Source organism: Kitasatospora sp. NPDC048545, from assembly GCF_040651155.1.
GTDB lineage: Bacteria > Actinomycetota > Actinomycetes > Streptomycetales > Streptomycetaceae > Kitasatospora.
Genome location: NZ_JBEZIQ010000034.1, coordinates 57672 through 113292 on the forward strand (window position 1 = coordinate 57672; position 55621 = coordinate 113292).

At 75.5% G+C, this 55621-nt stretch carries 33 protein-coding genes and 1 pseudogene (1 of these 34 running past the window's edge); 18 read left to right on the forward strand and 16 right to left on the reverse strand.

Annotated features, from left to right (window positions below; genetic code table 11):
• The 4 genes in view from AB0D10_RS28515 to asnB are tightly spaced (each overlapping or abutting the next) and all read right to left on the reverse strand, a layout consistent with a single transcriptional unit that may run on beyond the window.
• A protein-coding gene (locus AB0D10_RS28515) for an amino acid adenylation domain-containing protein (RefSeq protein WP_360261813.1) crosses the window boundary here: on the reverse strand, positions 1-6029 show its 5' portion. It extends 424 nt beyond the left edge of the window; the window shows 6029 of its 6453 coding nt (coding positions 1-6029); its start codon is at positions 6027-6029; the stop codon falls past the left edge of the window.
• On the reverse strand, positions 6026-7771 hold the full coding sequence (locus AB0D10_RS28520; protein WP_360261814.1) for a non-ribosomal peptide synthetase: 1746 nt from the start codon (positions 7769-7771) through the stop codon (positions 6026-6028). Before AB0D10_RS28520 ends, AB0D10_RS28515 begins: the two co-directional genes overlap by 4 nt.
• A complete protein-coding gene (locus AB0D10_RS28525) occupies positions 7768-8517 on the reverse strand; it encodes an aspartate/glutamate racemase family protein (RefSeq protein WP_360261815.1) in 750 nt (249 codons plus the stop codon). Before AB0D10_RS28525 ends, AB0D10_RS28520 begins: the two co-directional genes overlap by 4 nt.
• Positions 8514-10397: an asparagine synthase (glutamine-hydrolyzing) gene (asnB, locus tag AB0D10_RS28530; protein ID WP_360261816.1), complete on the reverse strand. Its 1884-nt coding sequence runs from the start codon at positions 10395-10397 to the stop codon at positions 8514-8516. Before asnB ends, AB0D10_RS28525 begins: the two co-directional genes overlap by 4 nt.
• Before the next feature lie 301 nt (positions 10398-10698).
• On the opposite strand from asnB, the gene AB0D10_RS28535 reads away from it, so the two are divergent.
• Positions 10699-11505, forward strand: coding sequence for an alpha/beta fold hydrolase (locus AB0D10_RS28535; protein WP_360261817.1), 807 nt, complete (start codon positions 10699-10701; stop codon positions 11503-11505).
• A 74-nt stretch (positions 11506-11579) separates the two neighbouring features.
• Here AB0D10_RS28535 and AB0D10_RS28540 read toward each other — a convergent pair whose 3' ends face one another.
• Entirely contained in the window at positions 11580-18767 is a 7188-nt protein-coding gene (locus tag AB0D10_RS28540) for an amino acid adenylation domain-containing protein (RefSeq protein WP_360261818.1), read from the reverse strand.
• Between the two features lie 137 nt (positions 18768-18904).
• A complete protein-coding gene (locus AB0D10_RS28545; protein WP_360261819.1) occupies positions 18905-19381 on the reverse strand; it encodes a GNAT family N-acetyltransferase in 477 nt (158 codons plus the stop codon).
• 477 nt (positions 19382-19858) lie between these two features.
• Between AB0D10_RS28545 and AB0D10_RS28550 the strand changes: the two genes are divergently transcribed.
• From AB0D10_RS28550 to ddaH, 3 genes are all read left to right on the forward strand, one after another.
• Entirely contained in the window at positions 19859-20770 is a 912-nt protein-coding gene (locus AB0D10_RS28550; RefSeq protein ID WP_360261820.1) for an ABC transporter ATP-binding protein, read from the forward strand.
• A gap of 126 nt (positions 20771-20896) precedes the next feature.
• Positions 20897-21727, forward strand: a complete 831-nt coding sequence (locus tag AB0D10_RS28555; RefSeq protein ID WP_360261821.1) for an ABC transporter permease — start codon at positions 20897-20899, stop codon at positions 21725-21727.
• Between the two features lie 73 nt (positions 21728-21800).
• The gene (ddaH, locus tag AB0D10_RS28560) at positions 21801-22655 is read left to right on the forward strand and encodes a dimethylargininase (protein ID WP_360261822.1); all 855 of its coding nucleotides are present in this window, start codon (positions 21801-21803) and stop codon (positions 22653-22655) included.
• Positions 22656-22715: 60 nt separating this feature from the next.
• On the opposite strand, the gene AB0D10_RS28565 is transcribed toward ddaH, so the two are convergent.
• On the reverse strand, positions 22716-23978 hold the full coding sequence (locus AB0D10_RS28565) for an MFS transporter (protein ID WP_360261823.1): 1263 nt from the start codon (positions 23976-23978) through the stop codon (positions 22716-22718).
• A 206-nt stretch (positions 23979-24184) separates the two neighbouring features.
• Here AB0D10_RS28565 and AB0D10_RS28570 point away from each other — a divergent pair, with 206 nt between their 5' ends.
• The 5 genes from AB0D10_RS28570 (at position 24185) to AB0D10_RS28590 (ending at position 28751) form a co-directional block, all read left to right on the forward strand.
• Positions 24185-24334: a hypothetical protein gene (locus tag AB0D10_RS28570; protein ID WP_360261824.1), complete on the forward strand. Its 150-nt coding sequence runs from the start codon at positions 24185-24187 to the stop codon at positions 24332-24334.
• Between the two features lie 92 nt (positions 24335-24426).
• Complete coding sequence (locus AB0D10_RS28575; RefSeq protein ID WP_360261825.1) at positions 24427-25560, forward strand: hypothetical protein; 1134 nt, start codon at positions 24427-24429, stop codon at positions 25558-25560.
• A 2-nt stretch (positions 25561-25562) separates the two neighbouring features.
• Positions 25563-26822, forward strand: a complete 1260-nt coding sequence (locus AB0D10_RS28580; protein WP_360261826.1) for an MFS transporter — start codon at positions 25563-25565, stop codon at positions 26820-26822.
• Position 26823: 1 nt separating this feature from the next.
• Entirely contained in the window at positions 26824-27783 is a 960-nt protein-coding gene (locus AB0D10_RS28585; protein ID WP_360261827.1) for a cupin domain-containing protein, read from the forward strand.
• Positions 27783-28751 (forward strand): HEXXH motif-containing putative peptide modification protein, encoded by a 969-nt coding sequence (locus AB0D10_RS28590; RefSeq protein WP_360261828.1) that lies wholly within the window; start codon positions 27783-27785, stop codon positions 28749-28751. Before AB0D10_RS28585 ends, AB0D10_RS28590 begins: the two co-directional genes overlap by 1 nt.
• A 127-nt stretch (positions 28752-28878) precedes the next feature.
• On the opposite strand, the pseudogene AB0D10_RS28595 reads toward AB0D10_RS28590, so the two are convergent.
• A pseudogene (locus AB0D10_RS28595) lies at positions 28879-29034 on the reverse strand (SAM-dependent methyltransferase); the annotation flags it as partial.
• A gap of 91 nt (positions 29035-29125) precedes the next feature.
• Positions 29126-30328: an MFS transporter gene (locus AB0D10_RS28600; protein ID WP_360261829.1), complete on the reverse strand. Its 1203-nt coding sequence runs from the start codon at positions 30326-30328 to the stop codon at positions 29126-29128.
• A 248-nt stretch (positions 30329-30576) separates the two neighbouring features.
• Here AB0D10_RS28600 and AB0D10_RS28605 point away from each other — a divergent pair, with 248 nt between their 5' ends.
• A complete protein-coding gene (locus AB0D10_RS28605) occupies positions 30577-30873 on the forward strand; it encodes a WhiB family transcriptional regulator (protein WP_360261830.1) in 297 nt (98 codons plus the stop codon).
• Between the two features lie 75 nt (positions 30874-30948).
• Here AB0D10_RS28605 and AB0D10_RS28610 read toward each other — a convergent pair whose 3' ends face one another.
• A complete protein-coding gene (locus tag AB0D10_RS28610; RefSeq protein WP_360261831.1) occupies positions 30949-33009 on the reverse strand; it encodes a phosphocholine-specific phospholipase C in 2061 nt (686 codons plus the stop codon).
• Positions 33010-33296: 287 nt separating this feature from the next.
• Here AB0D10_RS28610 and AB0D10_RS28615 point away from each other — a divergent pair, with 287 nt between their 5' ends.
• From AB0D10_RS28615 to AB0D10_RS28625, 3 genes are all read left to right on the forward strand, one after another.
• Positions 33297-36023: a BREX system ATP-binding domain-containing protein gene (locus AB0D10_RS28615; protein ID WP_360261832.1), complete on the forward strand. Its 2727-nt coding sequence runs from the start codon at positions 33297-33299 to the stop codon at positions 36021-36023.
• Positions 36024-36172: 149 nt separating this feature from the next.
• The gene (locus AB0D10_RS28620; protein WP_360261833.1) at positions 36173-37195 is read left to right on the forward strand and encodes a helix-turn-helix domain-containing protein; all 1023 of its coding nucleotides are present in this window, start codon (positions 36173-36175) and stop codon (positions 37193-37195) included.
• Positions 37196-37303: 108 nt separating this feature from the next.
• Entirely contained in the window at positions 37304-38350 is a 1047-nt protein-coding gene (locus AB0D10_RS28625) for a helix-turn-helix domain-containing protein (RefSeq protein ID WP_360261834.1), read from the forward strand.
• A 127-nt stretch (positions 38351-38477) separates the two neighbouring features.
• Here AB0D10_RS28625 and AB0D10_RS28630 read toward each other — a convergent pair whose 3' ends face one another.
• The 6 genes from AB0D10_RS28630 to AB0D10_RS28655 form a co-directional block, all read right to left on the reverse strand.
• Entirely contained in the window at positions 38478-39401 is a 924-nt protein-coding gene (locus tag AB0D10_RS28630; RefSeq protein WP_360261835.1) for a glyoxalase, read from the reverse strand.
• A 79-nt stretch (positions 39402-39480) separates the two neighbouring features.
• Entirely contained in the window at positions 39481-40212 is a 732-nt protein-coding gene (locus AB0D10_RS28635) for a YoaK family protein (RefSeq protein ID WP_360261836.1), read from the reverse strand.
• Positions 40193-40717 carry a DoxX family protein gene (locus AB0D10_RS28640; protein WP_360261837.1) on the reverse strand — a complete coding sequence of 175 codons (525 nt, stop codon included), beginning with the start codon at positions 40715-40717 and terminating at the stop codon, positions 40193-40195. Before AB0D10_RS28640 ends, AB0D10_RS28635 begins: the two co-directional genes overlap by 20 nt.
• Positions 40718-40810: 93 nt before the next feature.
• Positions 40811-41473, reverse strand: a complete 663-nt coding sequence (locus tag AB0D10_RS28645) for a hydrolase (protein ID WP_360261838.1) — start codon at positions 41471-41473, stop codon at positions 40811-40813.
• 166 nt (positions 41474-41639) lie between these two features.
• The gene (locus AB0D10_RS28650; RefSeq protein WP_360261846.1) at positions 41640-43514 is read right to left on the reverse strand and encodes an amidohydrolase; all 1875 of its coding nucleotides are present in this window, start codon (positions 43512-43514) and stop codon (positions 41640-41642) included.
• A 306-nt stretch (positions 43515-43820) separates the two neighbouring features.
• The gene (locus tag AB0D10_RS28655) at positions 43821-44657 is read right to left on the reverse strand and encodes an alpha/beta hydrolase (RefSeq protein ID WP_360261839.1); all 837 of its coding nucleotides are present in this window, start codon (positions 44655-44657) and stop codon (positions 43821-43823) included.
• Positions 44658-45082: 425 nt separating this feature from the next.
• Between AB0D10_RS28655 and AB0D10_RS28660 the strand changes: the two genes are divergently transcribed.
• The 5 genes from AB0D10_RS28660 to AB0D10_RS28680 form a co-directional block, all read left to right on the forward strand.
• Positions 45083-46777: a serine/threonine-protein kinase gene (locus AB0D10_RS28660; RefSeq protein ID WP_360261840.1), complete on the forward strand. Its 1695-nt coding sequence runs from the start codon at positions 45083-45085 to the stop codon at positions 46775-46777.
• Entirely contained in the window at positions 46777-48399 is a 1623-nt protein-coding gene (locus AB0D10_RS28665; RefSeq protein ID WP_360261841.1) for a serine/threonine-protein kinase, read from the forward strand. The genes AB0D10_RS28660 and AB0D10_RS28665 overlap by 1 nt, the downstream gene beginning before the upstream one ends.
• A gap of 297 nt (positions 48400-48696) precedes the next feature.
• Positions 48697-51042, forward strand: a complete 2346-nt coding sequence (locus AB0D10_RS28670; RefSeq protein WP_360261842.1) for a helix-turn-helix domain-containing protein — start codon at positions 48697-48699, stop codon at positions 51040-51042.
• A 337-nt stretch (positions 51043-51379) separates the two neighbouring features.
• Positions 51380-52573: a hypothetical protein gene (locus AB0D10_RS28675; protein ID WP_360261843.1), complete on the forward strand. Its 1194-nt coding sequence runs from the start codon at positions 51380-51382 to the stop codon at positions 52571-52573.
• A 101-nt stretch (positions 52574-52674) separates the two neighbouring features.
• A partial coding sequence (locus AB0D10_RS28680) for a right-handed parallel beta-helix repeat-containing protein (RefSeq protein ID WP_360261844.1) occupies positions 52675-55621 on the forward strand: 2947 nt, incomplete at its 3' end.

Below are 55621 nucleotides of genomic sequence, written 5' to 3' on the forward strand. Positions count from 1 at the left end.
AGCCGGGCCCGGTCGCGCTTGTTGGTGCGGGTCCTGGGCAGCGCGTCCAGCAGCATCACGGTGTCCGGCACCACGGCCGCGGGCAGCCGCTCGGCCAGGTGCGCTCGCAGGTCGGCGCCGGTGGTCCCGGGCGTGGCGACCGCGTAGCCGACCAGCCGTCGGGCCGGGCCCTCGCCGTGCGCGGCGGCGGCCGCTTCGCGGACCCCGGGGTGCCGCTCCAGCAGGGCCTCGATCTCCTCCAGCTCGATCCGGTTGCCGCGGATCTTCAGCTGGCTGCCGATCCGGCCGGTGAAGGCGAGTTCGCCGTCCGGCAGACGGCGGCCCAGGTCCCCGGTGCGGTACAGCCGGCCGTCCGGCTGCCACGGGTCGGCGACGTACGCCCGGGCGCTCTCCTCGGGGCGGCGGTGGTACGCGCCGGCCAGGAAGTCGCTGCGCAGGTGGACCTCGCCGACGACCCCGACCGGGCAGAGCCGGCCGCGGTGGTCCAGCACGACGGCCTCCCGGCCCGGGATCGGGGTGCCGATCGGCACGCCGGCGGGGAAGTCCTCGCCCGGCGCCAGCTCCCGGTGGGTCGCCAGCACGCACTCGGTGGGCCCGTACAGGTTGTGCAGCCGCGGCCGGTCGGGGCGGTGCGCCCAGGCGGTGGCGAGGGCCACCGGGAGCACCTCGCCGGCCATCAGCACGTGCTCCAGGTCGGGCAGTCCGGTGCCGGTGGCGTCCAGTGCCTCGGTGACGAGCTGGAAGAAGGCAGGGACGGTCTGGATCTGGGTGATCCGTTCGGCGCGCAACCATTCGGCCACCGCGACCGGGTCGCGGCGCAGCCCCTCCGGCGGTAGGCAGAGCACCGCTCCCGAGCAGAGCGCGGCGAACACCTCGGTGTACGCGGCGTCGTAGGTGAACGGCGCCCACTGGGCGATCCGGCTGTCCGGCCGGATGCCGAAGCGCACGCGCTGCCAGTCGGCGAACTGGGCGAGCGCCGCGTGCGGCAGCGCGATGCCCTTGGGGGTGCCGGTGGACCCGGAGGTGTACACCAGGCAGAGCGGGTCGCCGGGACCGGCGGCCGGTGCGGGCAGTGCCGCCGGGGCGGCCGGTGCGGTGGTGCCGGCGTCCGGCACCTCCGGGTCGAGGGCCTCGACCGGGACGCCGGCGAAACACCCGCTGTCGTCCCGCAGTCCGGGGTGGCGGGCCAGCGCGTCCTCGGCGGCCAGCAGGCAGACCGGCTCCGCGTCGGCCAGCAGGGTGGTCAGCCGGGCGTCCGGGTCGGCCGGGTCGAGCACCGCGAAGGCGGCACCGGTCTTGGCGACGCCGAGGACTGCGGCGGTCTGCACCGGGCCGGCCGGGAGCAGCACCGAGACGAACCGGCCGGGCGCGGCGCCGCGGGCCAGCAGCCGGGCCGCGACGGCGTCGCTCCAGGCGTCGAGCCGCCGGTAGCCGACGGTCCGGCCGCCGGCGCGGATCGCCGGGGCGTCCGGGTGGGCGGCCGCCCGGGCCCGGAACAGCTCGGACACCGGGACGGCGTACTCGGCGCGCGCCTCGCCCGCCGGTCGGGCCGGGCCGGGGTCGGGCAGCCCGGCGCCGCCGAGCCGCACCGCGTCGAGGGGGGCCTCGGGCGCGGCCAGGGCGGCCCGCAGCAGGGTGTGGAAGTGCCGGGCGAAGCGCTCGGCGAAGTCCGGGCCGAAGCGGTCGGCGGCGTACTCCAGGCCGCCGGCGATCCGGTCGGGGTGCTCGTCCAGAGCCAGGGTGAGGTCGTACTTGGCGGTGCCGGTGGGCAGGTGTCGCAGCACACCGGTGGCGGGGCCGAGCCGCACCTCGGTCGGCGGCGCGTCCTGGAACACCAGCGAGGCCTGCGCCAGGCTCGGCCGGCCCGGTTCGCGGGGCAGGCCGAGGCCGGCCACCAGCCGGTCGAAGGCGACCAGCGGGCGGCCGAGGTCGGCGGCCAGCGCCCGCCCGGTGCGGGCGACCAGCTCGGCGAAGGACGGCGTGCCGGACAGGTCCACGCGCACCGGCAGGGTGTTCACCAACGAGCCGACCAGCGGCTCCAGTTCGGGCCGGTCGCGGTTGGCCGCGGGGACGCCCACGACCACGTCGTCGCTGCCCGCGTAGCGGCCGAGCAGCGTCGCGTACACGGTGAGCAGCAGGGTGAACGGCGTGGTGCGCAGCCGGGCGGCGCCCTGCCGGAGCCCGGCGGTCAGCTCCGCCGGCAGTGCCACCGGCAGGGTCTCGCCGGAGCCGGCCGGGCGGGTCAGGGCGGGCACGTCGGTCGGCAGGTCGAGCACCCCGGGGTGCCCGTCGAGCCGCTTCAGCCAGTACTCCAGCTGCTCCTGACGGATCGTCAGGCCGGGTTCGGCGGCGCAGTCGGCCGCGTGGTCGGCGAAGCCCAGGGCGAGCGCGGGCGGCGGCCCGGCCTGGCCGAGGCGGGCGGCGTAGAGCGCGGCCAGTTCGCGCACCGCCACGCCGATGGACCAGCCGTCCACCGCGAGGTGGTGCGCCGTGCACAGCAGCACCGAGCGCTCCGGGCCGGTGCGGACCAGGGTGAGCCGCAGCAGCGGCCCGGTGGCCAGGTCGAACGGGCGGACGGCTTCCGCGCCGGCGAGCGCGGCCACCTCCTCGGGCGTCGCGTCCAGGACGGTGAGGGCCGGCGCGGGGGACGGCGCGAGGACCAGGACCGGGCCCTCCTCCCGCAGTTCGCACCGGGCGGCGAGCACCGGGTGGCGCGCCACCAGGTCGGCGAACGCCCCCTGGAGGGCGGCCGGGTCCACCGGACCGGTCAGGTCGAGGGCGGCCGGCAGGTGGTAGGCGGGCGAGTCCGGGTCGAGGCGGTGCAGCAGCCACAACTGGCGCTGCTGGTCGGTCATGGGCACCGTGTCGGGCGCGGCCGCCGCCCCGCGGCTCGCCGGGCCCGGCGCGTCCGGCCGGGTGCGGGCCAGCGCGGCCGGGGTGGGGTCGGTGTAGAACTCGGCGAGCGAGGGCGCGCCGCCGAAGCGGGCCCGGACCCGGCCGAGCAGCCGGGTGGCGGCGATGGAGTTGCCGCCGGCGGCGAAGAAGTCGTCGGTGGTGCCGACCCGTTCGGCCGGCAGGCCGAGCACCTCGGCCCAGAGCGCGACGGCGGCCCGCTCGGCCTCGGTGACCGGCTCGGTCCGGCCCGCGCCGGCGAACTCCCCGGCCCGGCGCAGCAGCGCGGGCCGGTCCACCTTGCCGCTGGTGTTCAGCGGCAGTCCGGGCAGGACGGCGACGGTGCCGGGCACGGCGGCGGCGGGCAGCCGCTCGCGCAGGTGGCGGCGGAGCAGTTCGGGCAGCGCGTCGTCTCCGGCCCCGGCGGTGACGAAGGCGACCAGCCGGGGTGCGGCCGGCTGCTCCCGGTCCACCACGACGGCGGCCTGGCGGACGGCGGGGTGGGCGGCCAGCAGGGACTCCACCTCGCCGACCTCGATGCGGTGGCCGAGGATCTTCACCTGCTGGTCGGCCCGGCCCAGCACCACGATCCGGCCGTCCGGCAGGTGCCGGGCCAGGTCGCCGGTGCGGTAGACGGTGCCGCCGGCCGGGTCGACCGGGTCGGGCACGAAGGCGGCGGCGGTGAGCTCGGGACGGTTGCGGTAGCCGTCGCTCACCCCGGCGCCGCCGATCACCAGCTCGCCGACGGCGCCGCGCGGCACCGGTCGCAGCCGCCGGTCGAGGACGTAGCAGACCGTCCGGGCCACCGGGCGTCCGACCGTGACGGGTTCGCCGGGCAGCACCCGGCCGACGGTGGACCAGATGGTGGTCTCGGTCGGCCCGTACAGGTTCCACAGTCCGGCGCAGCGGGCCAGCAGCCGGTCGGCGAGGCCGGCGTCCAGCGCCTCGCCGCCGCACAGCGCCCGCAGTCCGGGAAGGCCGGGCCAGCCGCCGTCCAGCAGTCCGCGCCAGAGCGAGGGGGTGGCCTGCATCGCGGTGGCGCCGCTGCGCTCCAGCAGCGCGCCGAGGGCCTCGGCGTCGCGGACGCTCTCGCGCGGCGCGACCACGACCCGGCCGCCGGCCAGCAGCGGGGCGAACAGCTCCAGGACGGAGATGTCGAAGGTGATCGAGGTGACGGCGAGCAGGGTGTCCTCGGGGCCGAGGCCCGGCTCGGCACGGACGACGCTGTGCAGCAGGTTGGCGACGCAGCCGTGCGGCACCGCCACGCCCTTGGGCAGCCCGGTGGAGCCCGAGGTGTACATCAGGTACGCGAGGTCGTCGGGCGCGGGGCCCGGGGCGGGGGGCGCGGCGGCCCCGCCGTCCTCGGCCAGCAGCGCGGCCGGGTCAGCGGCGGGCAGGCCCGGGAGGGCATCGCCGATCAGGAGGCGGGCGCCGCTGTCGGTGAGCACGTGCTCGGCGCGGGCGGCGGGCATGGCCTCGTCCAGGGGGACGAGGACGGCCCCGGCCCGCCAGAGGCCGACGATCAGGGGCACCAGCGCGGCGTCGCGGTCGACCCGCAGGGCCACCCGGTCGCCGGGCGTGATGCCGTGCCGGGTCGTCAGCCGGTGGGCGACCCGGTCGGCGGCCGCGTCGGCGCCGGCCCGCGTGAGGGCGGTCCCGGGGGACTCGACGGCCGGTGCGGCGCCGTCGTGCCGGGCGAGGGCGCGCAGCCCCTCGGGGACGGTGGCCCACGCGCGGTCGCCGTCGGGTGCCCGGTTGAAGTCCACCAGGACCCGGTGGCGGCGCTCCGGTGAGAGCACCGGCAGCTCGGCCAGCGGCCGGTCCGGGTCGGCGGCGGCGGCCTCCAGCAGGCACAGCAGGGAGTCCGCGAACTCGGCCACCGTCTCGGGCGCGAGCAGCGCGGTGCGGTACTCCAGGGTGGCGTCGAGCGCGCCCGAGGGGCGCGGCCGCAGGAAGAACGTCAGGTCGTACTTGGCGGTGCCGCTGTGCGAGGGCGCCGGGGTGGTGCGGACGCCGGGCAGCTCCAGGGTGGTGGTGGGGCCGCTGTGGAAGGAGTACATCAGCTGGAACAGCGGGGTGCGCCCGCCGGCGGCCCGGCCGAGGCGCTCCAGCACCAGGTCGAAGGGGGTGTCGCGGTGCCTGAGGTCGGCCTTCAGGTGCTGCCGGGTGCGGGCCAGGGCCTGGCGGAAGCTCGGCTCGCCGCTCAGGTCTCCGCGGTGGGCCACGATGTTGAGCAGCGGGCCGACCACGCCGGCCAGCGCGGTCCTGTTGCGGGTCGCCACCGGCATGCCGACCACCAGGTCGTCCTGGCCGGTCCAACGGGCGGCGGTGGCGCAGTAGGCGGTCAGCAGCACGGTGGACAGGCTGGCCAGTTCGGACCGGCCGAAGGCGCTGAGCCGGGCCGCCAGTTCGGCGGGGACGGTGAAGTGGTGCAGCGCCCCGGCGGCCGGGTCGGTGCCGCGCCCCGGGTCGGCGGGCAGGTCGGCGGTGGGCAGTTCGCCGCCGAGCCGGGCCGTCCAGTGGTCGAGTCCGGCGCCGTCGCCGGCCCCGGTGCGCTGCCAGGCGGCGTAGTCCCCGAAGTCGGGGCCGTCCGCCCGGGCGGGGGCCTCGGCGGTGCCGAGCGCGGCGGCGTAGCAGGCGGCGAGGGATTCGAGGAAGACGCCGAAGCCCCAGGCGTCCACCACGATGTGGTGGGCGGTGAACAGCAGCAGCGAACGGTCCTCGCCCAGCCGGAACAGGTGGGTCCGCATGAGCGGGGGCCGGTCGAGGTCGAAGGGCACGGCGACGGCGCGGGTGACCAGCCCGGCGAGGTGCTCCTCGAGGTCGGACTCGGGCACGCCGGTCAGGTCGACGGTCTCGACGCCGGGGCGGACGCGCTCGGCGAAGGCCTGGTGCGGCTCGCCGTCCGGGCCGGTGACGACGGCGCAGCGCATCATCTCGTGCCGTTCGGCGACGGCGTCCAGCGCCCGTTCCAGGGCGGCCGCGTCCAGCGGACCGCTGACGTGGAAGGCGGCGCTCTCGTTGTGCAGGGCGGTGCCGGGCAGCACCTGTTCGGCCCGCCAGATGGACCGCTGGGCGTACGAGAGCGGGGCGCGGCCGAGGTCGGCGCGCACCGGCAGGGAGGTGTCGCGGCTCATCGGCGCTCACCGTCCGGCTCGGCCCCGTCGCGGCCGGCGGCGACGGCCGCGGCCAGCCCGGCGACGGTGGGGGCGCCGACGTACACCCGCAGCGGCACCTCGACGCCGAAGCGGGTGCGCAGCCCGTCCAGCAGGCGGGCGATGCCCAGCGAGTCGCCGCCGAGCAGGGCGAAGTCGTCGTGCCGGCCGACGGCGGGCACGTGCAGCAGCTCGCGCCACAGTTCGGCGATCCCGGCCTCCAGGCCGTCCAGCGGCTGTTCGCCGGTGTGGCCCGCGCGCGCGGCGGCGGGGCTGGGCAGCGCCCGCCGGTCGGCCTTGCCGCTGAGGGTGCGCGGGATCGCGGCGAGCCGGAGGTAGAGGGCGGGTCGGGCGGCGGCGGGCAGGCCCTCGGCGGCGTACGCGCGCAGTTCCTCGTCGGTGACGGCGGCGGCGACCAGGTAGGCGCAGAGCACCGGTTCGCCGTCGGCCTCCTCGGCCACGGCGGCGCAGACGTCCGCGACCCCGGGGTGGCGGCGCAGCAGGTCCTCGATCTCGCCGAGTTCGACCCGGGCGCCGTTCACCTTGACCTGCTGGTCGCGGCGGCCGAGGACCTCCAGGACGCCGTCGGCGCGCAGCCGGCCGAGGTCGCCGGTGCGGTAGCGGTCCGGCCCGACGAAGCCGCCGCGGGCATCGCCCAGGTAGCCGGCCAGCGGGAACGGGGTGCGGATCTCGATCTCGCCGATCGCCTCGGTGACGGGGCGTCCGGCGGCCAGCACGGTGACCTCGACGCCGGGCATCGGCAGGCCGGCCGGGACGGTTCCGGCCTCGGTGTCCTCGGCGGTGAGCCGGCGGAAGACCTTGGTCATGGTGGTCTCGGACGGCCCGTACAGGTTGACGAGGTCCTTGTCGGCCCCGAACAGCCCGCGCCACCAGGCGACGTCGCCGGGGCGGACCGGCTCCCCGGCGAGCAGCGCGGCGCGCAGCCGGGGCAGGGAGCCGGCGGTGAGCCCGGCGGCGCGCAGGGTGCGGAACACGGTGGGGACGCAGTGCAGCAGTTCGATCCGCTGCTCGGCCAGCCAGCGGCCGAGGGCCGCGCCGACCGGGACGGCGCCGGGTGCGGGGACGACGGCGGTGCCGCCCGCGCAGAGCGGGACCAGGGCGTCGCGCAGGAAGGCGTCGAAGCCGGGGGAGGTGAGCATGGAGACCCGGGTGCCGGGCGTGACGCCGAACTCGGCGATCTCCCAGTCCAGGAAGTGGGCGACGGCCTCGAAGCTGCCCCGGATGCCCTTGGGGCGGCCGGTGGTGCCCGAGGTGAAGTAGACGTAGCCGGCGTCGGGGCCGTCGAGGCCGCGCCAGGCGTCGGCCGCGAACGGCAGGGCGGTGACCGACTCGGCGTCGAGCAGGGGCAGCGCGTCCTGGCCGGCGGCGGCCAGCGCGGCACGGCCCGCGGCGTCGGCGAGGACGGTGCCCGGCCGCAGGTCCTCCAGCAGGGCGGTCCAGCGCGCGGCGGGCTGGCGGGTGTCCACGGGGGCGAACGGGCGGCCCGTGGCGGCGCAGGCGAGGACCGCCGCGACCACCGGGACCGGGTCGGCGCAGACCACCAGGACCGGGCCGGTGCCGTCGGCGAGCCGGGCACGCAGACCGGTGGCCAGGTCGGCCAGGTCCCGGTGGCTCCAGTCCCGGTCGGCGGTGGCGAGGGCGGGTTCGGCGGCTCGCTGCCCGACCTGGTCGGCCCAGCGGTCGAGGATGCTCGTGCGGCTCACAACTCTCCGTTCATGATCCGGTGCGCCACGACCGTCAGCGGGTCGAGGGAGGGGAGGGACTCGCTCAGACCGGCGTCCTCGATCGCCCTGGTGACCAGGTGCAGCTCGGTGCAGGCGGCGACGAAGGCCCGCACCCCGTAGCGGGGCAGGGTCTCGCGCAGGAAGTCGATGGCGAGGGCGGGGTCCTCGCCGCGCTTGAGGCGGTGGATCCGGTGGTGCAGCGCCTCCTGGTCGGCCGGGCGCAGGGCGACCAGCCGTTCGGCGGCGCGGGCCCCGGCGGGCCCGGAGGTGAGGATGCCGGCCCGGGCGGTGCCGGAGGAGCAGAGCAGCAGGTGCGGCTCGGTGGCGGCGGCCAGTTCCTCGTGCACCACGTCGACCAGGGAGACGCAGCTCGCCGCGAGGTCGGCCGGCAGGTCGCCGAGCACGTGGTGGGCGGTGATGCAGGCGATCACGGTGCGCTCCGCGCCGGCCGCCCGCAGTCCGCGCAGCGAGGTCTCCACGGCGCGCCGCAGCGCGTCGAGTTCGCCGCTGCCGATGGCCTCGGTGCGGTCGACCACGGCGGGGTCGGACCAGAGCAGCAGCCGGGGGGTGTCCTGTTCGGGCTGGAGTCGGCAGGCCCGGTAGACGGTGCGCAGCAGTTCGGTGGAGGCCAGCGGGCCCATGCCGCCGAGCACCCCGATCAGCGGGTGGCGTGGGCGGGTGCCGGAGCCGGGGGCCGCGTCGGTGGTGGTGGCGGTGGCGGTCATCCCAGACACGGCAGATCGAACTCCTCGACGAACAGGGCGAAGGTCGCGACGAGCATCAGGTAGTCGGTGTCCAGGTGGGCGTGCACCTGGTGGCCGTCGGCGCGCTGACGGGCAGTCAGGGCTGCAACGGTGTCCGGGTTGAAGTAGCCCTGACGGCGCACGGTCGCGGGGGAGACCAGCTCCTCGAACCAGTCGGCGCCGGTGCTCAGCAGGTGGCTGCTGGTCTGGCCGCGGAAGCCGTACTTCTGCCGGCTGAGCACCTCGCCGGGGACGAGCCCCTCGGCGGCCCGGCGCAGCACGGCCTTCTCCCGGCCGTGGGCGAGCATCAGCTCCGGCGGCAGCGTGGTGGCGTGGTCGACCACGGCGTTGGCCAGGAAGGGGAAGCGCAGCTCGACGCCGTTGGCCAGGGCCATCCGGTCGCCGTGGTCGCCGAGCAGGTGGTCGGCGAGCCGCAGGTGGTAGTCGAGGTAGGAGCGCTGGTGCAGGGGGTGGCGCCCGGCCAGCCGGTCGGGGTCGACCAGGCGCTGGGCGGTGACGGAGAACTCGTCCAGGGAGGGGGCCAGGTCCTCGGCGTACAGCTCGCGGCGGAATTCCTGGGCGGGCAGCTGGTCCTGCTCGTAGGCGAGGTCGACGCCCCACATCCGCTCGCGGAACTCCCGTTCCAGGGAGGCGTCGAGGCCGGTGAGCCGGCTGCCGCCGAGGCCGGTGGCGTCGAAGCGGTAGCCGGGGTAGCCACCGAAGAGCTCGTCGGCGCCCTCGCCGCTGAGCGCGCCGACCGTCCCGGCGGCGCGGACGGCCTCGGACAGGGCGAGCGAGCAGACGTTGTAGGACTCGCGCACGGGGGCCTCGGCGTGCCGCACCATCGCGGTGATCCGCTCGGCGACCTCGTGCTCGCCGACCGGGACCTCGTGGTGGTCGGTGCCGAGCTTGCCGGCGACGAGCCGCTGGTGCGGGCCTTCGTCGAAGTCGCGGCCGGGGAAGGTGACCGAGAAGCTGGGCCAGGCGTGGCCGGGCCGGGCCCGGGCCATCAGGGCACCGATCAGGCTGGAGTCGAGGCCGCCGCTGAGGTACATGCCGATCGGCACGTCCGCGAGCAGCCGGCTGCGGACGGCCGCGTCGAGCAGGTCGGCGGTGCGGTCGGCGTACCGGCCGAGCTCGCGGTCCAGGTCCGCGGGGGCGACCGGGTCGAGGTCGGCGGCGAGTGGGAAGTCGAGGTCCCAGTACCGCTCGGTGCGTACGCCGGCGGCGTCGGCGACGAGCCGTTCGCCGGGGCGCAGGGCGCTGATGCCCTCGAACATGGTGCGCGGGCTGACCAGCCCGGGCAGGGTCAGCACCTGGTCCAGGCCGCGCAGGTCGACCCGGGCGCGGACGGCGGGGTGGCGCAGGATCGCCTTGATCTCCGAGGCGAAGACCAGCAGGCCGTCGACGACGGTGTAGAAGAGCGGGACGATCCCGGCGCGGTCGCGGGCGAGCAGCAGCCGCCGCTCGGCGGTGTCGTGCAGCGCGAAACCGAACTGGCCGTCCAGGTGGGCTGTCAGGTCCTCGCCGTACTCCCGGTACAGGTGGACCAGCACCTCGGTGTCGTTCTCGGTGCGGAAGCGGTGGCCGCGGCGGGCCAGTGCCGCGCGCAGTTCGCGGTGGTTGTAGATCTCGCCGTTGCAGACCGAGACCAGCGAGGCGTCCTCGGTGCGGTGCGGCTGGTTTCCGTGGGCGAGGTCGTTCAGTGCCAGCCGGCGGAAGCCGAAGGCCACGCCGTCGCCGACGTGGTGGCCGTCGTCGTCCGGGCCGCGGTGCACCAGGCACGCCGTCATCGCCCGGACGGCGTCGGCATCGGCCGGGCGACCACCGCCCAGGACGAATACGCCGGTTATTCCGCACATTGTGTCCGTCCCTCTCCCGTCGGATGTTCGCACGAGCTGCCGGAAATACTCTGGAAATATCCGCAAGAAGCCCGGACGGATAGCACCGTAACAGAGCCCGGCGGCCCGGGAAAGACCAAGATCCTTAATTCTTCTTCAGGCAGTTTCGGGCATGGCAAGGCCTCGGAGTGGCCGGATCCAGCATTTTCCGGGCACGCCGAATTGCGGGCTGGACCAACCCGAAAATTAGCGCCTAAAGTCTTCCCCGGAGGCCTGCCGAGCAGGCTTCGTCGAATTGAACGGGAAGGGAAAAGAAACAGCTATGACCGGATGGCCCGCCATATTGCCCGACGAGGTGGCCCGGTGGACGCCGTGGCACCGGGACGCCGAGCCGAACGGGCGGACCGGGCCCGTGCGCGTCTACTGCCTGCCGCACGCCGGCGGCTCCGCGAGCGCCTACCTGCCGTGGGCCCGGGAGACCGGACAGCCCGACCTGACGATCGTTCCGGTGGAGCTCGCCGGCCGGGGCACCCGCCTCGCCGAGCCGTCGGCGACCGCCATGGACGAGGTCGTCGACGGCCTGCTCGCCGTGCTGGCGAACCGCCCGGCCGACGAGCCGTTCATGCTCCTCGGCCACAGCATGGGCGCCCGGATCGTCTACGAGACGACCCGCCGGCTCGCCGCCGCAGGACGGCCGCTGCCGCTCTCCCTCGTGGTCTCCGGCGGACGGGCGCCCGGCACGCCGGACGTCGCCCGGCTGCACGACCTCACCGACGACGACCTGCTGGACCGGATCGTCGAACTCGGCGGCACCCCGGCCGAGGTCCTGGAGTTCCGGGACCTGATGCGCATGGTGCTGCCGGTGCTCAAGGCCGACGTGACGCTCCTCGCCGAGTACAACGAGCGGACCCGGCCGACCGTGCTGCCCTGCCCGGTGCTGGCGCTCGGCGGCGCGGACGACCTGATGGCCGGACCGGAGTGGATCACCGGCTGGCGCTCCACCACGGCGGAGCGCTTCCGCCACCGCATCCTGCCCGGCGACCACTTCTTCCTGCACCAGCAGCGCGCCGAGGTGCTCGCGGAGCTCGCGGCGGAGGCCCGGGCGGGCCTGGAGGTGTCGGGCGCCTGACCCCGGCCGCCCGGCCCCGTGCACCGGGACCGGGCGGTGGGCGGTGGTCCGTCCGGAGCGCGCCGGACGGACCGTCATCGCCGGCCCTCGTCGGCCCGGCGCAGGGCGGTGGCGACGACCCGGGCGATCTCGTCGATCGGCCCGGCGTTGGCCAGGTCCAGGTGCCGGGCGGCGATCGGGTGGTCCGCCACCGGCCCGGTGGTGTGGGCCGACCACGCGGCCACCGTCTCGTCCGAGCGGTGGTCGGCCGACGCGGTGAAGGCGATCAGCGGGGCGTCGAGCACGCCCGGGGTCCAGCCCGCCATCAACTCGGCGTGGTAGCGGCAGGAATCGAGGAACACCGCCAGCTGGTCCTCGTCACGCGGCGCGGCCTCGCGCAGCGCGACGGCCAGCCGGTCGAGCAGCTCCGCCGGCTTCGGCCGCCACTGCTCCGACCGCACCGCCGCGACCTCGGCGTCGGGAGCTCCGATCGAGGTCAGCAGCTCCGCCAGGACGACGGTGTCGGTGACCTCCCCGGAGCCCGCCGTCGCGGGGTGGCTGTCCAGCAGCGCGACCAGGTCGACCTCCTCGCCCGCCTCGCGCAGCAGGACGCCGATCTGATGGGCCACCAGCCCGCCGAAGGACCAGCCGAGCACCCGGTAGGGGCCGTGCGCCTGGACGGCGCGGATCCGGGCCAGGTACTCCCGCGCCAGCCCGTCCAGGGTGGCGGGCCGCTCACCGCCGCCGACCGGGCCGATGCCCTGGAAGGAGTGCACCGGCTGGTCCGGGTCGAGGCCGCGCAGCAGCCCGAGGAAGCCGAGGCCGTCACCGGTCACCGGGTGGACGCAGAACAGCGGGGCCCGGTCGCCGCCGCCGCGCAGCGCCAGCAGCGGCTCGAAGGCCTGGCCGGCCGGGCCGGGCCGCTCCGCCAGCCGCAGCGCGAGCCCGGCCGGCGTCGGCGCCTCGAACAGCGCCCGGACGGGCAGCTCGACGCCGACCTCCGCCCGGATCCGCTCGACCAGTCGGATCAGCAGCAGCGAGTGGCCGCCGAGCAGGAAGAAGTCGTCCTCCGGCCCGACCTCGGGCACGCCGAGCAGCTCGGCGAAGAGTGCCACCAGGGTGCGCTCGGCCGGCGTCCGAGGTTCCCGCGCCCGGCTCTCCACGTGGGTCTGCGGTTCGGGCAGCGCCCGGCGGTCCAGCTTGCCGTTGACGCTCACCGGCAGGGAACCGAGCAGCACGTAGGCGGTGGGCACCATGAACTCGGGCAGGTGGCCGCGCAGGTGGGCGCGGAGCGCGGCGGCCGTGGGCGGCTGCGCCGAGGGGTTCGGCACCGCGTAGGCGACCAGCCGGACGGCGCCGGCCCGGTCCTCGCGGACCGCGACCGCGCAGGCCGTGACCGCCGGGTGCTCGCCGAGCCGGGTCTCGATCTCGCCGAGCTCGATCCGGTAGCCGCGGACCTTCACCTGGCCGTCCACCCGGCCCAGGTACTCCACGGCGCCGTCGGGGCGGCGGCGGGCCAGGTCCCCGGTGCGGTACATCCGGGTGCCCGGCGCGCCGTGCGGGTCGGCGACGAAGCGTTCGGCGGTGAGCGCCGGGCGGCCCAGGTAGCCGTAGGCGAGCTGCTCGCCGGACAGGTAGAGCTCGCCGGGCACGCCAGCCGGGACGGGGTTCAGGGCGGCGTCCAGGACGAGGGCGCCGGTGTTTTGGACCGGCCGTCCGATCGGCACCGGGCGCGGCTGCTCGTCGGCCGGCCCGCACTCCCAGGCCGTCACCTCGACGGACGCCTCGGTGGGCCCGTACAGGTTGGCCAGCCGGACGCCCGGGAGCACCTGCCGGAACCGGCGCACGGTCGCCGCCGACAGGGCCTCGCCGCTGGCGACCACCAGGCGCAGCCCGGCGCAGTCGGCGGCCCCCGGGTGCTGCAGGAAGGCGTCCAGCATGGACGGCACGAACTGTGCGACGGTGACGTCCTGACGTCGGATCAGATCCGCCAGGTACCCCGGGTCGCGGTGCCCGTCGGGCTTGGCCACGACCAGGGTGCCACCGGCGACCAGCGGCCAGAAGAACTCCCAGACCGAGACGTCGAAGCTGGCGGAGGTCTTCTGCAGCACCGCGTCGCGGGCCTCCAGTCGGTACTCCTCCTGGCCCCAGAGCAACCGGTTGACGATGCCCCGGTGCGGGACCAGCACGCCCTTGGGCCGCCCGGTCGAGCCGGAGGTGTAGATCACGTACGCCGGGTCCTCGGGACCGGGGGCGGTCGGCAGCACGCCCTCGGGCGCCGGCAGGTCCTCCGGCGACAGGCACGGCACGCCCTCGGCGGGGCTCAGCACCGCGAGCTGCTCCGGGGCGGCGATCACGGCGGCCGGGCGGGCGTCGGCGAGCATGAAGGCGAGCCGGTCGGCCGGGTAGTCGGGGTCGAGCGGGACGTAGGCACCGCCGGCGCGGTGGACGGCGCACAGCGCGACCACGAGCTCCACCGAGCGGGGCACGGCCACCGCGACCCGGCTGCCCGGGCGGACGCCGACGGCGGCCAGCCGGCGGGCCATCGCCTCGATCCGGCGGTCCAGTTCGGCCGGGTCGAGCGCCTGCCCCTCGAAGACCAGCGCCGGGGTGGCGGACGGTGCGGCGAGCCGCTCGCGCACGAGCGCGGCCAGCGTGGTCGGGGTGAGGTCCCGGCGCTCGCCGAGGGAGGCCGCCAGCAGTCCGGCCCGCTCGTCGGCCGCGGCCAGCGCGACCCGTCCGATCGGCTGCTCCGGGTCGGCCGCCGCCGCGCCGAGCAGCCGGACCAGGTGGCCCGCGATCGCCTCGACGGTGGCCCGGTCGAACAGGTCGGTGCGGTACTCGATGCCGCCGCTCAGCTCGCCGTCCGGCCCGTCGGGCGCGCCCAGGGTGACGGTGAGGTCGAACTTGGCCGGGGCCAGGCCGGCGGTGAGCACCTCGCTCGCCAGCCCGGGGATGTCCACGGCCGGGCCGGCCTGGTCCATCACCAGGGCGACCTGGAACAGCGGGTGGCGGCCGGGGGAGCGCTCCGGGTTGGCCAGCTCGACGATCCGCTCGAACGGCAGGTCCTGGTGCGCGTAGGCGGCCAGGTCGGCGTCCCGGACACGGAGCAGCAGTTCGCGGAAGGCCGGGTCGCCGGCGGTGTCGGTGCGCAGCACCAGGGTGTTGACGAAGAACCCGACCAGGTCGTCCAGGGCCTCGTCGGTGCGGCCGGCGACCGGGGTGCCGACGGGGATGTCGGTGCCCGCGCCGAGGCGGGTGAGCAGGGCCGCCAGGCCGGCCTGGACGGCCATGAAGAGGCTGGCGCCGTGCTCCCGGGCGAGGTCGGCCAGGGCCCGGTGGTCGGGGCCGGCCAGTCGCAGCGGGACGCGGCCGGCCGCCTGGCCGGTCTCGGCGGTGCGGCGCCGGTCCACCGGCAGCGCGATCTCCTCGGGCAGGCCGGCCAGGGCCTCGCTCCAGAACTGCCACTGGCGTGCGGCCGGGCTGCCCGGGTCGCGGTCGTCCCCGAGCAGCGTGAGCTGCCACTGGGTGTAGTCGGCGTACTGGACGGGCAGGGCCGTCCACTCGGGCGCGCGGCCGGTCGTCCGGGCACGGTAGGCGGTGCCCAGGTCGCGGGCGAGCGGGCCCAGCGACCAGCCGTCACAGGCGATGTGATGGACCGTCAGCAGCAGGACGTGCCGGTCCGGCGCGAGGCCGAACAGGTGGGCGCGCAGCGGCGGGGCGGCGGCGAGGTCGAAGGGCTCCGCGGCGGCGGTGCGCAGGGCCTCGGCGAGCTGCTCGTCGGTGGCCCCGGCGGCAAGGGCGGAACGGCGCAGCAGCGGGGGCAGGCCGTCCGGGTCGAGGACCAGCTGCCGGGGGCCGGCCGCGTCGGCGGGGAAGGCGGTGCGCAGGGCCTCGTGGCGGACGGCGCAGTCGTGCAGCGCGGCGGCGAGCGCGTCGGCGTCCAGGGCACCGTCGAGGCGCAGGGCGAGCGGGACGTGGTAGGCGTCGCTGAGCGGATCCAGCTGCTGCAGGAACCAGAGCCGGCGCTGCGCGTGCGAGAGCGGGACCCGCTCGGGGCGGGCAACGGCGGTCAGCGCCGGGCGACATCGCCCGGTGTCGACCAGGCGGGCCAGCCCGGCGGCGGTCGGGCTCTCGAACACCGCCCGGATGGGCAGTTCGGCGCCCAGCGCGGTGCGCGCCCGGCTGACCAGCCGGGTGGCGAGCAGCGAGTGGCCGCCGAGTGCGAAGAAGTCGTCGTCGGGGCCGACCTCGGGGACGCCCAGGACCTCGGCGAGCAGCGCGCAGAGCGCGGCCTCGCGGTCGTCCCGGGGGGCCCGGGCCGGGCCCGCGGTGGCCCGCAGGTCGGGCTCGGGCAGGGCCGAACCGTCCAGCTTGCCGCTGGAGTTGAGGGGCAGCCGGTCGAGCACGGCGTACGCCGCCGGGATCATGTAGTCGGGCAGCTGCCCGGCCAGCAGCTCGCGCACCTCGGCGAGGTCGGGCGCGGTACCGTCCCCGGTCACCAGGTAGGCGGCGAGGTAGCGCTCCTCGGCGCTGCCGCCGCGGGCCAGTACGGCGGCCTGGAGGACGGCGGGGTGGCGCAGCAGCACCGCCTCGATCTCGCCGGGCTCGATCCGGAAGCCGCGGACCTTGATCTGCCCGTCGGCCCGGCCGAGGTATTCCACCTGGCCGTCGCGGCGCATCCGGGCGAGGTCGCCGGTGCGGTACATCCGGGCGCCGGGCGGGCCGTACGGGTCGGCGACGAAGCGTTCGGCGGTGAGGGCGGGGCGGCGCAGGTAGCCGCGGGCCAGGTGCGGCCCGGACAGGTACAGCTCGCCGGGCACCCCGAGCGGGACGGGCCGGAGCAGGTCGTCCAGCACGTAGGCGCGGGTGTTGTCGAGCGGGCGGCCGATGACCGGGTTCGCGCTGTCCGTCAGGTTGCAGGCGAGCGCGTCGACGGTGCACTCGGTCGGGCCGTAGTAGTTGAAGACCTCGACGTCCGGCAGTGCGGAGAGCTCGGTCCACAGGGCCGGGCCGACCGCCTCGCCGCCGAGCATCAGCACGGTCGGGCGGTGCCGGTCCTCGGCGAACAGGCCGGCCGCGGTGAGCGCCGGGACGTACGTCGGCGTGAGGTCGAGGAAGTCCAGGCGCTCTCGGCGGACGTAGTCGACCAGGGCCCGCGGGTCGAGCCGGACCGCGTCGCTCAGCAGGTGCAGCGGGTGGCCTTCGAGCAGCCAGAACAGCGGCTCCCAGGCGGTGTCGAAGGTGATCGAGGCGACCAGGCCGAGCTGCAGGCGCCGGCCCCCCGGTCCGCCGGACGGGCGGACCATGCGGGTGCGGTGGTGCTGCATCAGGCTGCTGAGGCCGCCGTGCGGGATCACCACGCCCTTGGGCACGCCGGTCGACCCGGAGGTGTGGATGACGTAGGCGGGGTCGAGCGGCCCGGTGGGGCCGGTCCGGTCGGCGTCGGTCAGGTTCCCGCCGGGGTGGGCGGCGACGGCGGCCCGGACCCCGGGGTCGTCGACGGCCAGCACGGGCGCGCCGTCCGGCAGCCGGCCGGCGTCGGCGGTCGTGGCGAGCACGCAGACCGGGGCGGCGTCGGCGAGGATGCCGGCCAGCCGCTCGCGCGGCATGACGGGGTTGACCGGGATGTACGCGGCGCCCGACTTGAGGACGGCGAGCAGCGACACGTACAGGTCGGTGGTGCGCGGCAGTGCCAGGACGACGTACCGGTCCGGGCCGGCGCCGCGCCGGACGAGCTCCCGGGCCAGCCGGTTGGCCCGCTCGTTGACCTCGGCGAAGGTGAGCCGGCCGTCCTCGGCGACCAGCGCCGTGACCCCGCCCTCCAGGGCGGCGCGCTCCTCGAAGGCAGCGTGGTAGGTGGTGGTGGCCGCGGGCAGGGCGGGCCCGGCGGCGCGGTCGAGGAGGTCGAGCCGCTCGTCGTCGGTGAGCAGGTCGTACGCGCCGATCGGGCGGTCCGGGTCGGCGGCGGCCGCGGCGAGCAACCGGCCGAGCCGGGCGGCCAGGGCCTCGGCGCCGGCCCGGGTGAACAGGTCGGTGCTGTACTCGACGAAGCAGCCGAGCCCGGCCGGGGCGCCGTCGGCGTCGTGGGTCTCGCGGATGTTGAAGGACAGGTCGAACTTGGCGCCGCCCGGGCCGGCCTCGGCGATCTCGGTCGCGATGCCGGGCAGCGTGAGGGACGCCTCGGGGGTGTTCTGGAAGGCCAGCATCACCTGGAACAGCGGGTGCCAGGCCAGCGAGCGGTGCGGGTTGAGCGCGGTGATCAGCCGCTCGAACGGGAACTCCTGGTGGGCGAAGCCCTGGAGGTCGGTGCGGCGCACCCGCTTGAGCAGGTCGCGGAAGGTCGGGTCGCCGGAGGTGTCCAGGCGCAGGACCAGCGGGTTGACGAAGTAGCCGACGACCTCGTCGTAGCGCTCGTCGGTGCGGCCCGCGATCGGGCTGGCGATCGGGATGTCGGTGCCGGCCCCGGAGCGGGTCAGCACCGCGGCCAGCGCTGCCTGCAGCACCATGAACATGCTGACCCGGCAGGAGCGGGAGAGCGCCAGCAGCTCGCGGTGCAGCCCGGCCGGGAGGTCCCAGGGGAAGTACTCGCCCCGGTGCGACATCGCGGCCGGCCGGGGGTGGTCGGTGGGCAGCTCCAGGAAGTCCGGCAGCCCGGCCAGGGCCTGGCGCCAGTAGGCGAGTTGGCGTCCGCCGCTGCTCTGCGGGTCGTCCAGGTCGCCGAGGTTCTCGTGCTGGCGCACGGCGTACTCGGCGTAGGTGGCGGGCAGCGGCGACCAGACGGGCGCCCGGTCCTGCGTCCGGGCCAGGTACGCGGTGCTCAGGTCGCGGGCCAGCGGTGCCAGTGACCAGCCGTCGCCGGCGATGTGGTGCAGCACCATCAGCACCACGTGCTGCTCCGGGCCGAGCGCGAACAGCCGGACCCGCAGCGGGGCTTCCGCCCGCAGGTCGAAGACGTGCCCGGACTCGGCGTCGACCAGGGCAGGCAGCTCGGCCTCGGTGGTCGGCACCACGGTGAGCACCGGCGGCACCTCGGCCATCGGCAGCACGTGCTGGCGCGGCACGCCGTCCCGCTCGGGGAACAGGGTGCGCAGGGCCGCGTGCCGTTCCAGCACGTCGGCCAGCGCGGACCGCAGTGCCTCGTGGTCGACCGGGCCGGTCAGCCGCAGTGCCACCGGGACGTTGTACGAGGCGTCGCCGCCCTGGAGGCGGTCGTTGAACCAGAGCGCCAACTGTGCGTACGAGAGCGGTGTTTCCGCGGGCAGGCTGTGTTCGCCCAGCACGGGGCATCCCTCCAGGTGAACCCGTCCCGCCGGCCGGGTGGGCCGGGCGGGCCGGAGGTGGTGGTCCGGTGGCTCGTGGCCGTTGGGGCCCGCCGACGTCCCTCGGCGGGGGTACTACCGCGGGGCGCGGGTGGGTGTCACGCGGTCCAGCGGTAGGTCATGTCGGGCTCGTTCTCCTCGTTGCGGCTGCCGTCGTCGGTGTCCACCACGACGAAGCCGTGCCGCTCGTAGAAGGCGCGGGCCTCGGTGTTCTTCTGGAAGACGTGCAGCGAAAGCTCCTGCGGGCTCGCCGACTTGACGGCCTCCAGCAGCTGCGTCCCGATGCCCCGGCGGCGCACGTCGGGGCGCAGGTAGAGGTGGTCGAGCAGGGTGCCGTCGAGTGAGGCGAAGCCCAGGAGGGCGCGGGTGCCGGCGTCCTCGGCGAGCCAGACGCGGGTGCCAGGCAGTACCACGTGGGTGATCCAGCCCAGGGTGGCCTCGTCGCTGTGCAGTCGGGGGAGGTACGGCATGGTCGCGGCACGGGAGGCCAGGAAGACCTCGGTGACGGCGCCGGCGTCCTCGGCCGCCGCAGCCCGCAGTTGGACGGTCCCGGTGAACGGCGCGTCGGATTGCATCCACAACTCCTCGATCGGGGCATCATGGGCAGTGCTGCCGCGGGTGGACCACCGAGGACGGAACATGCGAACGGCACCCGCCGCGATCCGATGTCGAAAATCGGGTGCGCAGCGGGTGATTGAGCCGAATTCCCCCCGGATGGGCCGTGTGAAGCGGACCCAGCGGCATTGATCTTCGGTCAACATAACACCTGGTCATGGACATGGGAACCCCCCTGAGCGGGTTCCTGACAAGGCGATTCTGCGGTTAGATGAGCGCGCGCCGTTCGTGCGATCGGAACCCAACCGGCGAGGCCCCGGCGGCCGTTGTGAAATCGCGTCGGACGGACGCGTTCCGCACGCGGCCGGAAGCCGGGCCCGGAATTCCGGTCCCGAGGACGCCCGCCGGCCCGGGACGGCGACTTCCGCGACTTCCCAGACCCTTCCCGAGAACCCTCGGGAACCCTCCCGAGACCCTTCCCGAAAGGAGCGGCCCGCGTGGACACCCCTGCCGTCCGAATCAGCGGTGCGGTCAAGACCTTCGGCGCCACCACGGCGGTCGGCGGCCTGGACCTGGAGGTCCCGGCCGGCATGTTCCTGGGCCTGCTCGGGCCCAACGGCGCCGGCAAGTCCACCACCATGCGGATGCTCACCGGACAGACCCGGGCGGACGCGGGCACGGTGGAGGTGTTCGGACACCGGATGCCGGACGACTCCCGCCGCGCCCGGTCCCTGGTCGGCGTCGTGCCGCAGCACGACAACATCGACCCCGAACTGACGGTGCGGCAGAACCTGGACGTCTTCGTCCGGTTCACGGCACTGCCGCGCGCCGGGTACCGTGACGCCGTGGACCGCGCGCTCGCCGCGGTCCGGCTCACCGACCGCGCCGACACCCGGGCCGACGCCCTCTCCGGGGGCATGCGCCGCCGGGTCCTGCTCGCCCGGGGCATCGTCAACAACCCGCGGCTGCTCCTCATGGACGAGCCCACCGTCGGCCTCGACCCGCAGATCCGCCAGGACCTGTGGGACGTCATCGACGGGATGCGCGCCGCCGGCACCACCGTGGTGATGTCGACCCACTACATCGAGGAGGCGGAGCGGCTCGCCGACGAGGTGGCCGTGGTGTTCGGCGGCCGCATGATCGCCCGGGGCACCCCGGCGGAACTGCTGCGCGCGCACGCGGGCGCCCAGGCCGCCGAGTACCGGGGCGACGCCGCCCGCCGCGAACTCGTCGAGGCCGAGGCCACCCGGGCCGGACTGCCCAGCCGGCGCACCGGCCCGGCGGTCTCCGTCCTGCGGGCCGAGACGATCACCGCGGAACTGCACGAGCGCCTCGGCCCGCCTGACGTGCTGCGCCCGACCTCCCTGGAGGACGTGTTCGTCGCACTGACCGGAGAACTGTTCGGCTGAACCCCGCCGCGCGGCCGAGCGCCGCCGGCCGACCGCCCCCGACGGGGGCGGCACCGGACGGAGCCGTGCCGCGCTCCGGCCACCGGCGGGAGCAGGGCCCGCCCGCCCCCACAGAGAGGACACCCGATGACCACGGCGACGCCCGCGCCCCGCACCGAGGCGCACACCGGTTCCGCGCCCGACCCCGGCCGACCCCCGGCCCTGTGGCCGACCATGCGGGCGGTCTGGCTGCGCGAGCTGCTGCTCTTCCGCCGCTACTGGCCCGCCATCACCTTCGGCTCGCTGATCGAGCCGCTGGTCTACATGACCGGCTTCGGCCTGGGCTTCAGCCGGCTGATCGACTCCGTCCAGGGCCACCCGTACCCGCAGTTCGTCGGCGTCGGCATGGTGGTCACCTCGGTGCTCTTCGCCTCGGCCTTCGCCGGGATGTTCGAGAGCTTCAACCGCCGCAAGTACCAGAAGATCTACGACGCCGTGCTCTGCCAGCCGGTCGACGTCTGGGAACTGGCCACGGCCGAGGCCTCCTGGATCGCCGTCAAGTCCTCCGTCTACGGCACCGCGCCGCTGCTGGTCACCCTCGCCATCGGGCTGCCGCCCGGCCCGGAGCTGCTGCTGGTGCCGCTGGTGGCCCTGGTGTCCGGCTTCGCGTTCGCCCTGCTCGGCATGTGGGTGTCCTGCCTGGTGCCGGCGATCGACTGGCTGCGGCTCGTGGTCTCCGGCGTGCTGACGCCGCTGGTGATGGCCGCGGGCGTGTTCTTCCCGCTGGACGGGCTGCCCGGCTGGGTCCAGGGCGTCGCCGCCGTCAACCCGATCTACCACTGCATGCAGCTGGTCCGGCACGCCGCCTTCGGGGCGCTGGGCGCGGGCGACGCGCTGCACGGGGCCGTGCTGGTCGTCTTCGCCGCCCTCGCCTGGTTCCTGGCCGTCCGCGGGATGCGGCGCCGGCTCATCGACTGACCGGCCCGGAGCCCGTTCCCGCCCTCCCGGGCCCGTCCCGCCCGCACCGGGCACCCCCTGACCGAGGAGAACCATGCCGAACACGGACACCACCGGGCCGGGCCCGGGCGACCGGACGCCGGTCCGCACCGCGACCCCGCGCCGCCTGCTGATGTGCCCGCCCAGCCACTTCGACGTCCACTACTCCATCAACCCCTGGATGCACCCGGAGAAGCCGGTCGACGCAGCGCTGGCGCTCGCCCAGTGGACCCGGCTGCGCGACCTCTACCGCGAACTCGGCCACACCGTCGAGGAGATCGCCCCGCTGCCCGGCCTGCCCGACATGGTCTTCGCCGCCAACGGGGCCACCGTGATCGACGGGAAGGTCCTCGGTGCGCGCTTCCGCCACGCCGAGCGCACCGCCGAGGGGCCGGCCTACCTCGACTGGTTCCGCGCGCAGGGCCACACCGACCTCCTGTGGCCCGAGCACATCAACGAGGGCGAGGGCGACTACCTGCTGGTCGGCCGCCGCCTGCTCGCCGGCACCGGCTTCCGCACCGACCCGCGGTCGCACGCCGAGGCGCAGGAGTTCTTCGGTGTCCCGGTGACCGGACTGACCCTGGTCGACCCGGAGTTCTACCACCTGGACACCGCCCTCGCCGTCCTCTCCGACGACGAGGTCATGTACTACCCGGAGGCCTTCACCCCGGGCAGCCGCGCGGTGCTGCGCGAGCTGTTCCCGGACGCGGTCCTGGCGACCGCCGAGGACGCCGCCGTCTTCGGCCTCAACGCGTTCTCCGACGGCCGGAACGTCCTGCTGCCCGAATCGGCCACCCACCTGACCGGCGAACTGCGCCGGCGCGGCTTCGAGCCGATCGGCGTGGACCTCACCGAACTGCTCAAGGCCGGTGGCAGCGTCAAGTGCTGCACCCTGGAGCTGCGGGGGTAGCCGGCGGTCCGGGGGACGGGGGACGGGGGACGGGAGCTGCGGGCCGTCGGCCCCCGTTTCTCACGCCGCCGCGCGTTCGACCCCGGCGAGGACGGAGCGCGGGAGCCAGAGGCTGCCGGTGCCGGCCAGGGCGACGGCCGCCGCCCCGACCAGGACCGGGACGACGCCGACCCGTGAGGCGAGCCAGCCCCCGGCGAAGGCGCCGACCGGCAGGGTGGCGGTCAGCACCGCCTGGAGGAAGGCGTTGACCCGGCCCAACAGATGTGCGGGCGTGGCGAGTTGCCGCCCGGTGGTCATCGCGATCGACCACACCGTGGCCAGTGGGGCGAACAGCAGCTGGTACAGCACCAGCACCGCGAACGCCGCCCCCAGCGAGGCTGCCGGGATGAGGAACAGGGCGGCCCCCGCGCCCACCGCGCACACCCGGACGGCCCGGGTCGTGCCCAGTGCCCGGGCCACCGGGGTCGCGGCGAGCACGCCGGCGCCCGTGCCCACGGCGTACGCGGCGTAGACCGTGCCGAGCTGCCACGGGGCCAGCCCCAACTCCCGTTCGGCGTACAGCACGAACAGGCCGCTCGCGGCGCCGCCGCCGAGGTTCAGTCCGGCCGCGGCCAGGGCCTGGCGACGCAGCGGCGTCTCGCGCCGGATCACCGCCAGCCCCTCCCGCAGGGCCTCGATCCGGGAGCGGGCCCCCGCGCCCGCCTCCCGCGGCGGGCGGTCCAGTGACGCGGGCAGGGCGAGGAAGAGCGCGCCGCCGACGAGGTACGCGGCGCACTCCACCAGCAGCGCCGGCGCCGGGTCGACGAGGCCGATCAGGACGCCGCCGAGCGCCGGCCCGCCGATCAGGCCGACCGTCCGGGCCCCGGTGAGCGAGGAGTTGGCGGGCAACAGGTGCGCGGCGGGCACCACGCGGGGCAGGCCGGACTGCAGCGCGACGCCCTGGACGGAGCCCAGCGCGCCGGAGAGCGCGGCCGCGGCGAACAGGTGCGGCCAGGTCGGTCCGTCCAGTGCGGCCGCGAGCGGCACGCTCCCGACGACGGGCACCTGGAGCCAGGCCCCCGCCACCAGCAGCCGGCGCAGCCGGGCCCGGTCGACGAGGACGCCGATCAGCGGGCTCAGCAGCACCCCCGGCAGATAGGTCACCGCCACGAGCGCGGAGACGCCCAGCGGGCCGGCGCCCAGATGGGCGATGGCCAGCAACGGCAGTGCCAGGGCGGTGACCTGACGGCCCACCGAGCCGGTCAGCTGCTCGACCACCAGGAGCAGCAGTGGCCGGTTCCGGCGTAGCGGCGGGGGTGGGTCCGCGTCGGGGGAAGCTCCCATGACCGTCTCCTCCGTCAGTCGACCGGCATGCACCTCGGACCCTACGCGAAAGCGGCGGGCGCACACCCGGACATCCGGATTCCCGGCGGCGCGCTTGTACCCCAAGTAGGCGAAATCAAACGGAAGTTGCGATCTCGATCGCGTTGACCTTGCATGAGCATGGCGCTTAGGGTCGTGGGACAGCTGTTGTCTGAGAGGAGTCAAGGATGACGCAGAACACGACAGAAACGCCCAGCTACGAGTCGTTGGTCGAGGACGCGCTGCGGGAGCTCTCCGCGGCCGAGTCGGCCGAGGTGCTCGTGCCGGTGGGCAGCGGCGACGAAGGCCCGCTGATGGCCTGGTTCGTCGCGACCTGACAGGTCCGGCAAAGCCCTCGGGAGTTCCGGCCGCGGCGCACCGCCGCGGCCGGAACTCCTCGTGACAGCACCGAGAGCCAGAGGAGCGAGTCTTGACCGATGTGCAGTCCGACCGCGACGTACGGGACGGAGTCGACGCACTCCTCGACCGGTACGCCGGCCTCTCCGTACGCGACCACTGCGTCGTCGTCTTCTCTCCGGACAGCCGGGAACCGGCCGCCTGGCTGGTCGCCGGACTCAAGCAGCGCGGGCTGAGTGCCCAGGTCATCGGCATGCGCCCGCTGGTGGACTACGGCTTCGCCGCCCGCCTCAAGGCCGCCGTGCCGGACCCGGAGTCCTTCACCGGCCGGCTCGTCGTCTTCACGCTCGAACGCGACACGATGTCCCACTTCGCGCAACTGCTGCACGTCATGCAGCAGTTCGGCAGCGACCGGTGCATGGTGGTGCGCATCATCAGCGCCTCGCGGGAGTTCTTCGAACAGGCCCTCAAGCTCGGTCCTGAGGAACTCAGCGCCCGCAACGCCACACTGCTCACCCGGCTGACGAAGGCCCGCAGCGTCCGGGTCCGCAGCAAGGGCGGCACCGACCTGCGGATCCGGCTCGACGCCGGGCGCTACGACTGGATCAGCAACCGCGGCGTGTGGCGCCCGGGCGGCTTCACCATCCTCCCGGCGGGGGAGATCGCCACCTACCCGGCCGGCATCGAGGGCCGGCTGGTCGCGGACGGCGCGCTCAACTGCAACGTCATCACCCGGATCGACACCCGGCTGGGCGCCCGGCCGCTCACCGTCGACATCGCGGACGGGCGCGCCACCGGGTTCTCCGGCGGCTCCGACGAGGTCCGCGAGCTGGTGGAACTCTGCTTCAGGCAGCCGCACGGCACCCGGGTAGGCGAGCTGGGCTTCGGCACGAACTCCGGCATCGGCCTCTTCATCCCGGCCAACTCGCACATCAACGAGCGACGGGTCGGCGTGCACATCGGATTCGGACAGCACAACCAGGACCGCGCCGTGGTCGGCTACGAGGAGAAGGTCCACCTCGACCTGATCACCGACGGCGCCGAACTCCACATCGACGACGACACCGAACCCGTCGACCTGGCGGACCTCCGGGTGACCGGTGCCGAACACCCCGCCCTGGTGCGGGACGAGGACATCACCGGTGACTGCTGCGGGTTCGGCTACGGAGAGCTGACGGACCCGGTGGCGGCGAGCGCGATCGGCTGAGCATGCCCGACCTGAAGACCGCGCTGACCGGCAAGCCGACCGGCAGCGCCATGGAACTGCGCGACTTCCGATTCCTCTGGGCCGGCCAGGCGGTCAGCGCCGTCGGGGACCAGCTCTTCAACGTGGCCGTCTCCCTCCGGGTGCTCGAACGCGGCGGCGACGCCGGCGACGTCGGGCTGGTGATCGGCGCCCGGATGCTCGCCACGGTGCTGTTCGCGCTGCTCGGCGGTGTCTGGGCGGACCGGGTGCCCCGCCGGCGGGCGATGATCATCGCCGACGGGTTCCGGCTGGTCGCCATCACGGTCGTGGTGCTGGGGGCGTTCGACACGGCGACCCTCTCCCTGGCCGTGATGACCTTCCTGGTGGGCAGCGGCGAGGCGTTCTTCCGCCCCGCGTACGGCGGACTGGTGCCCTCCCTCGTCCCCGAGGACCGGCTGCTCAGCGCCAACGTGTGGCGCGGCAGCACCGAGAGCGCCGCCGCCGTGATCGGGCCGGCGCTCGGCGGCGTGCTGGTGGCCACCGTCGGCACCCGGGTGGCCTTCGCCGCCAACGCGGCCACCTTCGCGGTGAGCCTGCTGTGCGTCCTCGCCGTCACCGAGCCGCCGGTGCGACGGCCGCAGGCCCGCTCCTCGATCCTCCGGGAGGCCAGGGAGGGGCTGGCGGCGGTGCGCCGGGTCCGCTGGACCTCGGCCCTGCTGGCGATGACCGCCGTGCAGACCATGCTGGTCGTGGCGCCGCACATGGTCCTGCTGCCGGTCATCACCCAGGAGAGGTTCGCGGGGCCCTCCAGCTACGGCCTGGTCATCGCCATGTTCAGCCTGAGCGGCTTCGTCGGCACGATCGTCGTCGGGCGGATCAGGCTGAAGCGGCCCGGATCGAGCGCGATGGTCTTCAACGCGCTCTTCACCACGGTGCCGCTGGTGCTGCTCACCCCGTTCTCGCTGGGGTGGGTGGTGGCCGGCTACATGGTCGCGGGCTTCGCAATGATGCCCTTCAACACCCTCCTGCACACCGCGCTCCAGCGCCAGTTCCCCCCGTCGATCCTCGGCCGGGTCAGCTCGGTCGACTGGCTGTGCAGCCTCGCCCTGCTGCCGCTCGGCCTGGCCCTGATCGGGCCGCTGGCCGACGCGGTGGGCCGCACGACCGTGCTCGCCGGCGCCGCGGTCGTCCAGCTCGGCACCGCACTGCTGGCGCTGACCGTGCCCGGCGTGCGCGATTTCCACCAGGAACAAGAGCCCGTTCTCGAAGACGCGGAGGTATGACATGGCGCTGGAGAAGCTCCTCGACGACCCGTCGAAGCTGTCGTCCATACGGGACTCGGAGCCCTACGTCAGCCGGGACATGGGCGCACTGGACGACGTGTTCTCGACGGAACTCGCGCAGCGGCTGCTCTTCGAGCGCGGACTGCGCACCCCGTACGTCAGACTGTGGCGCCACGGCCAGGACATCGGCGTCCGCAACGCCGCCAAGCCCGGGGACGACGGCTCCGACGAGCGCCGGGTGCTGTCCGGGCTGGTGGACCCGCGGTACGCGGTGTCGCAGATGGGGCAGGGCGCGACGCTGGTCTTCCAGGCGATGTCCACCTACTGCCCCGAGGTGGAGGCCTTCTGCACCGAACTGTCCGGCGAGATCGGCGTCCCCGTCGCCGCCAACGCCTTCCTGACCCCGCCGCACTCCAAGGGCGCCGAGGCGCACTACGACCTGGCCGGCATCTTCCTGCGGCAGCTGGCCGGCTCCAAGACCTGGCGGCTGCACGAGCCGCCGATGAAGTGGCCGGTCAACCGGTCCAAGCCGGGCGTGACCCCGCGGACCCCGCTGGCCCTGGAGGTCACCCTGCACGCCGGGGACTGCCTCTACCTGCCGCGCGGCTTCTACCACGAGGGCACCACCGACGACGAGGGCTCCGTGCACATCGCGTTCTCCGACGGCGTGGAGGACACCTGGACGCAGATCCTGCACGACGTCCTCGACCTGGCGGTCGAGCGCAGCGCGGCCCTGCGCGGGCGGCTGCCCAGCAAGGCCGAGGCGATGAGCGGACAGTCGAAGGAGATCTGGCAGGAGGTCCGCAAGGACGTCTTCCACATCCTGGAGAACCTGGGTGACGAGGTGGTCTCCGCCCTGATCGTGCGTCGGCTCCAGGCCCGCGAGCAGCAGCTCAAGCGGGCGGAGGAGTCCTCGCTCACCGAGATCCTGGGCGTGGCACCCACCCCGGGCGAGGCCTGATGGGCACCGGACGGGACGAGGCCGTCCGGGTCGGGATGACCCCGGACGGTACCGTGGCCCTCGTCCGCAGCTACCACCGGGAGGTCGTGCGCCGCCTCGGACCGCTGCCGGGCGGCGCCCCCGCGCCCGCCTGCCTGCACCCCGGCCTGGTCTGGGCCGCCGACCGGCCGGCCACCGGGGCCGGCGCCCCGGACGACCCGGCGGACGGCCCCGCGGCGGCGCCGGACCCCGCCCGGACCGCCGGGCTGCTGCGGGAACCGGCCACCGCCGGCCTGATGCCCCCACTGCGCCACCTCACCCCGGACGGCACGGCGGCCGACCCCGACTGGTGCCGCTGGGGCACCGGACAGCTGCGGGCCGACATCCGACGGACCGGCGGCACCGGCGACGCCGACTTCGGCACGCTCGACCCGACCGAGGGCATCGCCACCCTGGAAGCCGCCCGCACGACCCTGCGCAGGGTCTGGCCGGAGGCCGCCCTGGAGACGGACCTGCTGGTCCGGGTCATCGTGCACGTACGCGGCGGCGCCTTCCGCTCCGCCACCCTGCGCCCGACCTTCGGCGCCGTCTACCTCGGCACCTCCAGCGTCGCGAGCCCCGCCGCCGCCTTCGAGGCGCTCCTGCACGAGACCGGCCACCACGCGCTCTACCTGCGGAACGTCTTCGAGCGGTACGTGACCAACGGCGACGTCCTGGTGAGCCACCCGCTGCGCCCCGATCCGCGACCGGTCACCGGGGCCGTGCACGCCGCGCACGTGCTGGCCCGGATGGCGCACGGACTCGCCCGCTGGGCGGCCGAGCCGGGCGCGCCGCCGGAGGCCGCCGAGCGCCGTGACGACGCCCTGCGGCGGCTCCGCGGGACGATCGCGGCGCTGGAGCCGGTCGCCGAATGGACGGACGGAGGCCGGCGGTACTTCGACGACCTGCTCCGCTGGGAGAAGGAGCTGACGGCGGCCCACCCGCTCTGACGGCCCACCCTCTCTGACGGCCCGCCCGCTCCGGCGGCCCGCCCCGGGGTCAGGGGCGGGCCGGCCGCGCCCCCACGACGAGCCACTGGGCCGGGAGGTCGATCCGCCGGCCGTCGGGGGCGGACCCGGGCAGCGCCGGGTCGGTGACGTGCGGAGCGAACAGCGCGAGGTGGCGTTCCGCGGTGAGGGAGGGCTCCGCGTCCCAGATCACCGAGCCCGGTTCCTCGGGCGCGTCGCGCCAGAAGCCCTCCCAGACGTCCCTGTACCGAGTCGTCACGCTCATGGCGGAGACCTCCGGGTGTCACGCACAGTGTCGGGACCGTGTCTATCGGTCCCCGGCGGAAGCGGCAAGCACCGTTCGGCGCAACACGGGATCAGGTCCCGGCGCGGGTCCGGCGCAGCAGGTACGCCCCGGACACGGCGGCCAGGGCGGCCATGCAGGCGGTGAAGACCAGGCCGGCCTGGGCCAGGCCGATCGGACCGGTGAGCAGACCCACCCCGATGACCGGGATCGAGATGCCGAAGTAGGCGACCACGAACAGCATCGACAGGGCACCGCCGCGGTGTTCGGCGGGGCTCGCGGCGGCGATCTCGCCCACGGCGCCGCGCAGGCCCATGCCCTGGCCCACGCCGCCGACGAGGGCGGCGAGCACCATCGGCGGCAGGGTGGTCCGGGCGAGCGAGACGGCCAGCAGGGCCATTCCGGCGATGAGCACCAGGCAGCCCAGCGGGATCGCCCGGGCGGTGCCGAGCCGGGGCACCAGGAGCTGGCCCAGGGTGGAGGCGAAGAAGGCCGTGAAGACGATCAGGCCGACGACCGCGTGGTTGTGGACGTCCAGCTCGGTGGCGAGGAAGGCGGGGCTGACGGAGGTGAAGACGCCCAGCAGCGAGAAGCCCGCGAACGCGGCGATCCCGGCCGGGACGAAGACCCCTCGGACCTCCGGCGGCAGCGACTGCCGGACGGGCCGGGCGGTGCGCAGCGGGCGGGCCCCGGTGACCGTCTCCGGCAGGCGCAGGGTGAGGGCGAAGGACACGGCCAGCAGCACCAGGTGCACGACGAACGGCAGGACCAGCGGGTCGGGCGCGTACTCGGCGAGCAGGCCGGAGAGCAGCGCCCCGCAGCCGAGGCCGCCCATGTTGGCGGCGGTCGCGACGAAGCCCGCGCGGGCCCGGCTCGCGGGCGGGGCGAGCTCCAGCACGTAGGCGGTGCCGGCGCCGGTGAACAGACCGGCCGAGAAGCCGGACAGCAGGCGGCCCAGGCAGAGCAGCGGCACGTCGTCCGCGGCCAGGAAGACGACGGCGCTGCAGGCCGCGAAGCCGAGTGCGCCGAGCAGGACGGGGCGGCGCCCGACGGTGTCGGAGACGTTGCCGACCAGCAGCAGGACGCTGATGACGCCGAAGGCGTAGACGGCGAACACGACCGTCACCGTCAGCTCGGAGAAGCCGATCTCCTCCTGGTACAGCCCGTAGAGCGGGGTGGGCAGCGTGGTGCCCATCATGCAGACGGCGAAGGCGGCGGCGGCCACGAGGTAGCCGAAGCGGCCTGCGGCGGGCCGGGCGGTCCGACGGTCGGTCATCCGACCACGATAGGCACGCCGTCGGGTCGGCCCCGCGCCGTGCCGGGGCGTGCTGCGCCGAATGGCGGCCGTCGCCCGGGGCGTTCCGGGCCTGTGGGACCGTCTCGGATCGGATGGGTGCGGGGACGGGCGGGGGTGAGGGGTAGGGGGACAGGTAGGGGCGAGGGTGGGGACGAGGGGGCATGAAGTCGCGGATCGGGGTCAGAAGGGTGGGTGCACACCGACCACCTCCTTCGGAAGGGGCCCCCGTGGCCGACGACTCCCGCCCCGCGGCACCGGAACAGCAGTGGACCCGGCCCTCGGAGGCTGCCTGCCGGACCGTCGACAGCGTCCTCTTCCTCGGCTCCGCCGGCGAGGGCGGCGCGGCCCTGGAGGAACGCCGGCGCGTGGCGAAGACGGTCTGTGCCGGCTGCGCGGTCCGGGTGGAGTGCCGCCGGCACGCGTTGGCGACCCGGGAGCCGTACGGCATCCGCGGCGGTCTGACCGAGGAGGAGCGCCGTTCCCTGTTCACCGGTGGTGCCGGCCCCGCCGTCCGGGCCGTGTGACGGCGGGGCCGGCGGCCCGCCCCGGGCGGGTGAGGTGCCCGGGGTGGGCCGTCGGCGGGGGTGGGGCCGGTGGGCTCAGGAGGTGACGATGCCCGGATCGGAGAGGCCCGGGGCGCCGGTCTCCACGTGGCCGGCCAGGCGGCGGACGAAGTCGGCGGTCGCGGCCGAGGTGACGGTCACGTCGTACCAGTTGCGGCAGGCGCCGAGGTCGACGCTGTACGCGACGGTCGCGCCGCGGCGGACGGTGACGGTCTGCGGGGTGCCGGCGTAGGCGTTGGCGATGGTGAGGACGACGTCGGCCGCGCCCGCGTTGGTGAGGGTGAGGTCGAGGTTGCCGGTGGTCGCGTTGTGGCGTGCGGTGACCTCGGGCCCGGCGGTCCTGCCGGGGTTGCGGAAGCGGCGCAGGAACCCGTTCGGCCCGTGCACGGTGAGGTCGGTGACGCCCTTGGAGTAGGTGGTGTTCCAGGCGTCCCCGATCGACTTGCCGGCCTCGGCGGTGTAGGTCCACGGGCCGTCGGTGCGGTTGGGCGAGGTCACCAGGAACTGGGCGCCGGCCGCCGCGCCGCCGCTGAACGCGAGGCGGTACTTGCCGGTGCCGGTGTCGGCCGCGCCGTCCACGGACGGGGCGTACTTGAGCGGGCGGGTGGGCTTGGCGCCCGGCTCCTGGACCGGCATGGTGCCGGTGACGGGCGGGGTGGGCACGTAGTCGGGGTGCCGGTTGCGGTCCGGCGGGAGGTAGCCGGCCGTGGAGGGCAGCGCGGCCTTCGCGGTGTTCGACGCGGTGAAGTCGAAGGCGGAGGTCAGGTCGCCGCAGATGGCGCGCCGCCAGGGCGAGATGTGGGGCTCCAGCACGCCGAAGCGGCGCTCCATGAAGCGGATGATCGAGGTGTGGTCGAAGGTCTCCGAGCAGCTGTAGCCGCCGGTGCTCCAGGGCGAGACCACCAGCATCGGCACCCGCTGGCCGAGGCCGTACGGGCCGGCCGCGTTGCCGATGTTCCCGGTGAAGCAGTCGGCCGAGGTCGCGACGGTGGACAGGCCCTGGGAGGCCGAGGACGGCGGGAACGGCGGCACGACGTGGTCGAAGAAGCCGTCGTTCTCGTCGTAGGTGATGAACAGGGCGGTACGGGCCCACACGTCGGGGTTGGAGGTCAGCGCGTCCAGCACCTGGGAGACGTACCAGGCGCCGTAGTTGGCGGGCCAGTTGGGGTGCTCGGTGAACGCCTCGGGGGCGGCGATCCAGGAGATCTGCGGCAGCGTGCCGGCCTGGACGTCGCGGCGCAGGCCGTCGAACAGGCCGTCGCCCGCCTTGGCATCGGTGCCGGTGCGGGCCTTGTCGTACAGCGGGTCGCCGGGCTTGGCGTTGCGGTAGTTGGTGAAGTAGAGGAGCGAGTTGTCGCCGTAGTTGCCGCGGTAGGCGTCGCTTATCCAGCCCCAGGAGCCCGCCGCGTCCAGGCCGTCGCCGACGTCCTGGTAGACCTTCCAGGAGACCCCGGCCTTCTCCAGGCGCTCGGGGTAGGTCGTCCAGCCGTACCCGGCCTCCTGGTTGCCGAGGACCGGCCCGCCGCCGGTGCCGTCGTTGCCGGTGTACCCGGTCCACATGTAGTAGCGGTTCGGGTCGGTGGAGCCGATGAACGAGCAGTGGTAGGCGTCGCACAGGGTGAACGCGTCGGCGAGCGCGTAGTGGAACGGGATGTCCTGGCGGGTCAGGTAGGCCATGGTGGTGGCCGTCTTGGCGGGCACCCACTGGTCGTACCTGCCGTTGTTGAAGGCCTTGTGGCCGCCGGCCCAGTCGTGGTTGAGGTCCTGGACGAACTGCATGCCCAGGTCGTCCACCCGGGGGCGGAACGGCAGCACCTCCTTCTTGCTGCTGTCCGTCTGGTGCCACACCGACTTGCCGCTCGGCAGGGTCACCGGGCGGGGGTCGCCGAAGCCGCGGACGCCCTTCATCGCGCCGAAGTAGTGGTCGAACGAACGGTTCTCCTGCATCAGGACGACGATGTGCTCGACGTCCTGGAGGGTGCCGGTGGCGCCCTGCGGGGCGATCGCCGCCGCGCGCGCGATGCTCTGCGAGAGCGTGGAGAACGCGGCGGTGGCGCCCGCGAGTTGGAGGAAACGACGGCGGTTCAGCTCTGCCATGGGTGGATTGACCTCTGGGTGTCGCGAGGGTGGAGGACGGCACCCCAAGGACAGCGGCTGCGGGGTACCGTCCGGCGGACCATTCATGACTGCCCGCTGTACGGCCGACGAACGCCTCAAGTTGTCTGAACACGTTCTGTCGACGGAACGTCGGCGGCCGCCCTCCGCGCGTGTTGCCGCATGTGGTCGGAGCCACACCCGGAGTGGTCATCGCAGGTCCTGACGGGCATTAGCCTTGGGTGCCCTGGGCGGGCGGTCCGTCCGACCGACCCGAGGGGAACGAAGACGTGGCGCACGACAGCCGGGTCCCGGCCGTGGTGGGGCGGCAGCGTGAGACGGAACTGCTCACCGCGGCCCTGGTACAGGCCGAGGACGGCGGCAGCGGGTCCACGGTGCTGCTGCGCGGCGAGCCCGGCGTCGGCAAGTCCACCCTGCTGGGCTGGGTCGAACGCGCCGCCCGGGAGCGGGGCTTCACCGTGCTGCGGGCCGTCGGCGCGGAGGCGGAGACCGACCTCGCGTTCGGTGCCCTCCACCAGGCCTTCCGCCTGCTGCTCCAGCACTCCGACGCGCTCTCCGCCCACCAGCGGGACGCCCTGGAGAGCGCGTTCGGTGTCCGCTCCGGCACCCCGAGCGGCTTCGCGGTGGGAGCCGCCGCCCTGGCGCTGCTGGAGGAGGCGGTGCGGACCGCCCCCGTCCTGCTGGTCCTGGACGACCTGCACTGGATCGACTCGTCGAGCGCCACCGTCTTCGCCTTCCTGCACCGGCGCGGCGCCGAGGTGCCGGTGGTGATCGTCGGCGCCAGCCGCCCGGACGGACCGGCCGCGCAGACCTGGTCGGCCGAGGCCGTCGAGGTCCGCGCGCTGCCCCGGACGGACGCGGCCCTGCTGCTGGGCACCCGCTACCCCGACCTTGCCGCGCCCGCCCGAGACCGCGTCCTGGCGGAGGCGGCCGGGAACCCCCTGGCCCTGGTGGAACTGCCGCACCAGCTGGCGGACGCCCAGCAGCGGGGGACCGCCCCGCTGCCCGAACGGCTGCCACTGGGACGCAAGCTGGAGCGGATGTTCGCCGAACGGCTGGACGCGGTGACGCCGGAGGCCGGCCGCTTCCTGCTGCTCGGCGCCCTCGCCACCGGACCGGACTTCAGCAACGGCGGCTGGCTGCGCGCCGTCGCCGACGACGACCCGCAGCAGACCCTGGCCCGCATCGAGGCGGACGGCCTGGCCCGGCTCGACCCGGCCGGCCGGCTGGTCTTCCGCCACCCCCTGGTCCGCACCGCCGTCGTCGCCGCGGCCTCCGACGCCGCGCGCCGCGAGGCCCACCGCGCCCTGTCCGACGTCCTCGCCACGGACGACCCCCAGCGGCTGGTCCACGAGGCCTCCGCCGCACTGCTGCCCGACGAGGACCTCGCCCGCCGCCTGCAGGAAGCCGGCCGCGACCTCGCCCGCCGCGGCGGCGACGCCGAGGGCGCGCTGCTGCTCGAACGCGCCGCCGTCCTCAGCCCCAGCTCCTGCGACCGGGTCCGCCGGCTCACCTGGGCCTCGGTGATGTCGGCCCGCGGCGGACAGCTGCGCCACACCGCCGCCCTGGTCGACGAGTTGAAGACCAGCACCGTGCCGGCCGACGTCGCGCCGCTGTTCGCGTACGCGGTGGTCTACGCCGACCAGAGCCACCACGTCGACTTCGAGTCCTCCGCCGCGCTGCTGCCCGGCGTCCTCGACGCGCTCACCGCCCCGGGCGCCGACACCTTCGGCGGGCTGACCGAACAGGTCTTCTTCAAACTGCTCCTGGCCGCCACCTACACGGACGACCCCTGGGCCTGGCGGGCCCTGGAACGGCACCGGGACGAGGTCTCCGCGGCGGGCCGGCTGTGTCTGCGGGCCTGGACCGATCCGGGCCCGGACACGGTCGCCACCCTGCGGGCCGTCGCCGAGGGCATGACGGAGGAGCAGGAGGCCGGGGCCGCCTGGCTGCTGCTGTGGACCGCCTCGGCGCTCGACTGCCCCGAGGACGACCTGTGGCAGCGCTTCACCGGCCTGCACAGTTACGCCACCCAGGGCTCGATCGCCAAGGCCAAGTGCCACCAGGACTTCCTGCTCGGCCAGTGGGACCGGGCCGCCGTCTGCCTGCGCGAGGCCGAGATGGCCGACGAACTCGGCTACGAAGCCAACGCGTTGATGTTCCGCCAGTACTACGCCCACTTCCTGGCCGGCCGGGGGGACGAGGCCGGACTGCGGGAGGTCGACGAGGCGATCCGGCCCGTCGCCACCCGGGCCCGGATGCGCTACGTCCTCGACCGGCTCACCCACCTGCGCGGACTGGTCGCGCTCGCGCACGGGCACCACGAGGAGGCGTACGCGCACTTCTGCGAACTCACCCCGCCCGGGCGGCTGCCCGGCGGCCCACCCTGGCACCACGCCCTGGTCCTGGACCTGGTCACGGCCGCCGTGCACACCGGCCGGCGCGAGGAGGCCCGGGCCCACCTCGCGGCCGGGCGGGCCGCCCGCTCCGCGGAGATCTCCTCCCGCCACGCCTTCCTGTGCGCCGCCGCCGGGGCCCTGGCCGCCGACGACGAGGAGGCCGACGCCGCCTACCGCGCCGCGTACGCCGTCCCCGGCGCCGAGCGGTGGGTGTTCGACCTCGCCCGGCTGCGGCTCGCCCACGGCTCGTGGCTGCGCCGCCGCCACCGGCCCGGCGCCCGGGAGCCGCTGCGCATCGCCCACCACGTGTTCCGCCGCCTCCGGGCGGACCCCTGGGCGCAGCGCTGCGAGGAGGAGCTGCGGGCCGCCGGCGAACCGGTGGCACCGCCGCCCGGCGCACCGGCCGCGGAACCGTCCGGCCTCACCGGCCAGGAGCTGCGGATAGCCCGGCTCGCCGCGACCGGGCTGACCAACAAGGAGATCGGCCGCCGCCTCCAGCTGTCGCCCCGCACCGTCGCGGCCCACCTCTACAAGATCTTCCCCAAGCTCGGCATCACCTCGCGGGCCGCCCTCGCCCACGCCCTGGACAGCACCTGACCTGCACCGGCGCCCGCCGGCCGGTCGCCCGCGCGGCTCCGCGGCGGGCTGCCGGAAAGTGCAGTCAGATGACCTAACGGCCCCCCGCATCCGCGCGCCAGGCTGGGTCCGCAGGAGGTCGGCGGAAGGGCGGTCAGATGGGTGTGCGGGTGACGACCGCGTCGGTCGCGGACGGGGACAAGGCGGCGTACTGGCGCGGGGCGGTGTCGCGGGCGGTCGTCCCGGTCGAGGTGCACCCGCGCACCGAGCGGCCGTTCGACGCAGTCCTGGTGTCCCACCGGCTCGGCTACCTGCGGATCTCCACGCTGGAGGCGGACGCCGCCCGGCTCTCCCGCACGGCGGCGCTGATCGGACGGGCCCCGAGCGGCGAGCCGCAGGTCGGGGTCGGGGTGCAGGTTCAGGGGCGGGCCGTCCTGGAACAGGACGGGCGCCGGGCCGAGGTGCCGCCGGGCGGGCTCGCGGTGTACGACACGGCGCGTCCGTACGTCCTGGACTACCCGGAGCGCTTCCGCGCCCACCTGTTCCACCTGCCGCGCCGGCTGCTGGGCGTGCCGGAGCGGGAGCTGCGGCAGGCGGCGGCGACGGCCGTCGGCCCCACGGAGGGCTGCGGGCCGGTGCTGCTGCCGTTCCTCGGCTGCCTCGCCGCCTCGGCGCACTCCTACCCGCCCCCGGTCGGCGACCGGCTGGCGGGCAGCGTCGCGGACCTGCTGAGCGCCCTGGTGACCGAGCTGGCCGGCGCCCGGCCGGCGGCGCGGGCGGACGCCCCGACCACCCACCTGGTCCGGCGGGTGCGCGAGTACGTCGACCACCACCTGGCCGACCCGGAGCTGGCGCCCGAGCGGATCGCGCACGCCCACCACATCTCCGTGCGCTACCTGCACCGGATCTTCGAGGGGGAGGGGGTGACGGTGAGCCGGCTCGTCCAGCAGCGCCGCCTGGAGGCCTGCGCCCGCGAGCTGGCCCGGCGCGGCCGCACCGCGCCGACGGTCTCGGCCGTCGCCCAGCGCTGGGGCTTCGTCAACCCGGCGCACTTCAGCCGGATCTTCCGCGCCGCGTACGGCGTCTCGCCCCGGGAGTGGCGCGACCTGCGGGACGGACACGACGCGTGCGACCTGCGGGATGGGCGCGATGTGCGGGACGCGTGCGACGTGCGCGACGGCGACGCCGGTTGACGCGCCCAGTCCGCCCCGCGCCCCCGTCCGCCCCGCGCCCCCGTCCGCCCCGCGCCCCCTTCCGCCTCCCCCCGTCCGCCCCGTCCCACAGCCGTTCCAGGAGCACCGATGTCCGTCGTCCTCGACACCACCGAGGTACCGTCCGCCGACCGCGCGGAGTACTGGCACGAGGCCGTCTCCCGCACCTTCGTCCCGCTCGACGTGTCGCTGCCCGACGGCGTGCCGGGCCCCGGCACGATCACCAGCCACCGGCTGGGCGACCTGCAGGTCGCCCTGGTGGAGGCCGGGCCGCAGCGGGTCGAGCGCAGCGCGGCGCTGATCGCCCGCGGCGGGGAGGACCACCTCACGCTGGCCCTGCAGCACCGCGGCACCGCCCGCCTGGTCCAGGACGGCCACCGGGTCGAGCTGCGGCCCGGCACCTTCGCGGTCTCCGACGCCGGGCGCCCGTTCGCCAAGGACCTGCCGGACGCCTTCGCCTTCACCGCCTTCCACTGGCCGAGGTCGGCCGCGGGCGTCCGTGAGGAGGACCTGCGGGTGCTGACCGCGACGGCCTTCCAGGGCACCGGCGGCACCGACGACACCGCCCGGCTGGTGGCCGGGTACCTGGAGTGCCTCTCCCGGTCGGCCGGCTCGATGGAGCCGCACGTGGCGTCCTGGCTCGCGACCACGGCGCTGGACCTGTTGGCGGTGCTCGCCCAGGAGCGCCGCGGCCGGTTCGTGCCGGAGGCCCCCGAGGCGGCGCTGGCCACCCTGGCCCGGGTGAAGGACCACGTCCTGCGCCACCTCGGGGACCCGGACCTCTCGCCGGAGTCGATCGCGGCCGCCCACCACGTGTCGGTGCGGTACCTGCACAAGCTCTTCCGCTTCGAGGGCGTGACGGTGGCCCGCTGGATCCAGCTCCGGCGGCTGGACGTGTGCCGCCGGGACCTGGCCCGCCGCTCGGCCGACCGGCCCACCGTGGCGGCGGTGGCGGGCCGGTGGGGCTTCGTGAGCGCCAGTCACTTCAGCCGGGCCTTCCGGGCCGTCTACGGGATCTCCCCGCGCGAGTGGCGGGCCCGCGCCGGGGCGGGCGCCGGAGCCGTCGCCGTACGGCCGTCGGCGGCGGCCCACCTCGTGCCCGGTGCCGAGCCGTCCGGGCAGGGCGTCGCGGTCTGAGCACGCGACGGCCGGGCGGGATCAGCACGCGGCGCTGCCGCTCGGGACCGCCACGCGGGACGGGCCGGAAGGGGCCGTCGGGTACGCTGCCGCGCCCGACGGCCCCTTCGTGGTGGCCGTTCACCGTTCACCGTTCGGCGTGGACCTCCGCGACGTAGCCGCCCGGGAAGCGCACCATCGCGCTGTCCCGGCCGCCCGCCGTGACCGGACCCCACAGCACCGACGCGCCGGCGGCCTGCGCCCGCTGCAGGGTCGCGCCGAGGTCGGGCACGCCGTAGCCGGTGAGTTCCCGGCCGAAGGGGTACGGCAGGCCGCCGTCGGTCACGGCGACCGTCGTGGTGCCGAAGCCGGAGGTGAGCCGCAGCAGCCGGTACGTGGTGCCGGGCAGCCCGATGGCTGCGCCGTCGGCCCGCCGGTCGTCGGAGACGATCCGGCCCCGGGTGAAGGCGAGGTAGCTGTGCAGGAAGTCGCCGACCGCGTCGGGCGAGAGGTAGAGCCGGTTCTCCGGCACGCTCGCCAGGTCGGGGTAGGACGGCGGGGTGGTGTGCACGTAGAGCTGGGCGTCGATCCCGCCGGGGAAGCGGATGACGGCGTCCCGCCCGATCGGGTCGGCGAACGGGGCCACCGTCACGGCCGCGCCGTCGGCCCGGGCGGCGCGGACCGCCTGGTCGAGGTCGGTCACCAGCCAGCCGGTGCGCTCGGCGCCGAACGGGTACGGGACGGGCGTGGTGTAGTCGAACACCGACAGGGTGCCGACGGGGGAGACCACCAGCTCGGACAGCGTCCGGCTCGGCGTGGGCGTCACCTGTGTGGCGTTCGGCCCGATCGTCGTCCCGCCGAAGGTCGCCACCCAGCAGGCCGCGAAGGCCTGCTCGGTGCCGGGTTCGACGTAGACGTGGGTGGAGTCGTACTGCGGGCCGACGGCGAACTGCCGGTGCTGGCCCGCGGCCCGGGGCGGGGTGCCCGGGGCCGCCGAGGCGGTCGGGACCGCCGTCAGCGCGGCGAGTGCCGCCACCAGCGGGACCACGCGGCGGACGGAGCGTCGTTTCATCGGGGGACCTCCCGGTCGTCGCCGCGCCCGGCGCCGGCGATGCGGGGCCGGGCGCGTGCGGGTGTGTCGGTGGGTGGGGTCAGGCGGTCGGCGGAGCCCAGTGGGCGTCGGGGGCCGAGAGCCGGTGGGCGGTCAGCGCCGTGGCCAGGAGCAGCAGGGCGGCCAGGGCGAGGGCGGTGGCGGGCCGCCCGTGCAGGACCAGCGCCGCGCCCGCGAGGCCGCCGAGCAGCATCGCCAGGGCGGAGAGGATCCGGCGTCCCGGGCGCGGTGCCGCGCCCCCGGCCGCCGTGGAGTCGGCGGCCAGGCCGGTGAGGGTGAGGGTGAGCACGGTGGTGGTCAGGTCGGGCACGCCGAGCCGCCGGGCCACCGCGTTCTGCAGGCCCATGCCCAGTCCGAGCAGGACGATCAGCGGGTAGCCGTCGGCCCCGCCCGTCCCGCCGACCGCGGCGGTGGCGGCCGCCGCGGCCAGCAGGACGGTCTGGACCGCGGCGGCCAGGGCCAGCAGCCGGCCGCGGTGGGCCGGGGTCCGGCTGCCGAGCCGTCCGCCGACGAGCGCACCGGCCAGGAAGGCCGTCAGCGAGACCAGCGAGGCCGCGGCCGACAGCCCCGGGGCCCCCGCGAGGGCGAACCCCAGGAAGACCACGTTGCCGGTCATGTTCGCCACGAACACGTGGCCGAGGCCGAGGTAGCTCACCGCGTCCACCACCCCGGTGGCGACCGTCAGCAGGAGCAGCAGCGGCGGCAGCGGGCCGTGCCGGTCGGCGCGCGGCGGGACCAGCGTCCGCAGGGCGTCAGCCGACAGGGCGCGCACCGGCCGCCGCCTCCTCGGGCACCGGCGCCCGGTGCAGGACCAGCCGGGTGAGCAGCCCGCTCGCCGGGCCGAGCAGCACGGCCGCGACGGTCAGCCACAGCGGCCAGGAGGTCAGGCCGGCGGCGTGGTCGGCCGACCACCGGCCCGGGCCGGTGAGCGCGAGCGCTCCCGAGACGACGACGAGCACCAGCGGGTACTCGTAGCCGTCGTCCTGCACCCAGAGGCCGTGCGGCAGCTTGACCGTCAGCGCCACCGTCATCACGCCCATGGCGGCCATCGCGGCCAGCGGGGTGAGCGCGCCCAGGGCCAGGAACAGTCCCGAACCGATCTGTCCGGCACCCGCGGCGAGCGCGGTGAGCGTCCCGCCGCCGAAGCCGTCGTGCCGGAACTCCTCCGTCCCGCCGGCGAGGCCGTTGCCGCCGAGCCGGTGACTCACCTTCTGTACGCCGTGTCCGGCGATGAGCAGGCCCACCACCACACGGAGGATCAGCAGTCCGGTGTCCATCGTTCCTGTTCCTGTCCCTGGTCGTTTGTTGCTGTTGCTGTTGCTGTTGCTGTTGCTGTTGCTGTTGCCGATGCGGAGTCGGCGGACGTCGGCTCAGCCCGCGGCGTGCTCGCCGATGACGGCCTGCGCGTAGACGACGCCGAGGCCGTACGCACCGCCGTGCTCCTTGACGATCTCCATGACGGCGCCGTAGGTCTCGGTCCGCGCCCAGTCGCGCTGGAGCTCCAGCAGCACCTGGACCCAGGTGACCGGCACCGCGCCGGCCTGCGTCATCCGCTGGACAGCGTGCTCGTGGGCCTGCGGCGAGACCCCGCCGGAGGCGTCGGTGACGACGTAGACCTCGTAGCCCTGGTCGATCATGGACAGCACCGGCAGGACCAGGCAGACCTCGGTCCACAGGCCGGCGATGACGACCTTGCCGCGGCCGGTGGCCCTGACCGCCTCGACGACCGCCTCGTCCTCCCAGGCGTTCATCGAGGTGCGGTCGAGGACCTCGGCCTTCGGGAAGACGGCGGCCAGCTGCGGCAGCAGCGGGCCGGAGAAGGACTCGGCGGCGACGGTGGTCAGCACGGCCGGGACGTCGAAGGCCCGGGCGGCCTTGGCGAGGCCGACGGTGGCGTTGATGATCGCGGTGCGGTCGCCGCTGCCGGTGCCGAAGAACATCTGCGGCTGGTGGTCCACGAACAGCACCACGGCGTTGTCGGGGGTCAGCAGGTCGGGGCTGGGAGTCGCGCTGACCTGGGTGAGGTCGACCATGAGGGGTTCCTTTCGGTACTTCCGGTGGATCCGCCACGGGGCGTTCCGCGGCGGGAGTCGGGTGGGCGGTCCGGACCGGCCGGAGGGGCGGGTCCGCCCGGCCGGTGGTCCGAGGGCCGGTCGGGCGGAGGGCCGGGTGCGCCCGGGCGCCGGGCGGACCGCGTCCTCAGAGGAGGAAGCAGGGGTCGAACGGCTTGGCCTGCTCGGTCGCCAGGCCGCGTCCCACGCGCCAGTCGCGCTGCAGCTCCGACTCGGCGACGACCTCGCCGAGCAGCTCGGCCTGGCGGGCGCCCCGGCTGCCGGGGCTCCGGTGGTTCTGGTAGCCGCCGAAGCGGGCGACCGGGCTCCATTCCGGGGTGACCGCCGGGAGTTCCTCGTCCATGCCCTCGTAGTCCGCGGCGGCGTGGACGATCCGGCCGCCGACCACGGTCAGCAGGGACTCGATGTGCGGGATCTCGTGCTCGGGCACCGTGAAGAAGTCGTCGGACAGGACCGCAAGGTCGCCGTAACAGCCGGGCCGCAGCACGCCCTTGACGTCCTGCTCGCCGGTGAGCGCGGCGCCCGCCGTGGTGTACATCGCGAGGGCGGTCGCGCGGTCGACCCGGTTCTGCGGCGGCCGGATCGCCAGGCCGCCGACCGTGCGGCCGGAGACCAGCCAGTGCAGGGCGACCCAGGGGTTGTACGAGGACACCCGGGTGGCGTCCGTGCCGGCGGCGACGGTCAGCCCGCGGTCCAGCATCGCGCGGATCGGCGGGGCCTCGGCGGCGGCGCCGGAGCCGTACCGCCGGGTGAACACCTCGCCCTGGAAGGAGAGCCGGTTCTGCACGGCGAGCGAGCCGCCGAGCGCCGCGATCCGGTCCAGGCTGTCCCGGGAGACGGTCTCCGCGTGGTCGAAGAGCCACCGGTTCCCGGCGGGGAAGAGCCCCTCGGCGGCGAGCTTCTCGAACACCGCCAGGTCCCGGCGGATCGTCTCGTCGTACGTCGCGTGCAGCCGGAAGCCCCAGCCGTGCTCCGTGAGCATGCGGACGGCCTTCTCGAACTCGCCCTCGAAGCCGTCGAGTTCGGGGCGGGGTTCGGCGAAGTTCTCGAAGTCGGCGGCGGCCCACGTGAGGTTCTCGCCGGCGCCGTTCAGTCGCAGCCACTCGTCACCGTCGCCGGGGCGGACCGTCTCGATCCAGCGGGTGAGGTCGTCCAGCTCCTGCCCCGGGGTCTGCGGGAAGAGGTGGTAGGCGATGCGCAGGGAGAGCAGGCCCTCCCGGGCGAGTTCGGTGACCGTGGCGTAGTTCTCCGGGAAGTTCTGGAAACCGCCGGCGGCGTCGATCGCCGAGGTCAGCCCGAAGCGGTTCAGCTCGCGCAGGAAGTGCCGGGTGGAAGCCTTGCGCTCCTCGGGCGCCAGGGCGGGTGCCTTGGCGAGGGTGGAGTAGAGGATCAGCGCGGCGGGCGCGGCCAGCAGCATGCCGTTGGGCTCGCCGCCGCGGCCGCGGACGATCCGGCCGCCCTTCGGGTCGGGGGTGTCCCGGGTGAAGCCGGCGGCCTTCAGCGCCGCACGGTTGAGGATCGCCGACTGGTAGAGGTGGAGGACGAACACCGGGGTGTCCGGCGCGGCCTCGTTCAGCTCGGCGGGCGTCGGCAGCCGCCGCTCGGCGAACTGCTCCGCCGACCAGCCGCCGACGACCCGCACCCACTGCCCGGCGGGCGTGCGGGCGGCCTGCTCCCGCAGCATCGCCAGGCCCTGGCGCAGCGAGGTCACGCCGTCCCAGCGCAGTTCCAGGACGTAGTTGAGGCCGCCCCGGATCACGTGCAGGTGCGAGTCGTTGAGGCCGGGCACGACCCGCCGGCCGAGGGCGTCCACCACGGTGGTGGCGGGCCCGATGAGCGGGGCGACGTCCGCGTCGTCCCCGACGGCCGTGATCAGGCCGTCGCGGACGGCGAGGGCGCCGGCCGAGGGGCGGCGGGCGTCCCCGGTGTGGATCTTCGCGTTGCGGACGACGACGTCGGCCGCGTTCTCGACGGCGTGGGGGACCAGCCCGCCGACCGGCATTGCAGGCACCTGTCCAGCCTCCTGTGACGGTTCGGACCACCGCCCCGGTGCGGGCGGTGGAGGGGCGTCCGGGCGGGCCGGGGGTCACGGGACCGGCTCCGCGCCGAACGCCTGATGGAACGTTAAGTCGCCGGTGGGGCAGGGATTTTGCACTGAGCGCACACCCTTCGGTCCGGGGGTGCACCCGCCGTCCGGAGCGCGGTCGCGGACGACGGAAGAGCCCCGGGCCCTCTCCCGTCCGGAGGGACGGGAGAGGGCCCGGGGCTCGGCCCTGTGCCGGGCGCGGGGCGGACGGGCCGCCCGGGGTCACTTCGCGAGGAAGGCCAGCAGCGCCTCGTTGACCTCCTCGGCGTGGGTCCACAGCAGGCCGTGCGGTGCGCCCTCGATCTCCACGTACTCGGCGGAGGGCAGCGCCCGGTGGAACGGCCGCGCGGTGTTCTCGACCGGCAGGATGCGGTCACCGGTGCCGTGCAGGATCAGCGCCGGCACGTCGATGCGGGGCAGGTCGGCGCGGAAGTCGGTGTACCAGGTGGCCGGCGCGGCCGAGGCCGCGAAGAAGCCGCCGCCGGCCGCGGTGTTCCAGCTGTTGCGGACGGCCTCCTCGCTGATCCGGGAGCCGAGGTTCTCGTCCAGGTTGTAGAAGTCCTGGAAGAAGTCGCGGTAGTAGGCGTAGCGGTCGGCCTTCACCGCGGCGACGATGCCGTCGAAGAACTCCTTCGGGGCGACGCCGTCCGGGTTGTCGTCGGTCTTCAGCAGGCAGGGCTCCAGGGAGGCCAGGAAGGCGACCTTGGCGACGCGGGCCGAGCCGTGGGCGGACACGTACCGGGCGACCTCGCCGGTGCCCATCGAGAAGCCGACCAGCACGGCGTCCCGGACGTCCAGGGTCTCCAGCACGGTGTTCAGGTCGGCGGCGAAGGTGTCGTAGTCGTAGCCGGTGGTGGGCTGCGACGACTGGCCGAAGCCGCGGCGGTCGTAGGTGATCACCCGGTAGCCGGCGTCGAGCAGCGCGGCGCTCTGCCGCTCCCAGGAGTGCCCGTCCAGCGGGAACCCGTGGATCAGCACGACCGCCTGACCGGTGCCGTGGTCCTCGTAGTAGAGGTCGATGGGGGTGGTGTTCTCCTGGCCGACGGTGATGAACGGCATGGGCTGTCGTCTCTTCTCTGTGATCCGCTGTGGTGCACCGCGGCCCGTGGGCCCCGGTGCACCACACGCTAGGTCCGGCCGTATGCGGACGGTGTCCGCTGCGGGTACCGGGTGTCGTCCGAGAGCGCCCGACCGTCCGACGGCGGCCCGGTGCTCCGCAGCCCCGGCGGCGGAGCGCCGCTCGGACCGGCCCGCCGCCGAGGCGGGTGGCCGGGCCCCGGGCGGGGAGTTCGGCGAGGGCGGCCCGGTGGTCGTGCGGGGTGCAGCGCCTCGACGAGCGGTTCCCCGGGTGCCGGTTCGCTGCGCCGGATGCGAGTGACAGGGAGGTCGCGGGGAGGTTCGGTGACCGGTCGGACGGGGCCGCAGCGGGCGGACGGCCCGTCTGTATCATTCGTTCGCACGCAGCGGCAGGGGGCAGGGGCGACGTGGACGTGGTGGGGCCGAACGGGCCGGCGCGGGTGGGTCCGTTCCGGGTGGTGGCGGTGCTCGGGCAGGGCGGGATGGGCCGGGTGCTGCTGGGGGTGTCGCCGGACGGGCGGCCCGCAGCGGTCAAGCTGGTGCACGCCGAGCTCGCCGAGGACGACGGGTTCCGGATCCGCTTCCGGCGTGAGGTGGAGGCCTCGCGGCGGGTCTCGGGCGGGTACACGGCGGCGGTGATCGCGGCCGATCCGGAGGCCGAAACCCCGTGGCTGGCCTCGCAGTTCGTGCCGGGACCGGCACTGAACGAGGCGCTCGGGGCGGTCGGCACGCTGCCGGAGGAGTCGGTGCGGCGGCTGGCGGCCGGGCTGGCCCTGGCGCTGGTCGACGTGCACCGGGCCGGGCTGATCCACCGGGACCTCAAACCCTCCAACGTGCTGCTCACCGAGGACGGCGTGCGCGTCATCGACTTCGGGATCGCGCGGGCGGCCGAGGGCCAGGACACCAAGCTGACCCGGACCGGCGCGATGATCGGCTCGCCCGGCTACATGTCGCCCGAGCAGGTCGAGGGGCGGGAGTTGACCCCCGCCAGCGACGTGTTCTCGCTCGGCGCGACCCTGGCCGTGGCCTGCACCGGGAGGCCGGCGTTCCCGGGGGAGTCGCTGCCGCGGATCCTCTTCAACGTGCTGCACGCGGAGCCCGACCTGACCGGGGTGCCGGAGCGGCTGCGGCCGCTGCTGGCCGCGTGCCTGGCCAAGGACCCGGCCGCGCGGCCGACCCCGCAGGACGTGCTGGCGGCGGTCGGGCGGATCGCGCCGGCGGCCCGGCCGTGGCCGGAGGCGGTGCACGGGCTGCTGGCGGCGCAGGGAGCGGGGATCGCGCGGCTGCTGGCGGCGGCCGAACCGGCGGCCGGCGCCGCCGGGGCGGCGGTGGCGGGCCCGGTGGCCGTCGCGACCACGGTGGCGGCCGTCCCGGCCCCCGCGCCGTCCGCCCTCGCCCCGACCGAACCGCAGGCGCCCCCCGCCCGGCGTCGCCGGGGGGTGCGGATCGCGCTGGTGGCGGGCGCGTTCGTGCTGGCGCTCGCCGGCGTGGCGGGCGGGTTGGTCGCCACGGGCGTCGTCGACCTCGACCCGGAGCCGGTCCCCACCCCGGGCAACGTCCCGCTCTCGCAGGTCGAGGACGCGTACGCGGCGGTGGCACCGAGCTGCCTCGACGCCGCCAAGGTGACGGTGTCCGCCGACTTCGGGCCCCCGGGCGGCAACCCCGGCACCTTCGAGGCCCCGGACGAGAACGGGAAGCACCCGGAGAAGCTGTGCGACTGGCAGACGCGTTCCGGCGACCAGATCCAGATCGTCTGGGACGTCTTCCCGACCGTCCCCGGCGGGAAGACCGGCGCCGAACGGGCGAAGCAGCACTACGAGGCCCTCTACATGGGCGGCCGGACGCGTGACACCGGCGTCACCTTCGCCGAAGAGGCCTTCTGGCTGCCGAAGGACCACCTGGACGAGGACAACTGCGTGCTCTACGTCCGCGACGTGAACCTGTACGTGTTCGTCGCGGTGAAGGGCGCCGGCTATCCGCGCGGGCGGTGCGAGGAGATGACCAAGTCCGTCGCCGCCGGCGCCGTGAAGGTCGCGAAGGACGTGTCCGCCCACGGCTCGGTCGGGCCCGATCCCACCCCCACGCCGAAGGTGGTGCGGTGATGGGTACGACGATGCGGCCGCGCCGCGCGTCCGACCCGGCCGAGGTCGGGCCGTACCGGGTCCTCGCCGAACTGGGACGCGGCGGGATGGGCCGGGTGCTGCTGGGCGCCGCCCCCGACGGGCGGCTGGTGGCGGTCAAGCAGGTGCACGACCGGTTCGCCGCCGACGACGGCTTCCGGGCCAGGTTCCGGCGGGAGGCCGGCGCCTCGCGCCGGGTGTCCGGGGCGTACACCGCGGCCGTGATGGACGCCGACGTCGACGCGCCGACGCCCTGGCTCGCCTCGGTGTTCGTGGTCGGGCCCTCGCTCGGCGCCGCCGTCGAGGCCGGTGGCCCGCTGCCCCAGGACGCGGTGCACCGGCTCGCCGTCGGACTGGCCACGGCGCTGGTGGAGATCCACCGGGCCGGGCTGATCCACCGCGACCTCAAGCCGGAGAACGTGCTGCTCACCGACGACGGCGTGCGCGTCATCGACTTCGGGATCGCCCGGGCGGCCGAGGAGGACGCCGAACTCACCCACACCGGCGGCGTGATCGGCTCGCCCGCGTACATGGCGCCCGAACAGGCCGAGGGCCGGGCGCTCACCCCGGCGGCCGACGTGTTCGCGCTCGGCTCGGTGCTGGCCCTCGCCCTGACCGGCCGCAGCCCCTTCGCCGGGGCCTCCACCCTGCAGACCCTCTACAACGTCGTGCACACCGAGCCGGACCTCGCCGCCGTCCCGGCCGCCGTCGGGCCGCTGCTCGCGGCCTGCCTGGCCAAGGACCCGACCACCCGCCCCACCCCGGCCCGGCTGCTCGAACTGCTCGGACCGGTCGCCCCCGCCGCCCGGCCGTGGCCACCCGCGGTGCACACCCTGATCGCCGCGCAGCAGACGGCCGTGGACGGGCTCCTCACGGACCTGCCGGGCGCCGCACCGACGCGACCGCGGCGGGACGAGCCGACCTCCTACCACCTGGCGGTGCCCGGGCGGACCGCCCTGGCCACGGCGGTGGACACCGGGCCCGGAGCCGACGCGCCCGCCGCCGTCGACGTCACCCCGCGCAGGCGGTCGCGCCGCACCGCCGTCGCCCTGGCGACCGCCGGGGCCGTCGCCGCGGCCGGCCTCGGCGCGTACCTGTGGCTCCGCGACCCGAACGGCCCCGCCGTCCCCGACAAGTACCTCAAGGCGCCGGTCTGCGCGGAGGCTGCCGGGCGGCTCCCGCTCCCGGCCGCCGAGCGCAAGCAGGACGACGACCACTACTCCGAGCAGTCGTCCAACGCCGAGACCCGGTGCTACTGGTACGGCTCGTCGGTCGTCTCCGGCACCCGCGCCTGGGACCAGGACCCGTCCGCGATCGTCCGCTGGACGCTCCGCCGCAGCGCCGGGACCAGCGACAACGCGACGCAGGTCCAGCGTGCGGACTTCGGGGACTCGGCCGACGGCAAGCGGAGCGCGAGCGGCCTCGGCATCGGCGATCAGGCGTACTGGGACTCGCCGGGCAGGGGGGCGAACTGCTCCCTGGCCGTCCGCGACGGCAACCTGGTGCTCTCGGTCGACCTCGGCGGCACGGGCCACCCGGCGAGCGGCTGCGAGGCGGAGGCCGCGACGCTCGCCCGCGCGGCGCTCGCGGCGATGCCGCGCTGAGGCGCCGGCGCCCTGCACGGCGCGGGCGCACGGCGCGGGCGCACGGCGCGGTGAGGCGGCGGGACGGTGCCGGACGCGAGCCGCGGCACCCCGTCCCCGCGGCTGCGGTCCGGCCCGGGAGGACGGCGAACGGTGTCCGGACGGCACCGCCCGCCGTCCCGCCGGGGACGTTGACCTGACGTTGACCTGACACTTGGGCCCGCTCCCGCTACGCTCGTTCGCGGTCCGCCCCGGAGGCGCGGGGCGGGGCCGGCCGCACGCTCGGCCGGGCGACCCTGGGGGATGGGTGGGGCTGCTGTGTTCTCCGGACTGTTGCGGGAGCGACGCCTGTCGGCGGGGTGGAGCCAGGACGAACTCGCGGAGCGCTCGGGGGTGTCGGCCCGGTCGATCAGTGCGCTGGAGGCGGGCGGGCGGCGGCCGCGGATGTCCTCGGTGGTCCGGCTAGCCGAGGCCCTGGGCGTCGATCCGGACACCCGGGCCCGGTGGCTGGCGGCGGCCCGCGACGTGGGCGCCGAGGAGCCGGCCGGACCGGACGCCCCGGCGGCCGCCCGGCCGCCCGCGCCCGACGCGGTGGCCGCCCCGCCGTTCCCGCACCCGCCGGCCGGGCCGGTCGTGCCGCAGCAACTTCCCATGGCCATCCGTCACTTCACCGGCCGCTCCGGCGAACTCCGGGCACTCGACGCACTGCTGGGCGATCGGATCCCCGGCTGCGGCGCGGTGGTGATCTCGGCGATCGCCGGCACCGCGGGCGTGGGCAAGACCACACTTGCCGTGCACTTCGCCCACCGGGTGGCCGACCGCTTCCCCGACGGGCAGCTCTTCGCCAACCTGCGCGGCTTCGACCCGGCCCGGGCCCCGACGGACCCGGCCGACGTGGCACGCGGCTTCCTGGACGCGCTCGGCGTCCCGGCCCCGCGCATCCCCGCCGACCCCGACGGGCAACTGGCGCTCCTGCGCAGCCGGCTGGCCGGCACCCGGACGCTGATCGTCCTCGACAACGCCCGCGAGGCGGAGCAGGTCCGTCCGCTGCTGCCCGGCTCGGACACCTGCCTGGTCATGGTCACCAGCCGGAACCGGATGCCCGGACTGGTCGCGCTGGAGGGCGCCGTCCCGCTCGCCCTCGACGTGCTCTCCCGCGCCGAGGCGCGCGAACTGCTCGCCCGCCGCCTCGGCCCCGGGGCCGTCGAGGAGCAGCCCGACGGGACCGACGAACTGATCGAGCTGTGCGCCCGCCTGCCGCTCGCCCTGAACATCGCCGCCGCACGCGCGGCCGAGCACCCCGGCACCCCGCTCGGCGTCTGGGCGCGCGAACTGCGCGACTCCCGCGCCCGCCTGGACCTGCTGTCGGCCGGCGACGGGCACGCCGACGTGCGGCTGGTGCTCTCCTGGTCCTACCGCGCCCTGGCGCCGCAGGCCGCCCGCCTGTTCCGGCTGCTCGGCCTGCACCCCGGGCCGTCCATCGGGGTCGCCGCGGCCGCGAGCCTCGCGGGACTGCCGCCGTCCCGGACCCGCCGGCTGCTGGACGACCTGCACCGCGCCCACCTGATCGCCGAGCCGGACCGGGGACGCTACACCCTGCACGACCTGCTGCGCGCCTACGCCGCCGAACGGGCGGCCGCCGACGAGCCCCCGCGGGAGCGGGCCGGGGCGACCCTGCGGATGCTCGACCACTACCTCCACACCGCGCACCGGGCCGGCTGTCTGGCCTACGCCGACGACGCGTCCTGGCAGCCGCTGCCGCTCGGTGAGCCGGCCGCCGGGGCGCAGGCCGAGGCCCTCGCCGACCGGGCGCAGGCCCTCGCGTGGTACCGCGGGGAGCAGGCGGTGCTCGAACGGGTCGTCGACCTGGCCCACCGGGCGGGGCTCGACGCGCACGCCTGGCGACTCGTCGGCGTGCAGGTGTCCTTCCTGCTCAAGTCGGGGCTGTGGGCGCAGTGGCAGCGAGCCGGCGAGACCGCGCTCGCCGCCGCCGAACGGTCCGGGGACCTCCGCGGCCGGGCCCACGCGCACCGCTGGCTCGGCCAGGTCCACCGCTCCCAGGGCCGCCAGCCCCGGGCCCGGCACGAACTGGGCCTGGCCCTCGACCTGTTCGACGCGCTCGGTGACCGGCCGGGCGAGGGCAGGACTCGGCTCGACCTCGCGCTCGCCCGCGGCGAGGAGCACGACAACGCGGAGGCGGTGTCGGAGTCCCGGCGGGCGCTGGAACTGTTCCGGGAGATCGGCGACCGCAACGGGCAGGCCCTCGCGCTCAACAGCATCGGCTGGTACCTGACGCACCGGGGCGAGCCGCGCGCGGGGCTCGTGCACTGCCGGCAGGGACTGGACCTGGCCCGCGCCACCGGAAACCTCCCCGCCCAGTCGTCCATCCAGGACAGCATCGGCTACATCCACCACCAGCTCGGCGAGTACGGGGACGCCCTCCCCGCCTACCACGAGTCCCTGCGCCTGCGGCAAGAGGTCGGCGACTACTTCCTCCAGGCCGACATCCACACCCACATCGGCGACACCCACCTCGCCCTCGGTGACACGGCGGCGGCTTCGGCCGCCTGGACGAGGAGCCTGGCCATCCTCGAACACCTCCAGCACCGCGACGCCGACGCCGTCCGGGCCCGGCTGGACGCCCTCGGCGCCGGCGGGCACTGACGCCGGGCCCCGGAGCACGGACTCCCCGGCCGGTCCGGGCTGAACCGGCGGGGGAGGTCCGCCCGTACCTCCCTGGAGGAGTGAAGTCGAACACAGGGGACGCATGGTGGGCGAGGAACAGCGCGGCGGGTCGGGGCGGAGGCCGGCCGGCATCCGACTCCCTTCGGTGAACTGGGCGTTGGCTGCCGAGGAGGCCCCGACAACCGCGCCGGAGTCGGGGGCCGCGCCGAAGTCGGGGACCGCCCCGGAGGCGGGGGAGGCGGCTGCGGGCGCACCGACTGTCGTGCTGCCCGCGCGGGGTGGGTCCGGGCCGAGGTCCGCCTCCGGGTCCGGGGCCGTGCCCGGGACCGAGGGCGCGCCCGAGGCGGAGCCGAAGGCCGAAGCCGGGGGCCGGGTCGCCGCCGCTCCGGCGGTGTCGGCCGCCGGGACGCCCCGGACCTCGGCCGCCGCATCCGGTGCATCTTCCGAGGAGGCCGGTGCGGACCCCGGTGCCCGTCCCAGCCGGGTCTCCCGGCCGATGATCGCGGCGGCCGTCGCCGTCGGCCTGGTGCTGATCGGCACCTCGGTGGTGGTGACCCGGCTCGGCGGCAACGGTCCCGGGCACGGGCCCGGCCGGGCCGACGCGCTGCCCGGGTACGGGCAGGGCGGCGGGGACGGCGGCAGCGGCTTCGTCCCCGGGTACGACGAGCACGGCGGCACCAGCGGCGGCGGCCCCGCCCCGGACGGGCAGCCAGGGGCGGTCGTCCCGCCGGTGGACGCCGGTTCGGCCTCGCCGACCCAGGCCCCGAACGGCTCCGGCGGGGGCGGCGGCTCCAACGCCGCCGCCCAGCCCGGCGGGGCGGCCAACCCGCAGGCGGGCGGCGGGAGTTCCGCGGGCGGGACCGGCCAGGCCCCGGGCGGTCCGGGGGGTGCCGCCCCGGGCGGCGGCACCGCCGGCGGCGCCAAGCCCGGGCCCCAGCAGCCCGCGCCGACCCAGCCCGCCCCCAACCAGCCGGTCCCGCCGCCGGCCGGGTCCCCGACGTCGGCGCCGCCGGCCGCCAAGCCGCCCGCGCCGGTCACCGCGATCGCCGGACCGTACTGCGGCGGGTACCGCACCGTCGGCTGGTACGACGACGGTGACAAGGGCTGGCGCAACAACTCCGGCGGCTACACCGGCGACGGCTGCAACGGCACGTACGCCTCGATGCCGATGTCCGGTGACGCGAACGACGACAAGAGCAACTCGGTGGTCTGGACCTTCACCCTGGACAAGGTCACCAGCTGCACCCTGGCCGTCTACATCCCGGCCAGCGGCAACGTGAAGCAGGTCGGCGGCAACCCGAGCTACTACACGGTGCAGAGCGGCGGCGGCCAGGTCGGCTCGTTCTCCATCAACCAGACCGCCAGTCTGGGAAGTTGGGTGACCAAGGGGCCGTTCCCCTACCGTGGCCCGATCGCCCTCACCCTGCACAGCCGCGGCGTCGACTGGACCAGCGGGGCCAAGGAGGCCCACCACGCCGCCAGTGCGGTCCGCGCGACCTGCACGCCCTGACCCGGGCGCCAGGGCGACGACCCGGCCGACGGTCCGGTCACCCGGCCGGCCGGGTCACCGGTGACGAACCACCACGCCCCATGACGAAGGGAACCCCAGGCATGTCGCGCCCGGTGCTGACGGTCTGCGCGGAGCAGCGGGAGCCCGGCTCCTACCGCACGATCGGCGAAGCCCTCCAGGCCGCCGGCAGCGGCGCGGTGATCTCGGTCCGCCCCGGCCGGTACGACGAGAACCTGGTGCTCACCAAGGAGGTCAGCATCGCCGCCGAGGACGCCCGGGGCAGCGTGCGGATCAGCCCGCGGCGCGGCTCGGTCGTCCAGGTCCTCGCCGCAACCGTCCGGCTGACCGGGTTGGTGCTGCTGGGGCAGGACGACCAGCTGCCCGCCGTGGACGTCCCGCGCGGCCGGCTCGCCCTGCGGGACTGCGAGGTCGTCGGCAACGCGTGGACCGCCGTGCTCGCCCGCCGGCAGGGCGAACTCGCCATGCACGGCTGCCGGGTGGTCAACCCGGCCGGTGCCGGACTGGTCGACACCTCCACCGGGGCCGGCCTCGTCGAGGACAGCCTCATCGAACACCTGGGCACCTCCGCCGTGGTGATCGGCGAGCGGGCGGCCCCGACCGTACGGCGCTGCGTGCTGCGCGACGCCCGGGGCAACGGGGTGTGTGCCAACGGGGAATCGGGCGGCGTGGTCGAGGACTGCGAGATCTCCGCCACCGACAAGCCCGCCGTGGCCCTGGAGGAGCGCAGCGGCCTGCGCCTGCTGCGCACCGAGATCCGCGACAGCGCGCTGGGCGTGTTCGTCGGCTCCGCCGCCCGGGTCGTGTTGGAGGACTGCACCGTGACCGCTGTTCGCGGCCACGGCTACCTGCTCACCGACGGCACCGACCCGCTGCTGCGTCGCTGCCGCGCCGTGCGCCCCCACGGCCACGGCCTGCACATCACGGGCGGGTCCCGGGGCACCTTCGAGGACTGCGAGGTCACCGCCCCCGCCCGGGCCGGCATCCACGTCGGCGGGGCGGCCCGCCCCGTCCTGATCCGGGCGGCGGTGCGCGACGCCGAGACCGACGGCGTCGAACTCACCGGCGGCAGCGCTGCCGACTTCGACCGGCTGGAGGTCCGCTCCGCGGCGGGCACCGGCATCGTGGTGCGCGAGGGCGCCGACCCGCTGCTGCGCCGGACCACCGTCACCGCCGCCGGCGGCCACGGGATCGAGGTGCTGCGCGGCGGGCGCGGCCGGGTCGAGGACGCCACCGTGCTCCGCTCCGGCATGCACGGCGTGCGGATCGCCGACGGCGCCCGCACCGACGTCCGCGGCAGCGAGGTGCGCGACGGCAGGTCATGCGGCATCTCGGTCGGCACCGGGGGCACCGCCGTCCTGCACGAGGTCGACGCCACCGGCAACGCCTTCGACGGCGCGAGCGTCGAACGCGGCGGCGAACTGACCGCCACCCGCTCCCGGCTGCGCACCAACCGCCGCCACGGACTCCACCTGATGGCCGGCTCCCGCGCCACCCTGACCGCCTGCCGACTCACCGACAACACCGCGGACGGGCTGCGCTCCGAGTCCGCGGAGCCCGTCCGGCTCACCGACTGCCTGGCCACCGGCAACCGGGGCGCGGGACTGCGGCAGACCGAGCCGACCGACCGGCTCGCGGTCGAGAACCTCGACAGCGGACACAACCGGTCGCCGGACGCCCACGGTCCGCCGCCGGCCGCCGCCACCGAGCCCGGGACGGCCGCCACCGCCACCGACGGGTCCGCGCCCGCCGACGGGAGACCCCGGGGCCACGCCGCCGGTGCCGGCCCGTCGGGTCCGCACGGGCCGCAGGCCCTGCTGGAGGCCCTGGTCGGGCTGGAGGGCGTCAAGGAGCAGGTCGCCACCCTGGTCAACCTCACCAAGCTGACCCGGCGCCGGGAACGGGCCGGTCTGCCCGCCGTGCCGATGAGCCGGCACCTGGTCTTCACCGGGCCGCCCGGCACCGGCAAGACCACCGTCGCCCGGCTCTACGGTGCCATCCTGGCCGAGCTCGGCGTGCTGCGCAGCGGCCATCTGGTCGAGGTCGCCCGCGCCGACCTGGTCGCCCCGGTCATCGGCGGGACCACCCTGAAGACCACCGAGGCGGTCAGGAAGGCCCGTGGCGGTGTGCTCCTCGTCGACGAGGCGTACACGCTGTCCGCCGACTCCGGCGGCACCGGGCCGGACGTCGGGGGCGAGGCGATCGACACCCTGGTGAGGCTGATGGAGGACCACCGGGACGACCTCGTGGTCGTCGTCGCCGGGGACGAGGCCGGGATGCGCGCGTTCCTCGCCGCCAACCCGGGCCTGGCCTCCCGGTTCAGCCGGACCGTCGAGTTCGCCGACTACGCCGTGGACGAGCTGGTCACGATCGTCGACCGTACGGCCGACGGACACGGCTACGAACTCGCCGACGGCACCCGCGAGGCGCTGGCCGCGCTGTTCGAACGGATGCCCAGGGGTGCCGACTTCGGCAACGGCCGGGCCGCCCGTACGGTCTTCGAGGACGTGGTCGACCGGCAGGCCTCCCGGCTCGCCGGGCTGGACCGGTTCGACGACGCCGCACTCACCCGGCTGCTGCCGGCCGATGTCGGCGAGCAGGCCGCCCCGGCCGTCGGCGCCACGGCGGGGGAGGCCGGTCCGCAGGCACAGCTGCGCTCGATGGTCGGCCTCGCCGCGGTGAAGGAACAGGTCGAGAACCTGGTCGACCTGCTCACCCAGGTGCGCCGCCGGGAGGAGGCCGGACTGCCCACTCCGAGGATCAGCCACCACCTGGTCTTCGCCGGGCCGCCGGGCACCGGCAAGACCACCGTCGCCCGGCTGTACGGACGGCTGCTCGCCGAACTCGGCGTGCTGCCCGGCGGCCGGCTCGTCGAGGTCACCCGCGCGGACCTGGTCGGCCGTTACATCGGCCACACCGCCCAGCTCACCCGCGGCGCCTTCGAACGCGCCCGCGGCGGCGTGCTGTTCATCGACGAGGCCTACACCCTCACCCCGCGCGGCGGCGGCTCCGGCGGCGACTTCGGCCAGG

What these genes read in the sequence shown, in the direction of transcription:
- AB0D10_RS28525 (WP_360261815.1), bottom strand. Translation starts at nt 8,517, where the DNA reads ATGACCGCCACCGCCACCACCACCGACGCGGCCCCCGGCTCCGGCACC.
- asnB (WP_360261816.1), bottom strand. Translation starts at nt 10,397, where the DNA reads ATGTGCGGAATAACCGGCGTATTCGTCCTGGGCGGTGGTCGCCCGGCC.
- AB0D10_RS28535 (WP_360261817.1), top strand. Translation starts at nt 10,699, where the DNA reads ATGACCGGATGGCCCGCCATATTGCCCGACGAGGTGGCCCGGTGGACG.
- AB0D10_RS28545 (WP_360261819.1), bottom strand. Translation starts at nt 19,381, where the DNA reads ATGCAATCCGACGCGCCGTTCACCGGGACCGTCCAACTGCGGGCTGCG.
- AB0D10_RS28555 (WP_360261821.1), top strand. Translation starts at nt 20,897, where the DNA reads ATGACCACGGCGACGCCCGCGCCCCGCACCGAGGCGCACACCGGTTCC.
- ddaH (WP_360261822.1), top strand. Translation starts at nt 21,801, where the DNA reads ATGCCGAACACGGACACCACCGGGCCGGGCCCGGGCGACCGGACGCCG.
- AB0D10_RS28565 (WP_360261823.1), bottom strand. Translation starts at nt 23,978, where the DNA reads ATGGGAGCTTCCCCCGACGCGGACCCACCCCCGCCGCTACGCCGGAAC.
- AB0D10_RS28570 (WP_360261824.1), top strand. Translation starts at nt 24,185, where the DNA reads ATGACGCAGAACACGACAGAAACGCCCAGCTACGAGTCGTTGGTCGAG.
- AB0D10_RS28580 (WP_360261826.1), top strand. Translation starts at nt 25,563, where the DNA reads ATGCCCGACCTGAAGACCGCGCTGACCGGCAAGCCGACCGGCAGCGCC.
- AB0D10_RS28585 (WP_360261827.1), top strand. Translation starts at nt 26,824, where the DNA reads ATGGCGCTGGAGAAGCTCCTCGACGACCCGTCGAAGCTGTCGTCCATA.
- AB0D10_RS28590 (WP_360261828.1), top strand. Translation starts at nt 27,783, where the DNA reads ATGGGCACCGGACGGGACGAGGCCGTCCGGGTCGGGATGACCCCGGAC.
- AB0D10_RS28600 (WP_360261829.1), bottom strand. Translation starts at nt 30,328, where the DNA reads ATGACCGACCGTCGGACCGCCCGGCCCGCCGCAGGCCGCTTCGGCTAC.
- AB0D10_RS28610 (WP_360261831.1), bottom strand. Translation starts at nt 33,009, where the DNA reads ATGGCAGAGCTGAACCGCCGTCGTTTCCTCCAACTCGCGGGCGCCACC.
- AB0D10_RS28625 (WP_360261834.1), top strand. Translation starts at nt 37,304, where the DNA reads ATGTCCGTCGTCCTCGACACCACCGAGGTACCGTCCGCCGACCGCGCG.
- AB0D10_RS28630 (WP_360261835.1), bottom strand. Translation starts at nt 39,401, where the DNA reads ATGAAACGACGCTCCGTCCGCCGCGTGGTCCCGCTGGTGGCGGCACTC.
- AB0D10_RS28640 (WP_360261837.1), bottom strand. Translation starts at nt 40,717, where the DNA reads ATGGACACCGGACTGCTGATCCTCCGTGTGGTGGTGGGCCTGCTCATC.
- AB0D10_RS28645 (WP_360261838.1), bottom strand. Translation starts at nt 41,473, where the DNA reads ATGGTCGACCTCACCCAGGTCAGCGCGACTCCCAGCCCCGACCTGCTG.
- AB0D10_RS28650 (WP_360261846.1), bottom strand. Translation starts at nt 43,514, where the DNA reads ATGCCGGTCGGCGGGCTGGTCCCCCACGCCGTCGAGAACGCGGCCGAC.
- AB0D10_RS28655 (WP_360261839.1), bottom strand. Translation starts at nt 44,657, where the DNA reads ATGCCGTTCATCACCGTCGGCCAGGAGAACACCACCCCCATCGACCTC.
- AB0D10_RS28665 (WP_360261841.1), top strand. Translation starts at nt 46,777, where the DNA reads ATGGGTACGACGATGCGGCCGCGCCGCGCGTCCGACCCGGCCGAGGTC.